The organism is Ascidiimonas meishanensis, assembly GCF_037782385.1.
GTDB lineage: Bacteria > Bacteroidota > Bacteroidia > Flavobacteriales > Flavobacteriaceae > Ascidiimonas > Ascidiimonas meishanensis.
The window spans coordinates 288357-346027 of sequence record NZ_JBBEXD010000006.1; the positions used below are offsets into that span (position 1 = coordinate 288357).

The following is a 57671-nucleotide window of genomic DNA, read 5'->3' on the forward strand; positions in this document are numbered from 1 at the left end:
CTTCGTATTTATCTTCAAATGATTCAGAATATTCATAAACAGAAGCACCCTCTATTTTTTTATAGACACGATTATGAACTTCTGCAATTTTCATTTCCATATCAGCCAATTCCATCTCCACTTGACCATATTTTGAAGCTATCGCTCCAGAATAAAAGGTTATATTCGTTAGTATAGCAATGTAAATAAGTGTTTGATTCAATATTTTTTGCACTTTTTTAATTCTCTTTTGGCTGAAGACTATAAGTATCGTGAGTATAACAAGGCAAGTAAAAAAGATATTTACCCATTTTTTGTGCTTGAGTAGAAAGTCAATTACATAATGTTTGCGAATAAGTGTAAGTTTTTCTTGTATTACAGAATATGCTGTATTTGATATATCAATTGGGAGATAACCTTTTATTTCATACCAAAAGAATAAATACACTATCCCACATACGATAAATGGTACGAGGTACGTGTTAAATGTTTTTAGAAAGATAACCCACCTGTCTATTTTTCTGTTTCCAATGCTAGGCAATGAAATTTTTGAAAATGGATTAAGATATTGGAATGTATATAGATGTAATCGTAATGAAGTAAAGATATTTGTGAGTAGATTTTTAAAATATCCTTTAAAAGGCTTTTCAGAGCTAATTGAATGATTACTGATTTTAGGTTGTAAAAATGCTCTTAAGTGGACTATTGTTAGACTAAAAACATATAATATTGATAAGCCTATAATTAACCCTTTAGTAGATGTTAGTATAAAATCAGAAAACTTCATTCTTTGTTTTTTTAAGCCATTAAAATACTGAATATTAGATTGTAAAGAATACCCATTGCTAGGTATCTTTATTTTTACCTCGTAAAATAATATCTTGAATCTTTTGATTTCTTGAGTGTGCATCACTATTACCAATATCTTTATAATTTGATTTCACTCTATACCCTCGTACTTGTTTAATAGCTTTTTTAGGTTTGGTCTCAAACTTTCCTAAAAAGGTTAAGAACTGTGCAGGAGTCCCAAAACTTATCTTTTTATACATCAACGCATCAAACTTTTCTTTTGCCTTCTTTTTGATATTGCTGAGATGCACTTTGCTCTCTGAAATAAGAAATACGTGGCTCATATCTTCACGTAAGCATTTCGTAATATTCTGTAATTCATAATCGGTTGTATTGGTGACAGAAACCTCAACAGCAATTTTTAATTTATCTCTTTTAAGTACAACATCAATTCTTCCACCATCAGCAGTAGGTACTTCTAGTTGAGTAATAAAGTTTCTCTGCTGTCCGAGTGAAAGAACATAGTTTTGTATTGCTCGGTGTTTTGATTCAGATTCTCGTTCCTCTTCTTTTTTGAGTATCCGTTGTTTTTCTTGCTCAAGAGAAGTTTCCTTTTTCTCTGCAATAGTTTCTTCTTTTAGTATTACTTCTCCTTTTGGTATTAACTCAACAACAGGCTTGAATGCTTGTATTTCTTTTTTGGATTTTCTCTGATTCTTTGGAAGCATTGAAATAAGTAATTCTTCAATATCTTCCTTTTTACTTGCATAGTGATTCCTCGTATTGGTAATAATGAAATCCTTATTTACATCAGCAGAATTTGCAACTTTCTTTAGCGAAAAAGTGGAAACGTTAAAATCATCACTTGAAGAGCCTACTCGCATAATAGCTTCTCCAGTTCCTAAGCTTTGTAAGTCTGGTTGCTCAAAATATGAAAAACCAGATTCAAGACGTTTTGCATCTGAATCTCCCAACCTAAAACAGATTCGTGTATATGGATTTGAGATAACCGAGTTCAAAATTTTTGGGTCATCAATTTGCCCGAGTTCTTGATGGGCTAAGATTAGTCCTAAACCGTATTTTCTTGAGCCAGAGAGTATTCTTGTAATGCTTGGTGTGATGAAATTCTGAAATTCATCTAAATAGATGTAGTATGGATGCCTTTGAGATTTTGCTAGTGACTGCCGTCCTTGTGCTACTTGATTGAATTTTGAAAGGAAAATTGAGCCAAGCAAAAAGCTGTTCTCTTCTCCAATGAGACCTTGCGATAGTTTTATTAAAACTATCTTTTTTTCTTCAATACAGGTTTTGAAATCTATACCGCCTGTTTGAGCCAACATATACCTGATGACTTTCGGTCGTAAGAAAGTATCAATGCGAGTAAGTAATGGTGCAATTCTCTTTTGAACCATCATATATTCGTTATTCCAATAATAATGAATGCTTGGGTCGTCTACGGAAGTTAGGAATTCATTTCTAAAGGATTCTTCTAATAAAAAGCGTTTTAACTCTATTAATGTGCCGTTTCTGTTGCTTTCTAAAAAAGTATTAATGGCATTGGATAAGACCGCAGACATATTATCACCCCACGCAGTTGCATGACGTTTGAATGAAGACACCAAATCAGAACTTAATACTATTTTTTCTGCATCGGTATTTGCACCAAGTAAATTAAAGCCTATTGAATATTGCTCGTCAGATGGGTCAATGATAATAACATCTTGTTTTCGATGTTCTGGAATACGTAATAATATATCTTCAACGATATCTCCATGAGGGTCGAATAAGGCACAACCATTTCCAGCATTCATGTCTTCAATCATCATGTTGGCAATAAGCGTTGATTTACCAACTCCTGTAGCTCCAATTATATGAGTATGACGAAGTCTCATTTCGTCACCCAACATTACGTTTGTTTCTACTCCATTATGCTCATTTATACCAAGAAGATATTTTTGACGAATAAGGTTTTGAGGTAATTGTTTTGTTTTAGTATCACTTGCACCAAGTTTCCTAGATACAACAGATTTATTCGGATAATGCAGAAAGGTGTTGAGTTCTTTTGAATTGAGAATAAAACCAAGTCTGTTGCTTAAGCGGTTATGTAAGTTATAGAAATGAAAATCATAACTATATCCTTCATTGGATAAGGGAATGAGTTTGTTATATTCAGAACTTGAAACCGCGCTAATACTCCGAGCCAATTCTTGAGCGATATATTGACTCCTAATATTACTTTCTCCTTGCGTTGCTATTCTCATAACTACTGCAAATAGTGGGTTAGCAATTTTATCCTTGGCACAATGAGGCATTTCTGGTGCATCATCAAAAAATGAACCTCCAGCACCATCAGAAACAGCATAGCTAATATCATTGACTAATGGTGATGTAATACCTTTAAACAGAATTTGAAATACAGCAATATCATTTGATTGCAATATGTCCATCGTTGCTATCATTGACGTAAGCGGGTCAATGGCAAATGATTCACTTGTTGAAATCGGTCTCATGAACTCATCATTCATTCCAAAATCTGCGATTGCTATGTTCTCATGAATATCAAATCCAAAATCATCGATATACTGCTCGTGTAGTATAGCGGTTGGGAAATAGGCTTTTAGATGTGAGGCTATTCGTTGTTTGTCTTGTTCACTGCAAACTATTTGAATTTTGATTTCATTTGCATTAGCGATGATTTCAAAGGATATAGAGTGTTCACTAAAGGAAAGCATATTGAGAAACTCAATATTCCTTTGTGGTAATATCTCTTGTTTATTAGGAAAGCAAATAGAAAAACCAACAGTATCAGGTAAGCTAGATGCTTCTAATACTCTTGGTTCTAGTGGTGTCAGTTCTTCTTCCTTTTCTTCTTTTTTTGGTGGAAGGATTAAATTGCTGATGCTTTTGAAAAGTGATGGAACCTTACCATCATCTATTCTTTTATTTGGGGTATTACTTTTATGTGTAAACGGTACATACGGAACTTCTAAATCAACAGGAGTATCAAAGTGATAGTAACCACGATGACGATACTCCCATTGGTAAAAGTTAAGCGTTGCTTGTTCACTTGCATTGTACGACATACTTAGCGGACAAAGATGTTATTTAATATTGGTTTACGTTCAGCTTCGGTTAAAGCACGAACACCTTTGTCGTTGGTGATGTTATCGATTACTTTCAAAACAGAAGCTTGAGCATAAGACATAAACATCGAAGCAGTATCAATTTTATAGTACGTCACAGGATACCATTGCCTTGCAAGAAATCGTCCAACAAATGGAATTTTTGAAATAATAATTTGTCCCAACGAATTCTTGTACAGTAGCCACCAAGAAATGAAAAAACCATTTCCAAAAGGTGCTGCACAAATATCGTAGTGATATGCTTTCCATTTAATACGTAGATAGCTTCGTTTTGAAGAAAAGAAGCTTCCTTCTTTGTGTGATACAGGCTTAATCGTAACATTAGTAATACCTTGATTCTGTAATTCTTCTTTTAAAAGTTTATAAAACTCTTGCGTTGAAAAATCGAATCCATCAATTAAAGTGTTCCAATTGGAATGATACTGTTTAAGTACACCTGCAATTAGAAATTTAATGATGAGGAAAACTACAATTCCAGAAATAATATATACTCCAAAACTGATAACAAAATTTAATAGATCATCCATAATGATTGTTTTTTATTGGTTAATATTCTTAGTAAAATTATTTACAGAGTCCGTTTTCAGAATGGTTAAAATGAAATCCTGATTATTATTAGTGATATATATTCATATTCTAGTGAAAATCTACATTGAACATAAATGTTAAAAAAAGTGTTAAAAAAAGAATGTTAAATTTTATCTTTAGGGGTTTAAAAAGTCCTGTTTATGAAGAGATTACTTTGCGTATTGTTTTTGTTTTTTTCAGTTTTAGCTTTCGCCCAACAAGTTAAAATCGATAGCCTCAGTATTGAGTTTCATAAAGCTAAGCAAGACACTATAAAGGCAGAGATATTAGCTAAAATTGGTATTGCTGCATATTATGTAGATTTCAAAAAAGCACGTTTTTATAACGACAGCTTGATTCAGTTTTCAAAAACTAGAAGTAAAAAGTACGAGGCTCTTGGATACCGAATGCAAGGAACACTTGAACTTATTGATGGAGATTATGTTAGTTCTGAAAAATCATACATACAGAGTTTAGAAGTTTTTGAAGCGATAGACGATAAAGGATATCAAGGAGCTCTTATTGCAAATCTCGCAACACTCTATGCAAGGCAAAATCAAATTGCTAAAGCTGATAGTATGTATCTAGCTGCAATTGATGTCCTCAAGGATGTTAAAGATGAAAAACAAACTGTTAATTGTTATATCAATTTAGGTATCAATGCCCTTAATGCTAATAAGCTAGAATTAGCAACAAATTATTTTGTTAGTACCCTTAAGCGTGCAGAAGAAACAGATAATACACATTATCAATTTTACGCTCATAACCAATTAGGTATTGTGTATTTGAAAAGGCAGCTCTACGACAATGCATCAAAAAGCCTTGATAAAGCTTTAACTCTAGGAAAAGAACTTGGTGATAAAACGGGATTAGCAGATGTTTACAATTCTCTTGGTGCACTTTCAGATGAATTAAAAGACCACTCAAAATCTCTTGAATATTTTTTATTATCTAAAGAATCTGCTGAGTCTGTAAATGACAAAGACCAACTGCCAAAAGCATATATCAATATGGGAAGGCAGTATGAGTTTTTGGGAAACATACCAGATGCAAAAACAAGCTTTGAAAAAGCTATTGAAATAACAAAGTCAGTACAAGATTCATCAAAAGTAGTGACCGCAAATCTCAACTTGGCGGGATTGCTGCTTAAAACTAAACAAGTAAAAAAAGCTGAACAAAGTATTAATGAAGCCGAGAGGTTTATGCCCGCAACCCCTGATGATGATTATTTTATGCAATACAAAAAAATATCAGAGGAATATGCCAAACTCAATAATTTATCACAAGCATATTTATATTTAAACAAATACTCTCAAACAGTTGATTCTCTTTATGCAAAAAATGATGTAGGTAAGATTGCTGAAGTAGAAGCTAAATATCAAACAGAAAAAAAAGAGAAGGAAAATCTCCAATTAAGAACTGAAAATGTAGAACAAGAATTGGCTACTGCAAATGCCAACCGCCTGAAATTGATATTTGCAATAGGGCTTTTAGGTGCATTATTGGCTCTTGGAATTTTTGCTTTTTATTATCGTAAGAACAAAAAACAAAAAGAAGTTATTGAATCCCTACAAAAAGAACTTCATCATCGTGTAAAGAATAATTTATCTATCATTGATACCTTTATTGAAGTTGCAAAAGAAGAATTTGAAGACGATAAATTCACACATAAATTAACTGAATTACAAAATAGGATAGATAGTATTAATGAAGTTCATTTACAGTTATACCAAAGCGATGATATTACCAATGTGAACATCAGCAAATATGTAGATACACTATCTCAAAACGTTCAAAATTCTTTTAATAATAGTAAAGCATCAATTGAAAGTGATATAGCTGATTCACTTAAATTAGACCCTAATAAATCATTTCCTCTTGGATTGATAATTAATGAATTTTTAACTAACTCATTCAAACATGCCTTTGGTGAAAAAGAAGGAGAAGTGAGAATAGCTGTAAGCGAAACAAACTCTAATTTAGAGCTCGTATTATCAGATAATGGAAAAGGTTTACCAAAGAATTTTGATATACAAACAAGTGAGTCATTTGGGTTGCGGATAATGAAACTTCTATCAGAACAACTTGATGGTTCATTTGATTTACAAAGTAATGATGGTGTTAACTTAACAATACAATTCCCTAAATAGAATATTATATGAATGGACATATACTGATAGTAGAAGACGAACCAACTTTATATGAACGCTTACGCAGAGCTTTAGTAAAGCAACATTTCACGGTCGATGATTATACGAAAAGCTATGATGAAGCCATCGAAAGACTCACAAAGAAAACTCCAGATGTTGTATTACTAGATATTAATCTCAAAGGAGAAAAATCTGGACTTGATTTAGGAGCTGTTTTGGATGAGAAGTATAAGATTCCATTCGTATATGTTACTGATTTAGCTGATGATTTAACCTTTGCAAAAGGACTGAGTTCAAACCATGAACAGTTTATTGTTAAAACAAAACCTAGATTGAATATCGATGACATAACAAGAGCTATCCATACGGTAATCCATAAAAAGAAAGAGCAGAAACTAAACTATAATAAAGAAGGAATTATTGGACTTGTTGGTTATCTTGATGAAGTTCGTAATTACGGTAAAGGAGGTGTAACAAGAGTTCCTGTGAAATACGAAGATATCGCTTATTTCACGGTTAAACCTTTTATCAATGAAGATAATAAGGAAGAAGAATTATTGCCTAACTATGTTTGGTTTTTAACTAAGAATAAAGAGTACTATTTCTTTAAATCGTCATTGAAAAAACTTGAGAAGGCTCTTCCTATTCATTTTATTAGAATTAACGAAAGCTATATTGTGAACGTTTCATCTGATATGTTAGAAGGACGAATAAACGGCTCAAGGTTATCTATCATGGGACAAGAAATGAGGATTAAAAGAACCTATGCAAAAGAATTGGAAAAGAGATTAGAAACGATTTATCATTCATAGAGATAAGATTTTCATCAAAATAGATAAGGTAATCATTGAGTAAATATGTAGAATGAAATAGCTGTTTATCTTTAAGTATTAGATTGGTATACTACCGATATGAAAAAAATAAAGAAATGGCAGATTGTGATTTTAATTTTAATAATCGTTGGTGGTTATTGGTTATTTGAAAACACATGGATTATTGAACCTAAGATTGAAGTTAATGGATATAGAAACACATTGAAAGATTCAAGTTGGTCTACTGAAAAAAGAGATTCAATATGGACATTCAATTCCAATCAGACGTTTACAGAAAAACCGATTAAGCCTATTCCATATAGAGAAAGTAGAAAGAAATGGGAAATTGATGACTCTTCTCTTTTGATTGATGATGAAGAAATTGGTGGGGATTCATTATGGCATATTCATACAATTACTAATAAAACAATGGTGCTAGAATTAGTATCTCCATCTGTGAATTCGAAATATGTATTGCAACTAAAAAAAATATAAATTGAAAATAAAAACTTTTCTTATTCTTCTGCTATCATTACTCCCTATTTGTAAATCAAATGGTCAAGATGAAAAAATCGTTATTAAAACGGTTTTTCATTTTGTCCATAATAATTTTACAGAGGAAAATATTCCTGATAACTCAGTGAAGTATGTTCTTCAAAAAGTGAATGAGGGATTTAATAGCGTAAATAAAGAGCTAATAGCTGATGAATATAAAGACAGAGTAGCATCCTGTAACATATTTTTTGAACTTGCAACAACTGACATTAACGGAAAAACAATTGATCCTATTTCTTGGCACTTAACCGACAAAAAATCATTCACCCCTTACCTCAATGATAAAGCCTTGAAAAAGAATGGATACATAGATTCTTCAAAGTATTTAAATATTTGGGTATGCAATATTTCCGCAGACCTTGCAGGCGGTTATACGGCTAGTAAGTTGTTTTCAAATATTCCACCCGAATTAGACGGTGTTGTTATTGATATTAACGAATTCACGAAAGAAACCTCATACTATTTAGTCTCTCATGAAATTGGACACTGGTTTGGACTTAATCATATATGGGGTAAAACTGCTACTAATTCAATTGTTCACAGTTGTATGGATGATGATGATATTTTTGATACTCCTCAACAGAAATCTCCTAATATTTTGACTAAAATACCAGAGCTTAGTTGCGATGGATTTATATATTCAAATCATCAAAATTTTATGGATTATTCCTATGACGTCGGAATGTTCACTAATGGTCAAAAAGACTATATGAGAAATTATATTAAGGAAAAAAGAAGCGGACTTATCAAATCTAAAAATGACCCTCTATTACCATCTGTATTGAGTACCACCAAACAAAGAGATAAATTTGGCACAAGAATGATCGTGAATAATCTATATCCCTATGGAACAATAACAGATAGAGATATGGTTGAACTCTTTAACTCAATCGGTATTATTCCTACTTCTGAAAATCTTCAAAAACTAGGATTAAAGATTATAGCTAACGACAAATTCAAAGATTTAGGAACAGGAAAAGAAGTAAATCAAGATTATATCTATAAATATTTGGATGTTGAAAAAGTTAAAAACAGAAAAAAGGATTTTCAAACTTATCAAACAAATCAGAGTTTTTCGGAACCTAAATATTTCATTAATGGAACTCTAGAGACAATGCCATTAAGTACATTATCAAATGTGAATTTGAGAATGAAAGAGAATTACTTTAAAAGTATTAATAAGAATTTTATCATTAAAAGTGACTTTTTAGGGAAAATTGAAATATTGATAAATAATATTCCCGTGATAAGAGATGAATTAGATCTCGTAGGATTATTCAGCTGCAACTTAAACAAGGGGAAATATAAAATTCGGGTTATTGGCAAAAAATATGACCATTGGAATAAAGCTAAAGAAATTCTTATAAAGGAATTTGAATTTAAACATTTAGTAGATAGCTCTTCTCAAACTGTTATTTATTTAGATACTAGAGAAAATCATAATATTTATCGTTTGAAAAATTAACAACCATTAAACTTTAAAAATGGTTACAATTAAAATACTGTAGATTTTCATTACCAATACGCCACATCTCACTAACACCTTTTTTAAGGTGTTTTTTTATGCTTTTTTTGAAAATAAATACTTGGTATTAAGCTATGATTTATGAGTCAAATCCTTCTTTAAAAAACTCTGCTAGGGTTATATCAAGTGCCTTGAGTACTTTAAGAAGTGAGCTGAATCTTAAGTCTTGCCCTTGTTCATATCGTCCATATTGAGCTCGTGGAAGATTATGTTCAAAAGCAAACTGTTCATAGTTAGAGAAACCTCTTTCTATGCGTAGTTCACGTAATCTATTACCAAGTTTAGTGAGTTGTTCCTGTGTATATGTGTCTTTTTTAGCCATGTAACAAATTACTAGCAATTCACATTCATTTGTTACTATTTATAAATTCATACTTATAAGTAGTATTTTAAAAAATTAAATCTATATTTGAACTGTAACTGGCTTAATACTAACGCTCCATAATAGCCAAGGAGCATAAAATTTAATAACTATATGACAAAACCACAAAAAACAGCCCTTATTCTAGGGATTATAGGAATAGTGCTAATAATTGTTGCACAACAAATTGATACTCCATGGAATTCAGGAGCATCTATGTTTGATAGCTCGGATAACTATCAAGAAAATATATGGCTTAAAAGAGGAATACTCTACCCTGGTATTCTTCTCTTAGTTATTGGAGGCATAAAATTCATCACATCACTAAATACAAAATCACAAAAAAATGAATAGAATTTACTTACTGATATTATTATCGATATTATTCACTTCTTGTTCTGAAAAAGAAGTAGAGTTTAAAAGCCTAGTAGAGCGAAATGGAGTTATGTATGAAGTAAATTCAAATGACCCTTTCTCTGGAAAATCATTCGAGTTATATGAAAATCAGCAATCAAAATTTAAAGGTTCGTACGATGACGGTCTTAAAGATGGGTTATGGGAAAATTTCTCAGACAATGGTCAAATCACAAAAAAAGCAAATTACTCATCTGGAAAATTAGATGGTGACTATAAAGAGTTTGATTCTACGGGTCAATTAAAAGCTGAGGGTAATTATACAAATGATTTAAAGGAAGATAAGTGGAAGTATTATTATAAAGGGAAGCTTAGTAAAGAATCAGAATATAAAAATGGGAAACTTGATGGTATGGAAATTAATTATGTTTCTTTAAAAGATGGCAGTGATTACAAATTGGCTGAATCAGAGTACAAGAATGGTAAACTCAATGGTGTTGTTATTGGTTATGATAAGGATGGAAATATTACTCGTAAAGCGCATTACCTAGATGGAAATAAAGATGGACTTGAGGAAGTATATTTATCAACCGGAGTAAAAATGATGGAGGTACTTTATAAATCAAACAATGCTAAAAGACGTAAAGAGTGGACTAAAGAAGGTAAACTAGTCTTTGAAGGAGAATATCCTGGAAACTGTATTTGGTATGATGGCGGTAAGAAAAAAGCAGAAGGATATTTTACGAATCCTGATAACTTAAAAGTGTCTTCATTAAAAGTTTGGTTTAATGGAAATAAATTTACAACATCGATTCTATCAGATAGTAAATGGCAAGGAAGAAGACATTACAAGAAAGCTAATGGAATATGGCCAGAGGAACACGGTTATGTTTATCACGAATTTAAAGACGGGAGATATTATAAGAATCTCAGCTATAAACAAGGTAGAAGAAGTTATAGTAGCCCTCAAAATACTGGAAAATGGGAGATTAATACTTATGACCTCCCTAAATTATCATTAAGCACTACTAAGGTTAAGCGAGCATATACTTCTACTCCTGAATATTTTTTAATAACAAATTATGACGGTAACTCAATGACCGTTAATTCAAAAAAATGGAAAAAAATAACAAATTAAAATTTACCATTAAATGAAAAGAATAATCAAATTATTTACACTGTTTATTGGTATTTCTTCAATTGCTCAAAATCAAGAGGTTTTAGATAAATATAACCTACAGAATAAGGTAAAAGTAATTGAAACAACTATTTCAAGCGGATCAACTGGAAGATTACGTAAATGGACAAAACAACATTTTAATGAAAGTGGATTTCTTACAAAAGAAGAATCAAAATATAGTTCTAATGGTCGGATTAATAAGCGTCAGATTTTCTATAATACTCAAAATTTAGAAGTCTTAGATACAAAAAAGAAAAAGTATGGAAGAACTGAATATGTGTATGATAATAATGATAAACTAATTGAAATTATCTATCCAAATTCAAAAACTCTACTTACCTACAGAAACGATGGTAAAATTGAAAAAGAAGTAAATCGTAATACAGATAAAGATTACATAAAATCGATATTTCAATATGAGTATAATTTAGATGATAGTTATAAAATCGTAGCTAAATACTATCTTGAAGATGGTCAAATATCTCATGAGAGTAATAGTATTTTCAACACAAGAGATTTGATTATTGAGAAGACTTCTAAAAATTATAAAACATTGTATTTCTATAAAGGGAATATGTTAATCAAAGAAGAAGACTATAAAGATGGATTTTTGAGAGAGTCTAAAGTTTACGAATACGAAAAAAATGGACTTCTAACTAAAGAAACACAAATCGCTGACGGTAAAACAGAAAGTTATACTATTGAGTATGATGATTTTGGTAATACAACAAAAGTAATTGAACGTGATGATATTGATTCATTTACTTACGAATATGATGACCAAAATAATTGGGTAAAAAGAAAAAAGTATAATAACACTGAACTTGGTAATATTACAACAAGAATTATTGAATACTACGGAGATAATGTAGTGAAAGAATCAAAACCTATTCCCTTTGCTTTAGCTGATGTAAAACCAAAAATTGGTAATTGTAAAAAAGATAATTGTTTTGGGGTTGAGCTAACGAATTTACTTAAGGAATCTATACCTGAAAATAGGTATATAGAGTTTGGCATAACAAATTCTAAAAGATTTAATATCAGCTTCGTAATCGAAAAAGATGGCTCTATTACTAATATAGTTGTGCACAGAGCATTTAAAGATTTTAAAGAACATCTTATTAAGAAACTACAGTCTATTAATAATATAGTACCTGGACAGAAAAATAATGAGCCTGTAAGAACACAATTTTCAATTCCATTAATATTTAAATAAAAGTCAAACTGTATTTAAAAACCGCAGAATTAAAATCTGCGGTTTCTCTATTTACACCAAATCTCTCTCGCTCTGCTAAACCCACACCAGCGATGATTTTCATCATAGCCTCTGATGGCAAGTTCGTGACGGATAATTCGGTCAATCGGTATTTTGTTGTGTAGTATGTAGCGAAGTATTTCTCCATCTGCAACAGATATGATACCTCTGATACTTTCCCAATGTGGAAGTGCTTCTGCATCCATTCCGATATGATCTAAATGAGTATAGGCAATTTCACAATAATCTTTAGGAAGGATATCTAAAAATTCCATTTCCATTTCTTGTGCGGTTTCTTTTTCACAAACGGCAAAGTTTCTGTCTGGCCCATGTATTACACCAAAGACAATTCCTGCGATGCGGTATTTAAAATTGAGCCACATCGCATGGTCGATTGCCTTTACCTCAGAGTCAAAAATATCAAGATAAGTATCTTCGTTATTTTGACTCATCTTGCTTGTCTTTAGGGATAGCGCGTCCATTTATCGAGATAATATTATCTCGTGATGAAGTATCATCTTTCCCTTTTTTGCGTAACAATCGTTGCGTATTAAAAAGTGAACGACACTTGATATTAAACTCTGTGTAATTAAAAGCATCAGTTTTATCCTTAAAGGTTTTGACGTAAGCTTCGTAAAGCTCTCCATTGGTCATTTGATTTCCTTTTACTTTCATAAGGATATCAAGTGCTAGTGATGCAACAGGATTAAGTCCTCGTTCTGATTCCGAAAAATCAAATCCGAGTTCTTCAATCTTTTTTTGTTGCGATTCATCTGCATACTTTAAGAGTACGGATACGTCTCTTCGATAATCTTTTAAACGGTCAACAACTGCTCGTTTTGATTCTTTTGCTTCTTCAATCTGTATTTCAGATTGAGTTAACAATTCTTGGTCTGTTTTGATATTCTCAATGAGCGTATCAACAATACTTGTATTCATAATTTCTAATTTTTAAAGTGAATATTTAATTTTACGTGAGTAGCCATAAGGAGTGTATTACCAGTTCTTCTTTGGTAAATTTACCTTCGGCTATAATTGAGTTAATTTCTGTTTCTGCTTCCTCGAAGGTGTCAAAGAAGTACGAAGGTTTGGTAGTAACAGCATAGACATCTTCTTTAAGGACATCACTATCGAAAATGGCATATACCTTTTTCGTTGTTCCTGTTTTCATTAAAAGGTTCGTATAATTTGAAACATCATATTCATCCCATTGTTCTACTGGCTTTGATGCTAAATAATGTATCTCGTTGTTTGTTCTCTCGAAAAATCTAGATACATTAACTTGAGAATATGAGGGTGTCGCCGTCATAGAAGCCTCCAGTTGGTGAATTGTCCATGAAAGGACACTCTGGTCGCTATTAATGAGTTCGATGAGTTCTGGGCGATTTTTAAAGCCTAGTGAATTCTTACTCCATACATCTCGATATAGCCAATAGATCATTTCTCTCAGTTCGCTATTGGTGTAATGTTTGATGATTTCAACTGAAAATTTCGCTGGTATTTCTTTTTCCAAAAAGGATTCTAATTGCCTTAGTAGAAGAATGATTCGTTTGTATTCTCGTAGTTTCATTCTTCCTCGTTTTTAGATTCACAATGATTAATGATTGTCGCCATGAGATGGTCATAGTTTCCGCTTTTAGCTTCATCCAGCACTGCATCAATTTCTGCTTTACTCCAGCCTTCTTTGACTGCTTGCCTTCGAAATACACCCATAACCATGAATGCATTTCCATTTACGCCAACCAAATCAAGGTCAACAGTTTTTTCTATTACTCGTTTCATATTTAATTGTTTTAGTAGTTATTGTAATTCGTAGTTTGCAACCAAGACTTCTGTCTTTCTTGCTAATCGTGGTTTTCCAAGTGTTGCTTTGGATGCCGTTTTTGGTTGATTAAAGGTTTTAATTTTCCAACCATATTCCTTGATATGACTATCGAGGATATCATTAGGGAATCCACTTAAAAGGAACTTCCCTTTTACTTTGGTTAAAGCATTCAACAGTTCTTTGTATTCTGAAATTGAATACCCTTGATAGTGCCCCATATTCGTTTCTATGTACGGTGGGTCGATATAGTGGAAGGCATCAGCAGTATCATATTGCTTAATAACCTTAACAGCGTTTCCAGTCTCTATTTGAGTTCGCTCTAATCGTCTTGGAATTGACTCATCAAAGTTCATTTTCTTGTTAATAAATGCTTTTACTCGTTTTCCATATTTATCCATTCCCCAAGAACCAATACGGCATCCGAACCCCATATTAGTAGCGACATAAAATGCCCAAGCTTGTTGAATCTTGTTAAACAAGTGTGGCATCTTATACATCACCATAGCAACTGAATAAGTACTTCGGGCAAATACTGTAGCTTCGATTTTAGTTTTTAGTTTTTCAAAGTCAGTTTTACAGATGAAGTAGAAATTCATTACTTGAGCATTCAAGTCATTAATGATTTCAGATTCAGCAGGTTCTTTAGTAAAAAATACTGCACCACCACCGAAGAAGGCTTCAGTGTAGATTCTATGCTTTGGAATATTTGGAAGAATATGCCGAAGCATATTTTGTTTTCCACCGTAGTAGGAAATTGGGGTTTTTGGCATACATAGGTTTAGGGTTTGGGATGGATAATATGGTCGTTTTCTACAAAACTGTAATACCCTTCTTGAGTGATAATGAGGTGGTCAAGGATTTCAACGTCAATAATTTTGAGAGTTTTTTGAATTCGCTTGGTAACTTCAATATCGCTTTTTGAAGGGTTAGTATTTCCCGAAGGATGATTGTGGATGAGTAAACAAGCTCGAGCATTTGAAAGCAAGGCTGTCTGTGCTATTTCTTTAAATGAAATAGTTGTTGAATGGGTCTTACCAGATGAAATCTCTTTGATTCCAAGAATCCTATTGGCGTTTGTTAAAGGTATCATCCAAAAGAATTCTTTATGATTCAGTAAGCCTGTGTCTATTATCTCGCGAATAAATGTGTTAGCTTCTTTTGCTTCTGTAATGTGCGTCATATCAGAATGTATGGGTCTTTTGAAATGTAACTCCAAGTGATATGCGTTATGTGTTGTATCTGTTTTCATTGATATTAAGTTTTGGTTTCAATGAGAGTATGCCAGAACTAAAAAGAAGTCTCTAGACGCCACATACCTATACACAGACCTCACCAACTGTGGACAAGCTACGTGAGGATGTTTTGGTATGGAATAGTAGTGGCAGAAAATGGTTTTGAAGGCTTCCCTGATATCATCAATTTTAAATAGATATCGAAGTTCTCGAGACTTGTAAAATCTGATATTTGAAAGGTCGGATAGAATTCTTGAACAAGATATTTTGCATCTTGTTGTCCAGTTCTAAAGGCAATGAGTGTGCCTATATTTCCAAGCACTGCATTTTTAATATCGGAATCAATTTGATAGAGATATTGATTTGCTAATGTAAGCGATACTTTAAATTTTCGGAGTTCACTTAAAATTCCAGAAATACTTGGTGAGGTATAATTTTGAAACTCATCTAAAAATATATGAAAAGGGACACGTTTTTCTTCTTCTGTATCGATACGAGTAAATGCAGCATTTGCAAATGAGGTAATGAGGATTGAACCAATTAGGTGTGATGCATCTATTCCAATCTTCCCTTTTGAAATATCTATGAGTACTATCTTTGACTGGTCTATACATTGTCGGAGTGAAATATCTCTGCTGTTAGTGATAAGGAATCGTTTAACACTTGGATGGGCTAAAAATGCACCAACCTTATTCAATATTGGAATGAGGTCGTTTTTTGAATATTTTGGAAACTCGTTCTTCCAAAAACTAATTATCTCCTTATTCTTAACATTAGATAAACATTGCTCTCTGAAATTACTATCGTGAATAATTTTTGGAATTTCGCCAAGATGAGATTTTGGTTGAGCTAAGAGTGTCAGCAAAATATACCGCAAGATATGTTCTAACTTAATTCCCCAAGCACCTTTCCAGAGTTTTTTAAAGGCATCAAGTAATCCACCAACAACAAGAGACTTCTTTTCTTCACTCACTCTGCGGAGCGGATTATATCGATAGTTCATAAACTGATTAGATATGTCTAAATGAACCACATCTTGAATTCGTTTTTGTGGTATATGGTTCAAAATATTTTTTAGTAAATCTCCATGGACATCAAAAACAGCACAACCTCTATTGTGAATAACATCTTGAAGAATTAGAGTAGTAAGGAGGTTTGTTTTTCCTGTTCCTGTTTTCCCAAGAATATACAGATGCATCATTCTGTCTTTTTGGAAGATGCCAAAAAGCTTCCCCTTATTACGGAAATTTGTTTGAGCAAAGTAACTGATGTATGGATTCCAAAACTGCATAGGTTCGCAGTATGACTTTGTTTTGAAAAGACTTCTAGTCAACACTAACCTCAACATATTTCCCAGTGTATAGGTCTGTGGTTGTATCTGTGGTGTCCTGATTTTCTTTAAGATTAGAGGTATGCTTTAAATCTATGAAAAAGCATAAACTAGATGAACTATTTAATCAGTATATAGGAATTTGTGAATACAGTTTGAGGCGAAGACCAATAACCATAAAATCATATCGAGATTCATATAGGCTTTTGAAAAAGTTACTTCCAGATATCACACTACCCGAGCATCTTAACGAAACCAAAATGAATGAATTTTTTAAAATCCTCCAAACGAGAAAACGAGTAGTAGGAAAGAAAGATAATGTTGTAGGTGTTAAGGATAGTACCATTGCAACCTACTGGAGTAAGTTAAGCCCTTTCTTTATTTGGCTTGAATCAAATAAATATATTGATAGAAGTCCTTTAAAGTATATGGCAAAGCCTAGGGTTGATTATGAAAATAAACCAGCTCTAAAGAAAAAGGAGATTGAGAAATTATACTCAACAGTTCTTCTCACATCCAAGTCCACTTTTCTTTTAAAGAGAGATACCGCAATTATTAGCACCCTCTTCTTTACTGGGGTAAGACGCAATGAACTTCTTTCGTTATACGTTCGAGATGTCGATTTAGAAAAAAGTATAATTACAATTAGAGGCAAAACATCTAAATCTAAACGTACTCGAAGAATTCCTATAAACCCTGCATTAAAGGTTCACCTTCAAGATTATTTACAAGAGAGAAAAGAATTTCCTGAAGCTAACCTTTTCATTTCTCACACAAAGGGAATTGGACTTACTCAACATGGTATTAGACATTGGGTAAAACGTTTAAAAAAAACCTCGGGTGTGAATTTTCATTTGCATCAGCTTCGACACACATTTGCTTGTAACCTTGCACGTAACAATATTAGTTTGCCTAAACTACAAAAACTCTTAGGGCATATTGATTTACGCATGACGGAGCGTTACGTCCGTTCTCTTGGTGTTGAACATTTAGTGGATGACATCTTAAAACTTAGCCTTGATGATTCATATTGATACGCTAAAATACGAGTATCCAATTTGGATATGGAAGAATGGCGGAGCGGTTTAACGCGCGTCCTTGGAAAGGACGTATATCAGAAATGGTATCGCAGGTTCGAATCCTGTTTCTTCCGCACCTTGGCTGATTAAGAGTATTGATATAAACTAAAAACATCCAGACATATTACACATTTAACCATGATTTTAATTAATTGATATTTAAAGAATTTACGGAAAGATGTGGTCGTAATCGATGTGGTCATAGAAACCACTAAATCGATAAAAGAGCTATATAAAATAACAAGATAGGAAGATTTGCTTTCGACCACTTAGTTGGAAATTTAGCGATCGTTCTTAAAAGTCTGGATATTGTTATTTTATAAAGGGATTTTTCTTTTTTCTTTAGTTCTGCGACCACATCTGTCTACAAGTGCACCCGAAAACATCGTTGTTACTATGTGGTCGAGCCAAAATTTTAAGTCTTAATAATATTAAAATCATATCCAATTATTACTATGGATATAGAAATTCTCACAGACCAATTTTACGATTACTCAAAGTATATGAAGGGTTTATCTAAGACCACTCTTAAAAATTATCGAGACGTCATTCCATATTTTTGTCGCTCAATAGATGCCACAAATATTGAAGATATTAACGAAAAAAACGTCCGTCAATTTTTCATAACTGGACGAACTGAAAAGTACTGGAAGCCAAAAACTTTCATAAGCTATCACAATGTACTCCTTATCTTTTTTCGATATTGTATCGACCAAGGATTTATGACTGAAAATTTTATAGATAGTATTGAATGTCCAAAAATCCCAAAATCGCTTCCAAAAAAAATCCCAACAGATGATGCGCTTCGATTACTTGAAATTATAATGAATTATCCATTTACGAATAACTTTTTGAGATATAGAAATCACGCCATTTTTTCAACCTTTATTTATACTGGTTTGCGCAGAAGTGAACTTCTCAATTTAAAAGTTATGGATGTTGATATTGATAACAGAACAATATTTGTTAGTAATGGAAAAGGTGCAAAAGATAGGATATTACCAATAAGTCATACTCTTGCGGGTCGTCTCAAAAAATATATTCAAGAGCGAAAGAAACGAAATAAAACGTGTCCTGAATTCTTTGCTTCAAATAATAAAAATAAAGGTTTTACTGATTCGGGTTTACGACATCTAACAAAGGAGCTTAAGAAGGTTTCTAAAATTCAATTTACTATTCATAGACTCAGACATACTTTTGCAACCTTGATGATTGAAGGAGGTTGCGATATCTATTCCCTTTCAAAAATGATGGGTCATAGTGATATATCTACTACAACTATTTATCTCTCTACAACTGCTGAACATTTACGAGGTCAAATTCTTAAGCATCCATTAAACATTTAATAGCAAGTTATAAGGCTTTAATTATTTTGCATCGCAAAATTTATGCATTATTAATTGACTCCTTATTCGTGTTTAATATAATGAGAACTATTAATTCTAATGAAATAATAGACGTTTCAAATAGTGGTGACCATTGGGTCTGTATTTGTGGAAACAATACTATGAGTGATGGTTTTGATACTTGCGATGTTAATGGAGCATATATCGAACCTTTGGATGGTATTTGGACTGGTTTATACACTTGTCTTAAATGCGGACGTGTTATTGACCAAGACACCTATGAAGTAATTTCAAGAACCAATGACTTATCGTCATTTGGCACAACCATTACTAAGTAGCATTTATCTCAATATTAGTCGAACCTACTTATCCCGAACTTATCCAAGAAATGTTGGGCGACCGCGCGAAAAATTATCCATTTGGATAATTTTATGAATACAATGTGATGCATAGAATAAGAACTAAGGATTCGCTACAATAAAAAGTGCCAGTGGAGCATAACCCCACTGGCACTTTTATTTTATATGATATATTCAAAAACTTTATTAAAGAGTTTACGTACTGAGTCCCCACTTGACCAAAAAGACGTTGCAAAGCTTTTAGATATGAAAGCAAGTAACTTAGTACGATATGAACATGGACATCGGAATCCACCACCAGAATTACTTCTGATTTACCATATGCTCTTTGATGCATCACTTATAGACTTATTTGAGCCAATTTACAGGCACATTACCGATACAGTTATAACGAGGAGCAAAAAACTCATTGCTGAATTCGAAGCTCAGAATTCATCAAAGAGCCTCTATAAATTATCATTCTTAAACGAGGTTGTCAATAGATTAAAGAGTACAGAACAGTATGGGTCAAGTAAGTAAATTACGGAGGATACGTGTTGTTATGGCGATATTTCTTCACTCAAGAGGCTTCAGTATTGCCATATTAGAAGATGCTTTGACTGTTATTAGTGCTTATAATGTTGTACTTCATAATTACCCTATTAACAACAAAGATGTAATTGAAAAAGTTAAAGAAAAAATTAATTTTTATTTACCCGAAGTAGTTATTCTTGAAGATGCCGATGGTTTTGGTTCTCGAAAAGGAAAACGAGTTAAAAGAGCAATATCTGCTATTGAAAAATATGCAGGAATCAACAAGGTTTCAGTTTCAAAATATTCAAGAAATGATATTCGTTTTGTTTTTAATGCTTTCAATGCACACTCTAAATATGAGATTGCAAAGGTTATAACAGATAATGTAAAACAATTACCTGTAGAGCTACCAAAGAAAAGGTTGTCTCATAAGCCAGAGCATTATTCAATGACAATATTCGATGCAATTTCATTAGCGATTACGCATTATTATCAGACATAGGTAGCACCTTCACGGTGTTTTTTTATTATATAAAAATTTAAACACTTTTTATTTTTACTAATAACTACGATTTTTTTAAATTTGAGATTCATAACCAAAAACAATAAATCCATATTTAAGTAATTGATATTCTTTATGTGATGTTGTTTTTATAATTTATTAACAACATTGTCAGATAGAGACTTATTAGAACCTGAAGCTCCAAAATCAATAGGATTACTTACAAATAGTGATATCCTTTTTGGTAGTCCAACTCCTCCAATAGATAAGCTAAAGGTTGTTTCTGATTCTGAATTTGAAGATATTATTCGCGAGTGGATAGCTGGTTATTGTAAATCAAAATATATTTCCGTTTGGAGAGCTGGTGGAGCAAATGATAAAGGAAGAGATGTGATTGCTTATATAGATGATGAGGGTAATTATGATAATTACCAAAGTAAGCATTACGACCATCCTTTGATGCCATCTGATGTATGGCAAGAATTTGTAAAGCTCTGTTACTATACCTTCAATGAAGATTTTAAGCTTCCTAAAAAATATTATTTTGTGTCCCCACAAGGTGTAGGTCCTAAATTAGGTGATTTAATAAACAATCCAGAAGAGTTAAAAAAGGAATTGCTTAACAAGTGGAATGAGATTAACACACTTGGTAAAAATATAATTATACTTTCAGATGAGTTGAGAGAGTATATTACTGCTATTGATTTTTCAATGTTTGATTTTCTCGACCCACAAGATTTTATAGAGCAACATAAACAAACAAGTTATTTTGCAGCTCGGTTTGGAGGTGGTTTACAAAATAGAAGGGAAAAACCAGTTGTAAATGAATTTGATAATGTAGAGTATTCTCTAAGATTTGTAGACCAATTATTTAAAGCTTATTCTGAACATCAGAAAATAGATATAACAACTCTAGGAGAATTAAATAAATTTGGAGAGCAATTAGAGCATTTTAATCGTAATAGAAACTGTTTTTATTGGGCTGAAGCATTAGATCAATTTGGTAGAGATAGGCTACCTTATGAAAACACTTGTTTTGAAGATTTAAAAGAAGAAATTTATCAAGGGGTTATTGATGTTTCTAATTCAAACCATAGTAGTGGTTATGAAAGAGTTAAAAATACCACACAAGAAGCAACTAAGTTAAGTTTACAAAGTAACGCATTACTTAGTGTTGCTCAAATACAAGATAAAATTGGAATCTGTCATCATTTAGTTAATGATGCTAAATTAACCTGGGTAGAAGAATAATGAACACATTAGAACTAAGAGATACAAAGCTTTTTAACTCTCCATTAGAGATAGGGTTGCGAACACTTTTTGTTTTAAATGAAGTTTATCCAAACACCTGTGACTTACAGCGGTTAGTTTATTATGATTACTTACTTGTGCATTCTAATGATGTAGATGGTGGTCCAAAAAGTATCCACCCAGATGTTCCGCATAGGTCATCTGAAATACTTGTCAAAAGAGAATTATTAAAAAAGGGATTAATCCTCATGAGTAGTAAGGAATTAGTAAAGCCGATTTTCAATTCTAATGGAATTTTTTATTCAGCTACTGAGTTAACAGAACCTTTTTTAAACTACCTACAATTAGAATATGCCAACGCTTTAAGAGGTGTAGCTAAATGGCTAATTGAAACATTTGCAGGTTATGATGATAAAAGATTGGAGAATTATATTAAAAACAATTTAGATGTATGGGGTGGCGAATTTTCTAAAGAATCTTTATTAAGAGGTAAAATATGAATACAACTTTCGGATTTTACATAAAGCACTTACGAGTAATTGGTTCAAATGTAAAGCCAGCAGAAATTATTTTCGATAAGGGATTTAATGTGGTTTCAGGCTTATCTGATACTGGCAAGTCATACATTTTTGCTTGTATTAATTATATGCTAGGAGGTGGAGACATTCCAAAGAGCATACCTGAAAGTCGTGGATATTCGAATATATATTTAGAAATAGGAACTTATGAAGGTGTAAACTATACCCTGCATAGGAAAATTAGCGGAGGAGATTTTATTATAAAAGAAGTGTCAATTGATGAATTTCTAACTAGAGGTGAATCACAAATTCTATATCACAAACACTCAAGTACAAACCAAGATAATATTTCAACTTTTTTACTAGGTCTAAGTGGCTTCGATGATAAGTATGTAAAGAAGAATAAACAAAATAAAAAAAGACAATTAAGCTTTAGGGATATTGTCAAATTAAGCTTAATTGATGAGGCTAGAATTATTACTGAAGATTCCCCTGTTTATTCAGGTCAAGTAATTCATCGAACTCCTGAGCAATACGTTTTTGAGATAATGCTTACTCAAAACAATGCAAAAGACTTAGTAACGGTAGAAGAAGAAATAATCTATAAAGGACGTTTACGCGGAAAAGTTGAGTTGGTTGAATCGTATATTTCTGAGATAACGGAAAAACTCATTTCTATTCAGAATATTTCTAAAACTGATAGTGCAACAACTTTGAGCGATAAATTAAGCCAATTAAATAAGGTGTTAACAGACTCTACAGAGCAGTTAAATAAACTTAATGAAGAGAAACGAGTATTATTTAATGAGGTAACAGCTCTGGAATCAAAAATGATTCAACAAGATGAATTATTAGATAGATTTCTATTGCTTACTGAGCATTACAGGAGTGATATCAAACGTTTAGAATTTATTACCTATGGAGACCAATACTTCTCTCAACTGACCGATGTTCATTGTCCTTTATGCGGTGGAGATTTAGATAAGAATCATTATGACTGTATTATAGAAGACGATAAAAAATCTTCTAATGTTATTGAATCAATCCAATTTGAGTTAAGTAAGATAAAAACCAAACTTGAAGATTTAGAGAGCACCATTGAACAACTAACTATCCAAAAGAAAGAACGTCAAGAACTTATTGATAAAAAGAAGAGTGATTTAACTAGTGTTGAGAATAAGATACAAAAAGAACTCCAGCCAGTACAAGCATCTACTCAAGAGAAAGTGAATGAATTAATGTCTATTTTATCTGCAATCAATGAGCAATCTATTCTCAATAATCAGTTAAAAAAACATCATGAACAAAAAGATGAACTCCAAAAAGAATTAGAAAAGAAGAAAGACACAAGTCAAAGTGATAGTGGATTAAAATATACAACTCTGTATGAATTTTGTGGCTATGTTAAAAATGTTCTTGAAAATTGGAAATATCCAAATTTAGCTACTGTAGTATTCGACTCTTCTTATAATATTTTTGACATTGTTATTAATGATAAATTCAGGAATGCACACGGAAAAGGATTTAGGGCAATAACATATAGTGCTTTTATAATAGCACTATTAGACTACTGTAGAGCAAAAAACTACCCGCACTCAGGGAATATCATAATTGACTCACCTTTAACTACCTATCAAGGAAGGGAAACTACTGCTGAAAGAGACCAAATATCAAAGGATATGGAAGATTCATTCTTTTCTAATCTTTCAACTATTTCTGCCGATAAACAGATTATTATTTTTGATAATAAAGACCCGAAAAGTGACGTGAAATCAAAAATAAATTATATTCACTTTACAGGGATTAAGAATAGAGGAAGGCAAGGTTTTTTCCCTCTATAATTTTTTATTAAAAAATATAATTACAAACGATTAATTAATATTTGTTTTCCAATTAAGGTAGAAAACGATTAGCTACTTTTCTTATCAAGCAAATTAATACATTGCTCTAGAATTTCTTCATTATTTATAATAATAACACTTAGTTTAAGACGAGTTCTTGTCATAATTTGTAAAAGCATTTTTGTAGGATGGTAATATGGTTTTGACTTATATCCTTTTGTTGAGAGTTTATTTCCGTCATAGTAAAAATGACTATCTAAAACTGCGATTACCTTATCAAATTCTTGACCTATAACTTCATGAGCATTATTTGATGATATTACCGAAAAACGTTCATAGGGATGATTATGTTTTTTTGATGGAGTATAATTTATTGCAGTCCAGTTGTCTTGTTTAAGAAGTTCTATGTATGCAGTAGCTGATTCATAATTACGAAAGTAGTTAACATCTATATTTCTATTTGAAGGAATAGGATTTACTTTTCCTTTATCAAATAAGCCTTGAATAAAATAAGCAATTTCTTTATTTGTCCTAATCTTCTTTGTAAGCTCAAACTTTTTTACACCTTCTTGACTAAGTATTTTCTCTTCAATGTTATTATTGGTTTCCCATTTACGTAGGCATTGTCGTGGGTCGTATGAAAAAATTCCTACTGAATGATTTTTTTTAATAGCTTGAAAGATAGTATCTAATTGACTTGGATATATTCTCTGAACTTCATCTACTACAATAAGGTCAAATTCAGTGAGCTTAACAGATGTAAGGTCTCTTATTGGTATTATATTCCAAGAATAAGTATCACGAAGTTCATAATGACCTTGATTTAGCTTGCCACAATGAATTACTAATACTTTTTGCTTGCTACTTATATATTCATTAGTAATATCGTATGTCAAAAGTGTTTTTCCAGTCCCAGCTCTTCCATATATTGAGAAAAACGAAGATTGGTCATTGGATATCTCATCAACAATAAGTTTCTTAATTTTGTCTTGTTGATTAGTAAGGAAATACTGTTTTTGTATAAATTTTTCTGTTGAATTAAAAGGAGAAATTAAGTAATTAGAAGGATTGAAAAGAGTATTAATATCTGGAATATTTATGCTTTTTTGTTTTCTTAAAACAAACATTACATCATCAACAGAAGTTGCCACTAATTCATTGAGTGCATTAAGTGTATAAAATTTTTCCTGATTCACAATATAAGTAAAGCTATACATAGTCCTTCCAAGGAAACTGAGATAATACCTATTCTGAACAAGCTGTTTTTGAATTTTCTCTTGAGTACTTGTTCTCTTTATTTCAATATTAACAAGACTTTCCCCTCCAAATCTTAATAAGTCAAACTCCTTGCTTATTTGAGGAATAGTGTACCCGACATAGAAATTATTAAACTCTTTTAGGTCTTCGGCTATTTTAGAGAAAGAGTTTACTAGACTTGAAATATCCTCAACTTCATTATCTTTTATTTTTAAATTGTTATAACTTAAATATCTCTTTAATAACTCATTGTTTAAATTCGCTCCAGCCTCAGACAAAGAAAAAATATTTATTCCATTCATATAACTATTATAGTCTTATTAAATTACATATTAATCATTTCTGTTAAACGGTTATTTTCTAGCTCAAGAGTCTTAATATATAGTTTTGCACTTTCAAGTTCTTCTTTAAGCTTTCCTTCGTTTTGAAACAATTTATCTACCTCATTCTCTAAAGATTCTATATTTTGAATGTAATCTATACAAGGGTGGTCATAACTTTTATTATCACATCCAATGAAACTCAGAGTAATTATTAGAAGTATTTTTTTCATATCACGATTTTATATTAATAGCTACCATAAGAATATCTATATGCTCATCTATCTATTATCAAAGATAATTATATTCAAAAAAGAAGTGAGTTTATACCCATTATTAGGTATTGTATTTTGATTCAAATATCTTAATTTTAATCAATTAATAAACCAATCAAAATGAAAAAAATACTCATAAGCATTTTCTTGCTTAAATCAATCTTCTCAATGGGTCAAGTTATAAATAGTAATAAGACTACCGTAGCACAATTTTATAATGCTGAAGTGAAAACAATTGAGCTTAATGGCGCAAAAGTTCAAGCTCAATTCAAATTAGGTTTTTTGAGTTGGTCTGATGATTATGTTTATAAAAATCAGCCAGAGATAAGATCTGCTCAAAAACACAATACTTTCTTTCTTAATTTAGGTATTACTAACTCCAGTAGTTTTCTTAATCTCAATAAATTTGATTTTAAAGAGAATAACGGATATGTTGTTGGTGCCACATATCAACATTCATTTAGTGAAATATATCTTGCAGCTGATTCTACAAACTATAATCCTCATAGACTACAATCTTGGACAGTTTCATTAAACTATCAAAAAGACAAGTTTAAAAATTACAATCCCGAAACCGATGAGATAACTACAGCTCGCCCTGAACAATTAATTTTAAAAGGAGGATACAGCTTATATAAGTTTAAGTATAGGGATACAGCCAAATTCAAATTCTCTTGGATACCGAGTATTAATGGACAGATAAATATAATTGATTACAACTCTACCAAGCTTCAAAATTATTTACTCAACGATTTAGGAACTGAAGATGGAGAAGTCACCTTCACTAGCAGTACAAACTTCAGTGGGAAATATGGGGTTATAGATAACAATGTAAGCTCAGCTAATCTTTCCATATCATCTCCATTTGTACCAGAAGATAGCTTTTGGAAATTACCTATTCTTTCTCCAATTCCGTATGCAGGTGTAAGCGTATTTGATGGAGATAAACCAAGATGGAACGCAGGAATAGCTTTAGGTTTATTATCGGGCTCTTTATTAGATTCAGAACGTAAAGAAAAAGCAGGGGGAATATATCGCAAGTTTAATGTTCCTTCTTTCTTAACGATTGGAGTTGACTGGAATTACCAAAACGGTATTGGAAGTAAGCCAAACTACTTTATCACTGGTAGTATTAAATTGAAATAAAATCGAGAACACGTTTCTGAATTTCATTAGAAACCTGTTCTTCTTTTCCTTCAATTCGTTCAATAGTTCTTGGGCTTACTCCAATTAGATTACCTAAATCTGTTTGTGAAAGCTTGTAGTTTATTCGGTATAGCAATGATAAATTTGCTAATGATTGTGTACCATCATCCCAATAGTTATACCCTAAGAAATTACAAACCATTTTTCTTCGGTATATTACAGGTGTAATTTGATTCCATTCCCATTTTTGATAGGAGTCTTTAAGTACACCAAAGTGATTAGCACAGTCCACTTGAGTCCATTCTCGCTCCAAACGTTGCCTTTTTAGGCACGCTCCAAGGCTTTTGTCAGTTTCTGGCGGGAATGGTCTATACTCTGGTTTTCTCGCCTTTATGCGTACATTACAAATGGGCACCATACCATCTCAGATGTGGCACTCGTAGGTGGAGGCGCGTATCCGCAACCAGGTGAAATTTCACTGGCACACAATGGAGTACTTTTTTTAGACGAGCTTCCAGAATTCAAACGAAGCGTTTTGGAGGTGATGCGCCAGCCACTAGAAGATAGAGAAGTTACCATTAGCAGGGCAAAATTTACAGTCACCTATCCTTCCAGTTTTATGTTGGTTGCGAGTATGAACCCGAGTCCCGGAGGTTATTTTAATGATCCGGATGCTCCCGTAACCTCTTCCCCGCAAGAGATGCAACGGTACCTAGGTAAAATTTCAGGGCCCTTGCTAGACCGAATTGATATTCATATTGAAGTAACCCCTGTTCCCTTTGAAAAACTTTCTGAAGATAGGGCAGGAGAGGGAAGTGTTTCTATCAGACAACGCGTAAGCAAAGCCAGAGAATTACAAACAGCGCGTTTTAAAGAATTGGAAAATGTGCATTACAACGCACAAATGAATACTAAGCAAATTCGTAGGTATTGTAAGATGGATGAAGCTTCTAAAAACTTACTCAAAAGTGCCATGGAGCGGCTCAACTTATCTGCAAGAGCTTATGACCGGATTTTGAAAGTTGCCAGAACTATTGCCGATTTAGAAGGAAATCCAGATGTAAACGGAAACCATATCAGCGAGGCCATTCAATACCGCAGTTTGGATAGAGAAGGGTGGTTGGGGTGATAGAAAATTTCAAAGTTACTGCTCAATCTTTTAAGAAATGCAGCGTAGGCTACTAAAAATAGCAGCGCATTAAAACACTAATCTAAGAAAGAAAGCGGTGTAGCGTTCGGGATTGAATTTTTGCGATAATGACTCTTTTCTAGTATCCGGTAATTATTTGTCGTTATAAATGGTTGACCAAGCTTACCCAAACAAGATTGTATATTTTTTTTGACAGATTTTTTAATAATTTAAAAATATCGAAAAAAGCTTAAGAAAATATCTCTTATACTATACAAAAAACCAATGTATTACTTATTTACTTGAAAAGGATTCTAGAAAAAATAATAATATAACGTGAGTTCGACCTAAAGGTTTTATATAAAAAAGCCGTCAAATTGAGTGATTTTTTATAGTGAAACGACAAAAAATTGTATCGAAATGAGGCTTTTTGTTGAAAAATTATTTGTCTTCGATACGATTTTCTATTGAAAATCGCTTATACTTACGTGATTTTTCTTATAGCGGACTCACGTTAATATATTAGTTATTTGCTAATATATCTTACATATTTAATACAACTATATAACAGTTAAAGTTAAGTTAAATTTGTAATATAAATTTTAAAAGCATAACTTTATCGTAATCGTATTCTTATTAATAATCATGTATTCTTATTAATATTTTATTAATATTATATATATTAAACATTATTTACCCCAATTTTAGGAAAACATGGTCGGACAAGCCGAAACAGCGACTTTAAATTTCTGAAAGTAGGTACAAAAACTAATCAATATAGTATGAAGCTAAAAAAAGGTAGTAAAAAAGGAACCGATGTTCAAAAAAAGGACTTCATTAACGAAGACCTGTTTAAGGTAGAGGAACTGGAACCAAGGTTAGAACTTGGTTACATTGATGGTGCCTGCGGGAATGAGATAAATGGTGTTTGTGATAATGACGTAGATGCGGTTTGCGGCGGCGGCGGCGGTGGCGGCACCGGTGGCGGTGGCGGTGGTACTGTTCTTCATTGAAAATCAATGTCTAGAAATTCAGGCTGACCTGCCATTAGACCAACTAACTAAATCTATGGTAGGAAAAATGCTTTGATAAGGAGATAGAAATCGGATAGAATTATTACCATTGATAATTAGTCATAGGTATCTATTCTTGCTGATTTCTGTCTCCTTGTTATAAAAGTAATACCAGTCCTGCATTCAGACAACATCAGATTATTTAAAGCTTTCCTGTAATTTCCAAATCGACTTCGGGATTTTGGAACTAATTCTTTCTCTAAAAACACTCATGAACAATTTAATCTCTATAAGAAAAAACAAACATGAAAGCTTTCTGCGGTACTGTGAGGAGTTACCGTATCCTTCTGAGATAAAAGAACGTATTTTGCATTTTTTCAGGAATGAAACCCTCAAAGCAGAGAATATCTATCTTGTTTACCCGATGTTCTTTATCGATGATTCGCATGACCCCGAACTTGTGGATCATATTTGTTTTGCTTCCTTCTTTTTCTATAATTCTATCAACGTGAAAGACTTACTCTACGATAGAAAGAATTTAGGGAACGATCAAAAGCAAAGGGTTACTTTCCTTTCGGGTATCTGTCAGGAGGAGGGTGTAAAGCTTTTAGCACGCATCTTTGAACTTTCCAATCCTTTTTGGACCACATGGAACATAAGGAGAGCTGAATTCCTCGGATCGCTAAAACTCGATCAACAATACAAAACCCAAAAAACCATTCCATGGGATGTGTATATGGAACTATCAGACCGCAAAATGGCCTTTGCCAAGATAGCAGTTGATATCTGGCATCACCTGTTTCCCGACCAGGTAGACGCACACATGCAGGATATCATTAATCGCTCACAGCGGCATGTCAACATCTGTTTTCAGATCGTAGACGACATATTTGACATGAAGGAAGATTTGCAGAACGATCAGGCGAACATTGCTATTTCAGAGGTCATATCCTTTCTGACCAGAAATAAACGAAAAATTGTTGACCTTACTTATGAGGAGGTCTCTAAAGTATTCTATATGGAGGGTGTAGCACAAGATTTATATCACAAAGCGCTGCAGCACCTGGATAAGTCAAAAGAAATATTGGGCAAAAGCTCAGCGAAGGTACCACTTTGGATAGAACTCATAAATACCAAAGAACTGGAAATAAAGAGTAATTTAGCGAACATGGAAACAGTCTTCAGAAGATGGACAGTACTCTCAACACTTTCCAATTCCATGAAGAAATCTAATAACATTGGTAAAGCTCTGAATGATTCGCTACAGTATATAAAAACACGGCAACGGGATGATGGATCTTGGGCTGACTGTGTAACCAATACCCTGATCAGCGACGTATGGGTTACAGGCTACATTGTTCATCAGCTTCCAGCCAAAGAAGACAATACACTTATGAACAGGGCATGCGATTTCCTCAACACTCACAGGCAAAACGATTGTTTATGGGGTTTCAATACTAACTGGATTGTTGATGCGGACAGCACCACTTGCGCTCTGATGGCACTCTCTCATCGCGGTTATGACGTTGCCAGAGAATACTCATGCTGGTTGAAATATCAGTTACCAAGTGGTGGATTCACCACCTACATTGATGACCAAGCCTTGCATGGATCTCTGGAATTTATTAATGACTTTAAGGGGTGGACCCAAGAACATACATGCGTCAGCGCATTGGCGTACAAGTTCTTGTGCCAGTACGATCCCGAGGGGGAGTCGGCAAAAAAGTTGGAGAAGTATCTTCTGGATCAATGGGATAAGAACCTTTGGAAGGCCTATTGGTGGACTTCACCTGTTTACAACACAGCCCTTCTTCTGGAGACGCTGGTGGAACATGATCGTGGGAATGCAGACAAGGTTTTATCAATCGCATCAGAACTTACCTCCTTCATAGATCAGGAGGAGCATGTGGTAAGAGACCTAACAGGGAAAAAGAACTTTTTCTTTACCGCAATGGTCGTAGGGGCCTTGTGTAGTTCAAAAGAGTTGTATCAGGATCATGAATCAATCATTGACCGTGTTGTGACCAACTTGCTGAACCACCAGTATGAGGACGGATCCTTCCCCACCTCGTATTTTCTGCGAATTCCCGGTACAGAAGTAATAGATCCCGGTAGCGTGGCGAAATGGACACTTGATCCGCGAAAGGATAACGTGATTACCTCTGACTTTGCAAGGCTTTTTACTACTACTAACTGTCATCGAGCCCTACACAGATATAATTCTATAAAAAATCACAGAGTATGAGCAGTGCTGTCTCCATAAAATTTTCCAGTGATTTGAGCATTCAGAAGTTCGAAAAGGGTGATTACCTCATTCATGAAAAAGCCCATGATAAAAGGGTAGTGGTGAATGATACGGTCCTAAAGATCGTTGAAAGGCTCAAAGACAGCGAGTACGATAACTTTGAGACTATTGTAAAAATCATAAACGAAGAGCTAGGTATTAAGGCTTCTTTAGAAGAAGTAAAGAAGTTGATCTATGAGAAATTAGCACCGAACGGAATCATTGAGATGGAAGGCGTGCTTGTCTCCAAAGTGAATCCCTTAGACTACCTGACTGTAAGGATGCCCCTTTTCAGCGCTAAGCTGGTAGGCAAGGTAAGTTGGATTTTCAAGAACTTTTTTGAACCCATCTTTTTCTATATAAGTGCTATCGCGATGCTGTGCTTTATAATACCCCTTGTAACCATCCCATCCTATATCGAAAGTATGAAAACCATGACAGCTCAGGAGACATTTATTGCTACATTCCTTGCCATGTCAGGAATACTACTACACGAACTGGGACATGCCTCTGCATGCAGAAAGTTTGGTGCTAAGCATGGGGGTATAGGGCTGGGCTTCTATTTAATTTCCCCGGTACTCTATGCAGATGTAACCGATGTGTGGAAGCTCAGGCAAAGAGAACGAATCATCGTCAACCTGGCAGGTCTGTATATGCAACTGCTCCTCTGTACACTCGCCGGCATCATCTTCATGTTTACTTACAGCGGTATGGCACTGCTGTTTATTTACATAAATCTGCTGTCTTTTATAACAAACCTAAACCCTTTTTTCAGGTATGATGGATATTGGGTGTTGTCAGACGCGGTAAAAATACACAATCTAAGACGGAAGGGTTTCAGGGCTGTTAAAGAATTTATTGTTCAATTATCGAGGAATTTTAAGTGGACCCCGAAGACCAGGACGGATTATTTCCTGCTCATCTATGGAAGCTTAAGCATGTTCTTCCTTTTTGTCTTTCTGGGTTTTGTGATCTACAACGATCCCAATTCCATACTCCAATTTCCCTACAATATATATCTATTCTTTAAAAAATTGCTATTCTTCAACGATGATATAGACTTCTCCTGGATGCTATCGGAAGCAAAGAAACTGGTTGTACCCTTTTTCTTTTATTACATAATATTCAACATGTTAAGAAGGAAGGTATTATCTATAAAAAATAAAAGATCATGAAATCTAACTACAAACTATCAAATTACGCTATAATATCGAATGCAGTAAATGGCCAGGAAGACAGAGTGGTCTTTAGTGGCAGAAAAGCCAAGGCATATATTGTATCCAAGACTTCTCTTGACTATATAAATAATGGCAGATTCCTGGAGATTCCCAAAGAAAAATTTAACAAGCTTGTTGAGGGTCAGGTTCTGGTTCCTGAAGAAGAGGATGAGTTGTTTGCCGTAGTGAGTGATAATAAGCAGGCATCAGCTAGGGAATCAGGAATACTTTATGAAGTACTGCAGCCAAGTGCCAACTGCCAGTTGGGATGTTACTACTGTGGTCAGCAACATGTGAAGGCCGATATGGGAGAGGCTCTCATTGAGAAAATATACCACAGAATTGAGCAAAAGCTGCTCAAAGGCAATTACAAAGGATTATTTGTGGGTTGGTTTGGTGCCGAACCTTTAATGGGGCTTAAGCAGATACGAGAATTGACCAAGAGACTGAAAGGCTTCTGCTCCGATAACGGACTTAGCTACAATGCCAAGATGGTGACAAATGGTCTTAGTTTAAAAGAGGACATATTTGTTGAGGCAGTTACAGAATTGTCAATCAACCAATTTGAGATAACACTTGATGGTGTAGCAGCGCAACATGACAAGCACAGATATGTTAAGGGAGGCGGCAAGTCGTTTGACCTTATCTTCAACAACCTAAAAAAGATTACCTCCAGGGAGGATTTCTTTGACTTCAAAGCCAGAATCGGCATACGGTGCAATGTAGACGAATCTAACGAGGAGGGGGTTTCGCAACTGATCGATTTGCTTGTTAAAGAAGGCATGCATAAAAAGTTAGCCTATTTTTACCCCATTAAGATCTACGATTGGGGTGGTAACGATGCCAGCTCCAAGACTTCCTCAAAAGAGCAGTTTACTAAAGATGAGATGCTGTGGAAGTTAGAGATGTTAGATCGCGGGTTTCCAAACCCCCTAAGAAATCTACCCGGGAGAAAAAAAGTAGTGTGTTTTGCCGTACAAAAGAATGCAGAGCTTATAGACGCCTATGGTAATGTGTTCAACTGTTCAGAGGTATCATACTCCAAACACTATGAGAAGTCCCACCATGTGTTGGGTAATATTAATGTGGATGGCGAACATGCCACATACGATAATCCTCCTCTAAGTGAATGGAACGATACTCTCTTGAAAGGTACCTTTCCATGTAGTACCTGTAGAATACTTCCTATTTGTGGGGGTAGATGCCCAAAGAGCTGGAATGAAAACGAAAAGGCCTGTCCAACTATGAAATACAACCTAAAGGAAAGATTGGAGATGTACTACATACATAACTATAAAGGCTACACCGATGAGGAACGCGAAAAGGCCATTGAAAATTTTAAAGAGAAGGTTTCAAAAAAATCATTCGAGATGATCCCTCATATAGATGAACCCATTGCGGAGATAAAATCCTAAAAACCCTTGTAGCATGGAATGCACTAAAAAATGCATTCATTAGTCCTTAGGAGGTAGCTTCATCTCTTTATTATTTACCGAATGCGGTCGTTTTGCTGTATGTTATTTGTTGATCTGTATCATTTTAAAGGGTCTAACAAATAGCTATTCGTATTATGAAAATATGACATCATCCCTTTAAATTGATCATTGTTGTTTTTGATCCAAAATAGTGAAGCCGTAAATAAAGATTATACATCTAAAGCCATTCAATACTGTAGTTTGGATGGAGAAGGGTGGTTGGGGGGTAAATTTTCTTTAAAGAATAAAGGAGGAGGTTATACAAAACTACCGTAATTATATAGACTCATTTCTATTTATGAACTTCATGAGATATTCCCTAAATACCTATTATTGGGTATTTTATAACATTATGTTTAGTTTACATTTGAGGTAAATAAAACGATTATCTCACATGGATTTTTCCTTTTTCATACTTACTTCATTTACGGGACTAGTTATTGGGCTTGTTATTTTTTATACATTGAGTTTAGTTATTGTACACTTGAGGGCATTTCTGCAACCTGTAATCACAAATAACTTAGTCAATCCTGATAAACCATTTAAAGTGTATAGAAAGCAGTTTTTAAAAAGTATAGTTGGTTCAAAAAGGCTTCATAATTTTACACTTCATTATATAAATCCTTTTTCTAAAACATCTTTTCCTGGCATTGGAGTTCGCAAAATAGATAGATGGGTTATCTTCCTTGAAACTGTAAATACTTACCTTATTCCTTTTTTGATAGTAGGAATAGTTTATCTTTTTCTATCACTTGAAATAAAAGGGTACTTACCTATTGATATACCAAATACTTTTTATGCGAACGTTCAAGAGAAGTTAAATGGCTTTCAAGAATATTCATTTGTTAATTGTCTTCAGAAGTATAAATTATGGCTTAATTTAATTTTTGGATTGTTAATAATACTTGTCCCTTTTTTACTAGCAAACCGAAATCGCATAAAATTAGCTCAAAAACGATTTAATCGGTTATTAGTATTTATTGCCATACTCACTAATATTACATTCTTCTCTGGGATTATCGCAAAAGACAGTAATGAAGTAGAAAATAAACTTACAGAACTTAAGATTAATATTGAAAAAGTTCACAATCGTATTTATAGTAAAATCGCAGGTTCAACAACATTTGAAAATTTTGAATCATTTGATTCTGAGTTGGCTGCTTATGAAACATTATATGAAGAATTTGATGAACGAATAGAGAAGGAAAGCCAGAAAATAATTGATAGAAGATTACAGAATGATTTTAAAAATGAACTTCAAAAACTCACAGATAGTATTGAAGTTAACAAAGTTAACTATAACAGTATTTCACTTATACTTACATCTGCAAACTATTTAGAAAAAGAGTTTAATTCATTTCAAGACTATGGGCGAAAGCAATCTGGTATTAATGAAAAGGTTAATTACTTCTTTAATGAGGAGCAATGGACTTATAAAAACGGTGTTGATTTTGAAAATAAAGTTGATGATTATGTTGAAGAACTAAAACAAAAAGTAAAAGAAAAAAACTCAAGCAAAAAAGTTTTATTTATTTTAGAAGAAATCTATACCGCTATCTCATCTCAAGGTATTGGCGTTATTTCTGAATTACTTCCTGATATTAGGAATGATCTTGTTAAAACCCTTTTAAAAGCAATAAGTAAAGCAACCCGGGATGATATTCTGAAAAGTTTTGTTGCTGTATTTGATAAAAGTAAAATTAAAAAACAAAAGAGTATTGTAAATGAGAAAAAGCAACGCAATAGGTTGATTAAGAAGTACAATTCAATCGTCAATTCTCATGTGAAAAAAGAGCAAAATCTTGATAAGCAAATACGTGAGTCGGAAAAAAGAGTAACTAGAAATATTGAAAATGAACTTGTTTCTCAGATAGAAGAAAATATTAAAAATATTGATTTTCAAAAAATAGAATTCCAAATCCTGAATCGAAACGGAAAGCATGTGAGCATTAGGAATATTGAAGAATATAATGCTCTCAAAAATTCTGAACTAACCAATAAGATTGTTTTGAGAGAAAAAATTATCACAGAGTACAAAAATTCACCTAAATTTAAAAACCTCTTTGGAGTGCCAATATCTAATTTAGGGAATAAGAGAGAATATCTGCAAAGGCTCAAAAATATTAATTCTTCAAAAGTTCTCAAATTAAATAATGTTTTCAATAAAGTTATTGATGTATTAGAAAAAAAACCAATAATATGTCCTTGCTGTTTCCAGAATATCCAAGCAGTAAATGTTTGTGTACCAATAAACCCAATTTGTTACTAAGAGTTATAAATATGAAGAAATATTATTTTAACCGATAGCTTAAAATAAAACAACAAACCCTTTAGATGTAACTCTAAAATAATCAATGTTGAAATTGTAAATAAATAAGTTATAGTAAAAAAAAGAAATCAATATTAACCCATATATAATCCTTACAGCTAGAGAGTCTTATCCCTTTTTATAATTCTAGATAAATCGGCACCATATCAGCGAAGCCATTCAATACCGCAGTTTGGATAGAGAAGGGTGGTTGGGGTGAGTTTTATTAAACAAAAAAGGGCACCCTTTAATAAGGCACCCCTCAATAGAATTAAATTTTAAAAATTATTTTTTCTATTATTTTGGTCACTCACTATCATCTTAGGATAATCAGTTTTGTACTAGATTGGATTTTTATTTTGACGCTGATTTATCTATTCTAACCGTTTTCATAGTACTAATCAATTCTCCATTTTTAGACATCCCTTCAATATAAAGATTAAGTTCCCTAACTCCCGTATTTAGCACTCTGATAGTCGCTTTACCTTTTTCATCTGTAGTTACCTTAGGTTCCCAATGTATGACCCCAAAATATCTAAATAACGGACTAGAATATAAATATTTAGGTGCATAAAACTCTTTTACGGGTAAGTAGGAAATAGAGTTATCAATAAATACTTTTTGACGTTGTTTTTCAACATCTCCAAAAATGGAACCTTTGCGACTCCAGATTCTAATCACGCCACCCGCACCTCTACTGCCTTCTGAAATTCCAATGGGTTCAACCACAATTCTTTCAATTTCGGTACTTCTTAATTGCCATAGAATATCAAAACCTCCAGCCAATCTGGTATCGTCAAAGTATACAATAGGAGGTTGCTGGTTTCCTAGACTACTCCTTCGTCTACTAAAGATAGTCACTGTTCCCGGAGTATCATCATTAACATCAAAGCCTTTTCTGCGAATGATATCAGTTACAAAAGGTAATTTATTAGCAGTTTCAAGGTCAACCGTAACATCATTTTTACGATAAATATAGTTATTATATCGCTTCTCTTTTTCTTTGGTTTTCCCTACCAAATCTATCTCTTCTAGAAAAACAATTTTTTCGTCCTGAAAATCATACGTAAGATCTGGAAGGGGTTCTGTGAATAAAAGGGGTGTATTGAAATGGGTAGTATTCAGTTGATCTGTAGAAAGATTACTCAAAGTTCTTGCATATAAACTGTGCGTCTTTAATTTGCCATTTCTTTTTACCAATTGAATTTCTACTTTTTCATCGGTTTCAAAATACATATTGGGTATTTCAAAATTCGGATTTTTAAGATCCTGTACTCTAGATTCATGATACCTTGAAGCATCAATAAAAAAAGCAGGGAATTTATCAAGTTTTGGATGGTTAAAAACACCCTTTAGGGTAAGTCCGTTTTCAAATTCAAAAACAGGATTTGGTTTACGATTAAAGATGCTATTCCACTCATATCTACTCCAACCTTGGGTAAGTAATAACAAATCTAAATCGTACGCTTTCCTTCGGGTTGATTCTTTAAAATAATGAGCAGGGTTTTCTATATGACCTTTTACGTATGGTTTTAATAAAAACTCAGAAAAAGTACTTATTTTTTGATTGTAAGCCCTTGTTTCTGATGGAAGCACTGAAACACTTATATTTTTTTCAGAATTTAAATCACTCATGAATTGAAGATCTAGCGTTATAGAATCTCCCTTGATTTCATTAATACTGATTGCTGCATTTGTGGGTTTCCAGTTGTAATGATTGAAAATCATACGTTCTGCAATAGGATTTTCATTTTCATCAAAAAGGGTAATGGTATTGATACCCTTGAAAAGAAAATCTTCTTTAAGAGGTAGAATAATTTCCTTTTCAGACTGATTAAAAACAAATGGACTGCTTTTAGATGCACCGTCTTTATGTATTAATAAATGAAAAGGCTTTTGCTTTATATTTTTATAAGTTGCTTTATTAGTAGCAATAGAAATTAAAACTTCTTTGGTTCCTGGTGTATTTACTACTTTCAAAACAACACCTTTTTCTTTAATGTTTGGAATTGCGGCATTTATTTTTTCACCATCTTTTAGAGTAACCAAAACCTGATAACTTTCATTAATATCAGGTGTAAATGAAAAACTCGCCATTCCAAAAGCATTCGCTTTAAAATCAGTGATTTTAGTTCCCAATTTATTGATAAGTACTCCTTGGTCAAAAGAAACCCCACGTCCTTCACTATTAACTAACTTTACCCCAACTACTCCTGGAACCTGATCCACTAAATGACCTCCTTCCGGTAAAAGTTGTAAATCATAAGTGCTTTCCATTGCTGGTGAATTAGCTTTCTCTTCATTTATGAGCTGTATTCTTTGTACAAATGCATCATCTTCATTAAAGTTACGCATCCAATTCGTATTTGCTTTCAAAAAATATGCACCGGTAGCATAGGTAGAGTCTATTTTAATAGTGCCAGCAGCATATCCATCTGTAGCTTTTACCAGATATTTAGATAATTGCTTTCCTTCTTTATTGTATAAACCTACATAAATATTGGTAGTTTCTTTAAAGGGAACCCCTTGCTTACGATCGTAGACATACCCTTTAAACCAAATAGACTCTCCCTTTATAAAAGTGCTTTTGTTTAAATGTAAAAAGATAGATTCTCTGGGCAGTTCAAAATAAGATGCATAACGGTCTTCAATTGTACTCGTATCCTGTGCCTTAATGTTTGGAGATAAAAGAACAAATAACAATAGGAGTAAGATTTTTTTCATAGCAATGTTTTAATTAATTTTCACTTAATTCACAATTGAAGATAGTGCGTAATTTCTTAGTATACATGTTTGAAATTCAAGTATAAATTCAATATTTTCTATAAAATTAAAAATATTAAAAAAGAATGAATATAGTATTTGAATTAACAATGTTTTAGTAATACTAAGCGGTGTTTTTAAATTTTATATGGGATATTTTAGATGGTATCAATGTATGTTTACAGTGAGTATAATTAAATGTCTAAATGTTAAAATAATTAATAACAACTGGAAGAAAAGATAAATTCTTTCTGATAGAGAAGAATTCTGGTTAAACGAAACGTTAAAAAATTGCCACTCAGCATTCCAGTATGTATTTTGCTCTTAAAATTAATTTCTCCTTTTGAATTAATACCAACTAAAAATCCTTTACATGAAATTTGTTAAGAAATTGCCTTTTCTTGTTTTTTTTATTGCAGTACTGGTAAGTGCTCAAGAACCGTTAATTTATTTTCCAAGCTTAAGCCCCGATGGTAGTAAAATTGCATTTAATTATCAAGGTGATATTTGGACAGCAGAGGTGTCTGGAAAAAATCCAAGACGTATCACCATACATGAAGGGTATGATACCAAACCTATTTGGAGTGCGGATGGTAAAGAGCTCGCTTTTCAAAGCAATAGGTATGGAAATGATGATGTGTATGTGATACCTAGTGAAGGCGGACTTCCTAAGAGACTTACCTATCACTCAGGAAATGATCAGGTGACTGATTTCACGGCAAACGGAGCTATTATTTTTAATTCAAGAAGATATTTTCAACAAGTAGAAAGAGAACCGGAGATTTTGATGGTTGAGAATACAGGAGGTACCCCTCATAGATATATAAATTCTTTGGGTTTTGATGCGGTACTATCACCAGATGGAACAAAAATTGCCTTCACTAAAGGATCTTGCAGAATCGAAAGAGAAGTATATAGAGGTCCTGCTAACCGTGATGTATGGATATATAATATAAAGAACGATCAATATTTTCAAATCACTGTAGATGAAGGAAATGATTTTTACCCACAATGGGCTGGTAATGAAACACTTTATTTCCAATCTGCCAGAAGCGGTAAATACAATATCTATAAAGTAGGTATAAGTTATGAAGGTACTAAAAATTCGGATTTTTCTAAGATAACAGATTTTTCAGACATGGGTATTTTTTCCTATGGTGTTAGTGATAATGCAACAAAATTAATAGCAACAAAAGGAGATCATGTTTTACTTTTGGATTTGTCGTCTGGAAGTCTTCAGGAGGTAAAACTAGATCTCAAAGCAGATTATAGATTTGATCCTGTAGAACTTAAGACTTTTACTTCTAAAGTGGATGCCATTAAACCCTCACCAAACGGAAATTATGGTATAATTGAAATTAGAGGAGAGATTTTTGTCAAAGAAAATGGCAAGGATAAAAAACGAACTGTAAATCTTTCTAAGAGTGCTTATAGAGATAGAAACGCGTCTTGGTTAAGCGATGAAAAAATCCTTTTTGTTTCAGATCGCGATGGTCAAAATGATCTTTATTTGGTGGTTTCTGATGATTCCAAAGAAAAAGATTTGTTTAAAACACTTAAACACAAGATAACGCGTCTTACTAAGACAAAAGCACAAGAAAATAAACCAGTTATTGCACCCAATGGAAAATCTATTGCCTTTATTAGAGGCAGAGGTACATTAGTAGTTGCATCCATCGCTGAAGATGGAAAACTTTCTAATGAAAAGATTTTATTAGATGGTTGGGATACCCCAGATGGTGTTGCCTGGTCACCAGACAGTCAATGGATCTCCTATAGTTTAAGCGGACTCAATTTTAATGAGGAAGTATATATTCATAAGGCAGACAATAGCAAGAAGCCTGTGAATATTAGTATGCATCCTAAATATGACATAAACCCTATTTGGAGTGCAGATGGTAAAAAGTTGGTGTTCTCCAGTAACCGCAATAATAGCGATTTTGATGTTTGGTTTGTATGGCTTCAAAAGGAAGACTGGGAAAGAACAAAAGAAGATTGGGATGAATTGGAAGCAGTGGAAAATGAAGGTGACAAAAAGAAAGATAAAACTACCGAGGAAAAATCGACAGTAAAAGTAACGATTGATTTTGAGGGTATTTTTGAGCGTCAGGTTCAAGTTACTTCTTATACGGGAGGGGAATTTGCAAGAGCAATCTCAAAAGACGGCCATACCATTTATTATACAACAGCATTTGGAGGTAGAGGTAATGCAACCGTAGATTCAGATCTCTATTCCATTCAATGGGATGGAAAAGAGACCAAAGCACTAACTACTAAAAATAAACGTCCAAGTAATGTAGTGACAGATGCCAAAGGAAGCTACCTTTATTATACAGCTTTTGGTGGAAATCCTTATCGACTTAAAATGAGAGACGGAAAGCCAGAATCACAGTCGTTCTCCGCAAAAATGAATATTGATTATCAAAAAGAATCAAATCAGATTTTTGAAGAAGCATGGAAGGCCATTAATGAGGGGTTTTATGATCCTGATTTTCACGGTCAAGATTGGGAAGCGCTAAGAACCCAGTATAAACCACTTGCAATGAAAGCTTCAACACGGGCTGATTTTAAGACGATTTTTAATTGGATGTTAGGTCAGGTCAATGCAAGTCATATGGGAATGTATAGAGGCGAAGATAGAGCAGCATTGCAAAAGCAGACTACTGGTTTATTGGGAGTTTCTGTAAAACCGGAAGGTAAAGAAGGGTTGAAAATTACAGAAATTGTAGCAGCAATGCCAGCAGACCGCAGTAGTAGCAAACTATTAAAAGGAGAAATAATTACGGGAGTTAATGGTCATGAAATAAAAGCTAATGATAATCTGTATAATTTGCTAACGGAAACTGCCAATCAAAAAATATATTTAACCGTTAAAAATAGCGAAGGAGATAGCAGAGAAGTTGTTATTAGACCTAAAAGTAGTGCTAGAGTTGAAAATTATAATGCTTGGGTAAATTCGCGAAAAAAATTGACAGACACCTATTCAAATGGTAAACTTGGATACATTCACATTCAGGGTATGAACTGGCAGAGTTTTGAAAGATTTGAAAGAGAACTTACGGCTGCAGGCCTTGGAAAAGAAGGTATTGTGATTGATGTTAGATACAATGGAGGTGGTTGGACCACAGACTATTTAATGGCAGTACTTACGGTTCGTCAACATGCATACACGGTTCCTAGAGGAGCGGCTAAAAACCTGCAAAAAGAACACCGTAACTTTAAAGATAACTATCCTTTTAGTGAGCGTTTACCACTTGCTTCCTGGACAAAACCTTCTATTGCATTGTGCAATGAAACAAGTTACTCTAATGCAGAAATATTTTCTCATGCCTATAAATCTCTTGGAATTGGAACACTAGTTGGAATGCCTACTTTTGGAGCAGTAATCTCTACAGGATCAACTAGGCTTATTGATGGTTCAATCGTGCGCATGCCTTATAGAGGCTGGTATGTAAAGAGCTCAGAAGAAAATATGGAGTTAGGTCCTGCTATACCAGACATTATTCTAGATAATGCGCCAGATGATAAAGCAAAGGGTAAAGATGTACAGTTGAAAAGAGCCGTAGACGAACTTTTAAAACAGATAGAAACAAAATAAGATTTGTTATATAAAAGAAATTGATTTAGGATAGTTTCTATCGAAGAATTATCTTAGCTAAAATATAAGATTTTATAACCTGCCTGTTAGGTATTAATGATTCATCTCTTTTGGGAATTTCTGAGATAGAAAATATGATTGAAAATTGATTCGTATTTTAAAAAATACCGGCCCAGGAGCATTAGTTGCAGCAGCTTTTATTGGTCCTGGCACGGTTACTATTTGTACCGTAGCTGGGGTTCAGTTTGGAACTTCCTTATTATGGGCGATGCTACTTTCTGTGCTTGCAACAGCCGTCTTACAGGAAATGGCGGCGAGATTAGGTGTGGTTACTCAAAAAGGACTTGCCGAAATTATCAAAGAGCAACTAACGAATTCCAGAGTTAGAAGCATTTTATTGGGATTAATAATTATTGCTATTGTTTTGGGAAATGCAGCCTATGAAGCAGGTAACATTAGTGGTGCAGTTTTAGGAGTTGAAGCAGTTTTTGGAACAGAGATAAGCAACTATGCATCTTTTTTGATTGCAGGGATCGCATTTTTGCTTCTTTTTACGGGTAATTATAAAACACTTGAAAGAAGTTTGGTAGGTCTTGTAATTCTAATGAGTTTATCTTTTGTGGTCACAGCAATACTTACAGGTCCTAGTATAGTCAAGGTTTTAAAAGGAATTTTTGTTCCGGCACTACCAGATAAAAGTTTGCTTACTGTTATAGGTCTTGTAGGTACCACTATTGTTCCATACAATTTGTTTCTTCATGCATCTCTGGTAAAAGAAAAGTGGTCTTCTTTTAAAGACCTTGACGCCGTTAAAAAAGACACCTATATATCAGTTTTTTTGGGAGGTTTGGTTTCTATCTCTATTATGGTTGCAGCCTCTGGATTGCAAATTGATAAAGTAAAGAATGCCATGGATCTTGCTTTGGGATTAGAACCTCTGTATGGGCAGGCTTCCAGATACTTTTTAGGAATTGGTTTATTCGCAGCAGGCATCACCTCTGCCGTTACAGCACCTTTAGCAGCGGCTTATGTGGTAAATAGTATTTTTGGTTGGAATGCAGGATTAAAGGATTATAGATTTAGATGGGTATGGGTACTTATTCTTGTATTAGGTCTTTTATTTATGTCTTTTAAAATTACGCCAATTCAAATGATACGAGTTGCGCAGATTGCAAACGGACTTTTATTACCAGTGATTGCTATCTTTTTAGTATGGGTAGTAAATCGTCCTGGTGTGTTAGGAGCTTACAAAAACACCTTCTGGAATAATTTAATTGCAATTCTTATTGTGGTTGTAACACTTGTTTTAGGAATTAAGGGAATCCTTAAAGTGATGGGTATAACTATTTTTTCATGAATCTGAAACCAGTAGACATAAATTGTGATGTAGGCGAAGGAGTAGGTAATGAAGCCAAAATACTCCCGCTAATAACAAGGTGTAATATTGCCTGTGGAGGTCATGCGGGTGATGAAAACTCCATTTTGGAAGTGATGAGGCTCGCAAAAATTTATGATGTTAGCATTGGAGCACATCCTTCATATCCAGATAAAGAAAATTTTGGAAGAGAAGTCTTAGTACTTGGCAATAGGGCGCTTAAGATCTCTCTAATTGCGCAACTAAAGCTTTTTAAAAAATGTGCAAAAAATGTAGGTTTACCAGTAACCCATATAAAACCACATGGAGCTCTTTACAATGAGGCGTTGAAAAGTAAAAAAATAGCAAAAGTAATTTCCAAAGCTTGTATTCAGGTGTTTCCAGATGCTGTTTTGCTTGCTCCCTTTAATTCAGCACTGGCGGAGGTAGCTCTTTCTTTTGGAACGCGTGTTATGTTTGAAGCTTTTGCCGATAGAAATTATAACAATAACTTGAGCATGGTTTCTAGAAAAGAAGCCAATGCTGTAATAACTAATCCTGAAAGCGTATTAAAGCATTTGCTGCAAATGCTGGAGAAAGGAACAGTGCTTACGGTAACAAAAAAAAGCATTCCTATGAAGGCAGCTACCTTTTGTATTCATGGTGACACTGCAGATGCCTTAAAAATACTTAAATTCGTAAAACAAAAATTGCCTGATTATGGGTGGACTATAAAAAAATGAAATATCCGTTAACTTATAAGGAATTTGGTGAACACGCTATCTTAATTGAATGGCCATCCCTAATTAAAGAAGAGATTTTAACTCATATTCTTTCCTATCAAAAGCTTTTAAAGAACATATTAAGTACTAAAAAGTTTGAATATGTACCTTCTTATACCTCTCTAGCAATTATTGATATTGAAAAACAACTGAATGCATCCGAGATGATCCATCTTATAGAAAATTTGGATATTAAAATTGATGATAAGATAGAACTCAAAAGAACTTTGTGGAAACTTCCTGTGTGTTATGAAGATAGATTTGCTTCAGATTTAAACTATGTATGTGAAGAAAAAGGATTGAGCAAAGAAGAACTTATTAATCTTCATACGGGGTCTGTTTATACAGTTTATTGTATGGGTTTTTTGCCAGGATTTATGTATTTGGGCGGATTAGCAGATAGATTACATCTAAAACGGAGAAGTAGTCCGCGTACTTCGGTTCCTTCAGGTTCTGTTGGCATAGGGGGCAGTCAGACGGGTATTTATCCTCAGGAATCTCCAGGAGGTTGGAATCTTATAGGAAATTGCCCCGTACAGCTATTTAATTCATCACATAACCCTCCTTGTTTTGTTACAGTTGGAGACCGTATTCAATTTTATTCCATTTCAGAACAAGAATATGAATTCCTTAAAATCAAAGTTCAAACTGGTATTTACAAGCCTGAAAATAAAGAATTAAATGATTAAAGTATTGAAATCAGGTTTTTTTACCTCCGTACAGGATTCAGGAAGATTTGGATATAGAAATTATGGAGTACCCGTTTCTGGAGCAATGGATATGATTGCTTATAATTATGGAAACAGATTATTAAACAATTTAAAAAATGCAGCCAGTCTGGAAATTACAATGACGGGTCCTTCCTTGCTTTTTGAGACTGCCTCCGTTATTGCAATTACAGGTGCAGAAATGTCTCCAAAAATTAATGATGTTGCCGTTTCTAACAACGAGGTTTTAAGAATTCAAGAAGGAGATGTTCTTTCATTTGGAAAACTTGAAAAAGGGTTTAGAACGTATCTTAGTGTAGCTGGAGGATTTAAGACAGCTATAGTGATGGAAAGTCGCTCCTTTATGAAAAATGTGACAGTTTCCGAGAGTTTAAAGCAAAACGATACTTTGCCTATTGATGAATTTACGAAAGGTATTGTGCAACCAGATATTAATTTTGATCCTACTTATTTTAATACAGATACATTACAGTTACTTAAAGGTCCGGATTTTGAGATGCTTTCAAAAGACCAACTAGATCAAATCTTGCAAACGGAATTTTCAGTTTCTAAAGAAAATAATAGAATGGGATATCAATTAAATGAAGAGATTGAAGCACATCAGCACTCCATGATTACTTCTGCGGTGATTCCGGGAACGGTGCAGTTAACTCCAAAAGGTAAATTGATTATTTTAATGAGAAATGGACAAACTACTGGAGGCTATCTCCGGATATTACAGCTTACAGAACATTCCATCTCTGTACTTGCCCAGAAAAAGCGCAATGAAAAGTTACGTTTTGTGTTGTAATTACTTTCTATAAAGATCAATTTCTGAAGAAAGTAACTCTAATGAATTGGATTCTCCTAAAGTATTTTGAATTCGGTTTGCTTTTTCGCAAAATGCATCATGCTTCAGAAAAGTTCGCCATAAGGCTTTAATGAAATCGCTATAGATCATACCATCATTCCAATTAATCAATTGTAATGAATAGGCCTTCTCTAACAATTCGTTGATCTCTTTTTTAGTAGAATATTCCAAGGTGTATATAAGATTCACTAAGCTTTACAGATATATAAAGGTAAGTATCATTCTAATTTTGAAAAAGGGGATTTTTCCTGTTTCTAATAAAGTAAAGATCAAATTTTAAAAAAACTATTGATAGTTGCTGTTGCATTTCACCTTACAGAACCTTCATAAAGTTGTAAGTAAGTGGGGGAATTTCCCCTTTTTTTAAGGCTTTTTAATTATTTAAAATGATGTAAATCAGTAATTTAAAGGTTTTATAATATAATTTTGAAATTCTGCGCTTATTCAATAGAACATTTTTTATCTATCTTGTAACCAATTAAACACCTCCAAAAAATGAAAAAAAAATTAGTTAAAAGCGCATACTTAGTAGTATGCCTATCGGTAGTATTTTGTTTTTCTTCTTGTCAAATGGAAGAACGTTCCTGTGAAAAATATCCGGAATTACCAGCATCTGTTGAAAAGAAACTTATCAAAGAAGATGTTGCTAAAGGTTTAAGTGAAGGCTTTATTAAAAGAATTCAAAAATTGCAATCTTTAGAACAAACAGTTCAGAAGTATGCCCAGATAGCAAAAAAAGAACAAAAACTTTCAAGTGTTGCACAAAATGGGCAAAGAAATATTCAGAGCGAAGCCTTAAAAGCAATTTTCAGTAATGAGACGCATCCGTCTTTTGAATTATCAGCTTCCAGTTATTACACTTTAGAAGAATTGGAAAGTTATATTGAATATGCAAAAAGAGAGGCGGCAAAACAGAAAATAGATTTAGATGGCTTCCGGATTTATATGGGGCTTTTTCCGGATGATGCTGATTATGACGAAAAGAGAAATTTTTTAACCGTTTTTATTACACCAACAGGTCGCTCTGCTACTCAGGAAGGCGCCTTTATGACAACCACTATGTATGATGGTGGATCTGACATTACTACCATAGGCTCACTGGAATACGGAGGTAATGGGAACCCACCAAGTACTAGTTTTCCAAATAATTAGTTCAAGGATTGAGACTTTAAATGCAAGAATTAACCAATTATATTAAATATATTGCCTTAGCTTCAGCGATTATAAATACGATATTCTTTTTTAAGTATGCTGGAGGTAAGGCAAAATATTTTTTTTATTCTATTTGGTTTATTGCAATAACGGAGTTTTCTTATAGATTTTTTTATTACAATGTATTTAATGAAGATATTAGTAGTTCTAAAATCGTAGCTAATAGTTACACATTAATTCAATTTTCTTTTTACTTTATTTGGTACAGATATCTCCTTAAGAATAAAGTAAATAAAAGATTGCTTCTTTGGTTCTTAGGTTTATTTTATGTGGCCTTTGTATTAATATCCTTTTTTCTGCAAGATTTCAGCGAAATCACACAAAGCTATGTATATACCATAGGTATGATTTTTCTAGTAGTATCTATTATCTTATACTTTATGGAAATTCTATCCAGCGAATTTACACTTCAGTTTGGTAAATCTGTATTTTTCTGGTTTAGTTTGGGCTTGTTATTATTCCATGTGCCATTCATGCCCTTTATGTTTATTGCAGAATACCTTAACTTTAATAAAAGTATCCCTTATTCTGTGGTACTTTTTGGACTTAATTTTATTATGCATGGCTGTTTTATTTTTGGTGTATTATGGAGCAAAAAGAAATACAATTTTTAGTATTAGCAGTATCAATTGTTTTGATCATACTAGTAGTTACCCTAATTCTTATTTTTTCTGTTTTTCAGAAGCGAAAAACACAATTACTCATTAAACAGGCAGAAGAGAGGCGTCACTTTGAAATGGAACTAGCCAAGTCTCAAAATGAGATTCAAGAGCAGACCTTTAAAAATATAAGCTGGGAACTGCATGATAATATTGGACAGCTTTTGTCTGTTGCCAAAATGCAATTAAATATGCTACAAGCAGATGTCTCCGAAATACATGCAAAGAGACTTAATGAAGCTTCTGAGGTTTTGGGAAAGGGACTTAGTGAAATGAGGCAATTATCAAGATCTTTGAATACAGACTTTATCTCAAATCTAGGTTTAGTAGATTCATTTGAAGCAGAAATCAATCGTTTTAAACGAATGAATTTTTTTAAAATCAATTATAACATTGAAGGAGAACCTATTGTAATAGATCAAAAGGATGAAATTATTATCTTCCGGATTTTTCAGGAGTGCTTTTCAAATTGTGTGAAATATTCAAAAGCAACAGAACTAAATATCCTATTGAAATTTTCAGCAACCGAACTTTATATTTCATCTTGTGATAATGGAATAGGTTTTGATCCGAATACTCAAAAGACAGGCAGCGGTTTAATGAATATGCGTAAACGCTCAGAATTAATAAAAGCAAATTTAGACTTAAAAACCAACGTAAACAAAGGAGTTTGTGTAACTTTGAAATATCCAATTAAGCAAATAACAACATCATGAAAAAATATACTATCGCTATTATAGACGATCATTTATTATTTGCACAATCTTTAGAAGCTTTAGTTTCTTCATTTAAAAATTATGAAGTTCTTTTTCACGCAACTAATGGCCAGAATTTCATAAATACATTGCAAAAAGCTCAAATAAAACCAGATGTGGTATTATTAGATATAAATATGCCAGTAATGAATGGTCTTGAAACGATGGCATGGATAAAAAACACACATCCAGAAATGAAAACAATTGCTCTCTCTATGGATGATAGTGAAGAGACCATCATTAAAATGTTACGTTTAGGAGCTAAAGGGTATCTGCTTAAAGATATTCATCCAGATATCTTTAAAAAAGCAATATCTGATGTAATTGAAAAAGGATTTTATTACTCAGATCGTATTACCAATACCTTATTAGATACACTTGATCGTAAAGAGAAAGATGAGCAAATCAAGCTTCGTGATCGTGAAATTGAATTTTTAAAACTTGCCTGCACAGAAAAAACATACAAAGAGATTGCAGGCTTAATGTTTCTTTCCCCCAAAACCATTGATGGTTATCGAGAAAACCTTTTTGACAAATTAGATGTTAAAAGTAGAATAGGACTCGTACTATATGCCATCAAACATAAAATTATAGAAGTATAAATACTACTTCTTAAAGATTAATTTTTAAAATCAATTTTATGGAAACGCTCATTCAAATTCAAGAAGAAGAGGTTAAGGAGGTTATTAATGGAAATGGAAAATGCCAAGTAAATGGGTGCAGTTGTGTCTCGTTTCAAGATGTATCAGGTAAATGGCCCAAATGCGCAAGATGCGGACACCCATTTTCAGAACATTTTTAGGCCTTAATAATCAGTAGTACACAGCTTTGTTTAGATTTCTGTTTTTGAATCTACAATAGTAAGTAAATGATGCCTCTGCTAGATGATAATTTCATTATCTTATAATGGTTAAAGATTTACTTGTGCCTAATTTTTCCTACTTTTAAAGAAATCTAAAATTCAGTATAGCATGAAAAAACGAAGCTTAAAAAATTTATCACTCAAGAAAAAGACAATTGCTAAAATTCAAGATTCTTTTGAAATTCTTGGAGGAAGGGCACTAATGGAAACTTTTCCAGAATATTCATGCCATCCTGAATCCTGTAATATTCAAATAGAAGAAAAGTAAAAATTTGATCTGAAATTAAAAAATCACTTATTTTAAAACAGCCCTAAACGTTAAAAGCTTTTAGGGCTGTTTTGATTTTTAGTATTGAGGAATCTCCAATTAAGGAAGAAGTACATCACATCTACTCTCTGTCCAGAATTCAGAAATACAGCCCATGCTTTCGCATCCTAAAGAACCACAATGAAAGGAAGGCTCGCCTAAATTATCAATACAAGGATAATCAGACCACCCTCCACCTTTTATTCTTTCGTTCATAGAGGGAGCCAATAATTTTGAATTTAGCTTTGATACCGTAGATTTGGTAAGCTTTAGGTTTGAAACACGATTCTTTTTCATAATAATTAATTTAAGTTTTCATAAATCTATAAAATAAAAAAACTATGATCTGTTAATTTATTTGTAAATAAAATCAACTATTAATTAATCTTTTTTATGGGTATTATAAAAGAATCATCTTAATTAAATATGTTTTACTTTTCTATAAAGGCTTCATAGATTAAAAGAATCTTCCTTTTATTTACATCTCTTCCCTGACTATTATCATTTTTTAATTAGTTGTTTATCATTATTTTAGGTTTAAATATTAATTAATTGTTTAACCAAAAAATATAATCTTATGTCACTAATTAAATTTAATCGTAAAATGCCTTGGTTTGATACCGAACTCTCTCATTTTTTTGATACAAATGATCTTTTTAAAGACAATTTCTGGACCAGAGCTACTCATAATCAGCCTGCGTTGAACATCAAAGAAACAGACGATGCGTTTGAAATTGAATTGGCAGCACCCGGACTTGAAAAAAAAGACTTTCAGGTTTCTATAGATGACGGGTATCTTAATATCAGTGCTGAAAGAACAGAAACTGATGAAGAAAAAACAGAAAACTACGCACGTAAAGAGTTTAATTATAGCTCATTTCAACGTTCGTTATTGCTTCCAGACACAATTATGGAAGAAGATGTAAAAGCAACCTATAAAGATGGAATTTTGAAATTAGCTTTGTCTAAAAAGCCTGAAGCAAAAATCCATACTTCTAAGACTATTAAGATTTCTTAAAACAAGATAAGCCGTCGTACAGATTAAGTATGCTGTAATACGGCTTATCTATTAAAATCTAAGAACCATGATACAGGATAATAAATTTCAATATTTAGAATGGAGAAGTGCAGATGAAATGCACCGTGATGGCTTAAGATGGCTTTCTGAACTTAATTTTATAGCCGATGAGTTAGTATTTCTTGAAGATTTATTGGCAGAATACTTTTTACAACTCTCTACAAAACAACAATATCCGGAAGCTAAATCATTAGTAAAAACTCTTGTAGAGAGTAATAAAACCGTAAAAAGTATGATTTCTAAAGTAAAGAAACATATGAACGAATTATCAATTTTACTTGACAAGGAAGATCAGCCTTATGAAGAAAGGGAGGTAAAGGCAGCACATAGAGAGTTGGTAGAAGAATCAGATAGCTATTTTAAAGACTTTAAGGCACTAAAGAAAAACATATTTATATTGATTTCGGGTATAATGAAAAACGACAAAACAAAACGCCTTTTAAATTAAAATAAAGGTTTAATACCTTTTCTTTATGTTTTTAGCAGTAAGTCTTTGTTGATAGATGGATAAAGAGAAAAATTTTAAGAAAGCTCCTCGTGAAATGTCAAGAGGAGCTTTTTTATATAAATACAATAGATACTTTGCTTATTACTTGATAACTGAGATTAGTCATTTCAATTATTTGTTGGTGGTCGTAACTTTAAGGTCATTGTTAAAAGATGCAATCATGAAAAAAATATTGATACTATTAATAGGTTTGTTATTCTTTCAATGTGGACCTGCGAGAATGACAAATACTTGGCTAAATGATGAATATATAAATTATTCACCTAAAAAGGTATTAGTAGTAGGAGTTACAAATAATCTAATCGCTCGAAAACTTTTTGAAGAACAACTTAGCCGTGAATTACAAGTAAGAGGTATTAAAGCAGCAGAAAGTTACCATGTATTGCCAGCAGACTTTAGTACGGGAAAACAAACTGAAAAAGCCATACAGAAACAGCTTGATAAATTTACAAGTCAGGATTTTGATGCAGTTTTGGTATCAGCTGTTAAAGGAATAGAAAATCGTCGGTATTATACGCAGCCTTATACTACTTCAGGAATTTATTTTAGACGTTTTCGAAGGTATTATTTTCAATATCAGAATATCTATTACACTCCGGGTTATTATGACAGATATAAGGTATATCATCTGGAAACAGCCTTGTTTGATATCACCAAAGATAATGAGCGCTCATTAATATGGGTAGGTAGTTATGACCTTGTAGACCCCAAAAATATTTCAAATACAGTTTCAGATTATACCCGCCGTATAATTAATTCCATGGAAAAGGAAAGGATAATTCCTATAAAGAACTAAGAATATGAAAATACAGGTCTATAGTGCATATGATTTTATTATTCCATATTTGGAAGCAGCAAATAAAGGTAAACACGAACTTCAATTTACCAAACAAGCCCTTTCAGAAGTCAGTGTAAATTTAGCCAAAGGCTGCGATGCCATTTCAATATTTTCGGGAGATGATGCTTCAGCACGTGTACTTAAAAAGTTGAGTGTAATGGGTGTTAATGCTATAGCACTAAGAGCCACTGGCTATGATTGTGTTGATTTGGAGGTTGCTAAAATGCTGAATATAAGCGTAGCAAATGTTCCTGAATATTCGCCTTATGCAATTGCCGAACATGCAATGGCGCTTTTATTGGCAATCAATAGAAAACTAATCATTTCTAATGATCGTATTCGAAAAAATAATTTTTGCATAGATGGTTTAACGGGATTCGATCTCAATGGGAAAACCATTGGTATTATAGGTACTGGAAAAATTGGGAGTGTCATGGCTCGTATTTGTAAAGGAATGGGATGTAAGCTAATAGGATATGACATAGAAGTGAACGAAACCTTGAAAAGAGAAACGGGTATAGTTTATGAAAACCTCACTAAACTTTGTAAACAAGCAGATGTAATTTCGTTACATGTACCATTGAACAAGAAAACGCATCATTTGATTAATGCCAAAATGATTCAAGCAATGAAGCCCGGGGTATTAATCATTAATACGGCCAGAGGAGGGGTGGTAGATTCCAAAGCAATATTAGCGGGTTTAAAATCAGAAAAAATAGGAGGACTCGGGATGGATGTATATGAATTTGAAAAACCCTATTTTTTTCAAGATCATTCAAATAAACCATTAGAAGATACGATTTTACAAACCCTAATCTCAATGCCTAATGTGTTAATTACATCACATCACGCTTTTCTTACGAGTGAAGCTTTAACAAACATTTCAATGGCTACCATACAAGCTTTTGATTACTGGCAAAAAGGAAAGCCTGCACCTCATGAATTATTTCCAATTGCAAACAAAAAAATACTAAACCCTCTAAAATAAACACCATGATTCATAAATTTAAGATATTATATGTTATGCTCTTCTTACTAACTATTTCTAACGTTTCTTGCGGAAGTTCTAAAGTAGTTGCAGAAGAAGATCCAAACACCAACTTTCAAGCCTATAAAACCTTTGTAATCTGTGCAGAAGACCTATTGGTAAAAGATACTAACTATCCGGAATACGACAATACAACTACCAGAATGCATATAAAGACAGCATTAGAAGATGAGATGAGAAAACGAGGATATGAGTTGGAAGCTTCTTCCCCTCAATTACAAGTAGGCTTTAAGTTTACTGTAAAAGATGAGGAAGTTTCAATTACCAACTGTTTTGATGAAGATGAATACTCTTATTGGGCAGGTTGTAAAATAGAAACCTACAATTATGCAGAACAATCGCTAATTATTTATGTTTCTGACCTTGAAAAAAATCAAATTATCTGGCAGGGTTCCATTATTAAAGGACTCACAATGTCGCCAGAAAAATTTAAAAAAACCATTAACCGTACTATTGCTAAAATATTTAAAGAGTATCCAATTTAACAGAGATCTGTTTTAAAAGTAAACTATATAAACTATAATTAAAATGTGAAATAAAATAATATTTTACCAACTACTAAAAATACAACAAAAGAGGAAATGCTTTCAGGGTTAAGTATGTTAAGACTAGGTGGGGGCGGTGAAATGCCAGAGATTATAATGGTGGTAAACAATCACAAAAAAGATGTTTCTAAAACTATTTCTAATGTAATTGATTTAGCGATTAACTACTACAAAAGCATTAATGATACCTGTAGTAGATGTATTCACATTCAAGATCTTTAATTGATACCCAAATTAATTCTAGTAGGTATGATTAGAACGTTGGAAGGAAAAAATTTATTTAATAGCGTTTTAGAAAAGCGGTTTAAAAATAATGCTCTTGTACAGATATTGACTATTAGAATAACAATGATTTTAAATACATTAATTACTAAATTCTCATGAAAAGGCAAACAAAAGGATTGGTTTTATCTGGTGGTGGACACCGTGGCGTAGCACATATAGGTGCGATTAAAGCATTTGAAGAAGCAGGTCTATCCATAGACATTATTTCTGGCACCAGTGCAGGTGCAATAGTGGGAGCCTTGTATGCAGCGGGGAAGCGTACTGATGAAATGCTGGATTTTTTTAGAAATGTTAAGTTATTTTCCTTGTCTAGATTTGCAAGGAAAAAACCAGGTTTTATAGATACAGTATCTTTTCATGATTTTATGCTTTCTTATTTTCCAGCAAATGATTTTTTAAGTTTAAAGAAAAAATTGTTTGTAACAGCTACAAATTTAATATCTGGCTCAGCTGAAGTATTCCATCAAGGTGATTTAATTACGGCTCTTATGGCTTCTGCTTCTTTCCCTGGAATCTTTACACCAGTAAAAATTAAAGACTCACTGTATGCTGATGGCGGAATACTTGATAATTTTCCACTAGAACCACTGCGGGATAAATGTGAGGTTATTTATGGAGTAGATGTGAGTCCTATAAAAAACATGAAACCTACTGATTTTAAAACCTCGTTTAGCGTTATGGAAAGAGCCTATTATTTATCAGTATATAAAAATTCTACAGATAAATTCAGGGAATGTGAGATTATGGTCCATCCAAAAGAGTTAAGCTCTTTTAGTGTTTTTAATTCAAATCATTTAGAAGAGATATTTACCATTGGCTATAATAAAGCAAAAGAAACTATCTCTAAAGCGTCTATAAAAAACAATATACCAATTTAACAGGTTTTGGAAGAAGATACATTTAAATTAAGTTTCTTATTAAATACGATTTAATACGCTATGAATTTTATTGATTATTACAAAGTACTGGGAGTTTCTAAGAATGCATCGGAAGCTGAAATTAAGAAAGCATACCGAAAGCTAGCTAGAAAATATCATCCTGATGTAAATCCGAACAACGCCGAAGCAGAGAAAAAATTCAAACAGCTCAATGAAGCCAACGAAGTATTAAGTGATCCGGAAAAACGCAAGAAGTATGATGAGTATGGAAAAGACTGGCAGCATGCTGAAGAATTTGAAAAGGCAAAACAACAACGCAGAGGTACCCGTACGGATTATACCTATGCTGGGGGTGACGCTGGAAGTGATTTTTCAGATTTTTTTGAAGCTATGTTTGGCGGTGGCGCATTTCAACAAAAAAGAGGAAGAAATGTACGTTTTAAAGGACAAGACTATACCGCAGAACTTCAATTAAACCTTACCGATATTTACAAAACACATAAGCAAACCTTAACTGTTAATAACAAAAAAATACGGATTACAATACCAGCAGGTGTAGAAAACGGGCAAACTATTAAAATTTCAGGTCATGGGGGACCCGGTATTGAAGGAGGACCTTCTGGAGACTTATTTATAACATTCAAAATCATAAATAATACTGATTTTAAAAGGGAAGCATCCAATCTTTACAAAACCATTACAATTCCATTAACCACGGCAGTTTTAGGGGGTGAAGTAATGATGAATACCATGGATGGTAAGGTAAAATTAAAAGTAGCTCCCCTCACGCAAAACCATACAAAAGTAAAATTGAAAGGAAAAGGTTTTCCAAAATACAAGAAGGAAGGGCAATTTGGAGACATCTATGTTACTTACTTGATACAGATACCAGAAAAAGTGAGTCCCAGACAAAAAGAACTATTTGAAGAATTAAGAAAAACCAACCTGTAAATATATTTTAAATGAAACTTGCTTATCATATCAAAGTAAAGGAGTTCTGCCTAAAACATGAAGTGGAAGAATCATTTATTGATACCTTATTGGAGTATGAACTGATTACTGTTAAAATAGCACATGAAGAAAAGTACGTAAGTCATGAAGAGCTATCTCAACTAGAGCGAATGGTGCGTATGTATCGTGAATTAGGCGTAAATCCTGAAGGGATTCAAATTATACAACAATTGTTGAACAAAATTGAAAGGCATCAGCATGAATTACAAAAACTTAGAAATAGACTAAGTAGGTTTGAAGACTTTTAATGTTCATAATGATAAATATCTTCTAGCTGTAGTTTTTTATTATCTATACCTTTTACTATAAGTTCGTACTTTATATTAATGGGAGTAGATACAGGTGCGTAATAATAAATAATCCATGCATCACATTCTTTTGTTCCAATACATCCATTAGAGTAGGCGCTGCCAAGCGTCTCAGGGTTGGTGGTTGGGTGTATCATTTGTCCATTTCTCACTCCGTCAATGATGGTTTCTAACCAAGGTATTCTAGGCAATAGTGTTGTTTTCCCATCATCTCTGTTAGTTTTATGGTATCGCTTCATATTTACTGGGTTATAATAGACGGGATTTTTATGATGTGCTATAATCTTACCGGTTCCCTGAAGGGTTCTTAAATTAGTCATTCGTTTACTCATTGCTAGATATCTTTTCCTGTTTTGTCCTACCCGTATCGGAAAATTAAATAGCAAAGAATCTTCTCTAAAAATTCTAAGTC

Annotated in this window: 59 protein-coding genes, 1 tRNA gene and 2 pseudogenes (2 of these 62 cut by a window edge); 44 read left to right on the top strand and 18 right to left on the bottom strand. The window is 33.1% G+C overall.

Annotation, left to right across the window (positions count from 1 at the left end; translation table 11 throughout):
* The 3 genes in view from WBG07_RS13195 to WBG07_RS13205 are tightly spaced (at most 58 nt apart) and all read right to left on the bottom strand, a layout consistent with a single transcriptional unit that may run on beyond the window.
* On the bottom strand, window positions 1-766 hold the 5' portion of the coding sequence (locus tag WBG07_RS13195; RefSeq protein WP_340201977.1) for a hypothetical protein. It extends 1097 nt beyond the left edge of the window; the window shows 766 of its 1863 coding nt (coding positions 1-766); it begins with the start codon at window positions 764-766; its stop codon lies off the left edge, out of view.
* Window positions 767-824: 58 nt separating this feature from the next.
* Window positions 825-3851, bottom strand: coding sequence for a type IV secretory system conjugative DNA transfer family protein (locus tag WBG07_RS13200; protein WP_340201978.1), 3027 nt, complete (start codon window positions 3849-3851; stop codon window positions 825-827).
* Between the two features lie 2 nt (window positions 3852-3853).
* Complete coding sequence (locus tag WBG07_RS13205) at window positions 3854-4438, bottom strand: hypothetical protein (RefSeq protein WP_340201979.1); 585 nt, start codon at window positions 4436-4438, stop codon at window positions 3854-3856.
* A gap of 201 nt (window positions 4439-4639) precedes the next feature.
* Here WBG07_RS13205 and WBG07_RS13210 point away from each other — a divergent pair, with 201 nt between their 5' ends.
* From WBG07_RS13210 to WBG07_RS13225, 4 genes are all read left to right on the top strand, one after another.
* Window positions 4640-6628 (top strand): tetratricopeptide repeat protein, encoded by a 1989-nt coding sequence (locus WBG07_RS13210; RefSeq protein WP_340201980.1) that lies wholly within the window; start codon window positions 4640-4642, stop codon window positions 6626-6628.
* An 8-nt stretch (window positions 6629-6636) separates the two neighbouring features.
* Window positions 6637-7440 (top strand): response regulator transcription factor, encoded by an 804-nt coding sequence (locus WBG07_RS13215; protein WP_340201981.1) that lies wholly within the window; start codon window positions 6637-6639, stop codon window positions 7438-7440.
* Window positions 7441-7539: 99 nt separating this feature from the next.
* Entirely contained in the window at window positions 7540-7935 is a 396-nt protein-coding gene (locus tag WBG07_RS13220; RefSeq protein WP_340201983.1) for a hypothetical protein, read from the top strand.
* 1 nt (window position 7936) lies between these two features.
* Complete coding sequence (locus WBG07_RS13225; protein WP_340201984.1) at window positions 7937-9460, top strand: M43 family zinc metalloprotease; 1524 nt, start codon at window positions 7937-7939, stop codon at window positions 9458-9460.
* 139 nt (window positions 9461-9599) lie between these two features.
* Here WBG07_RS13225 and WBG07_RS13230 read toward each other — a convergent pair whose 3' ends face one another.
* Window positions 9600-9842, bottom strand: a complete 243-nt coding sequence (locus tag WBG07_RS13230; RefSeq protein WP_340201986.1) for a helix-turn-helix domain-containing protein — start codon at window positions 9840-9842, stop codon at window positions 9600-9602.
* Between the two features lie 153 nt (window positions 9843-9995).
* On the opposite strand from WBG07_RS13230, the gene WBG07_RS13235 reads away from it, so the two are divergent.
* From WBG07_RS13235 to WBG07_RS13245, 3 genes are read left to right on the top strand one after another with little or no spacing between them, the layout of a single operon-like run.
* A complete protein-coding gene (locus WBG07_RS13235) occupies window positions 9996-10235 on the top strand; it encodes a hypothetical protein (protein WP_340201987.1) in 240 nt (79 codons plus the stop codon).
* On the top strand, window positions 10228-11373 hold the full coding sequence (locus WBG07_RS13240) for a toxin-antitoxin system YwqK family antitoxin (RefSeq protein WP_340201988.1): 1146 nt from the start codon (window positions 10228-10230) through the stop codon (window positions 11371-11373). Before WBG07_RS13235 ends, WBG07_RS13240 begins: the two co-directional genes overlap by 8 nt.
* A 13-nt stretch (window positions 11374-11386) precedes the next feature.
* The gene (locus WBG07_RS13245) at window positions 11387-12631 is read left to right on the top strand and encodes a hypothetical protein (protein ID WP_340201989.1); all 1245 of its coding nucleotides are present in this window, start codon (window positions 11387-11389) and stop codon (window positions 12629-12631) included.
* Window positions 12632-12678: 47 nt separating this feature from the next.
* Here WBG07_RS13245 and WBG07_RS13250 read toward each other — a convergent pair whose 3' ends face one another.
* From WBG07_RS13250 to WBG07_RS13280, 7 genes are all read right to left on the bottom strand, one after another.
* Window positions 12679-13122: a hypothetical protein gene (locus WBG07_RS13250; RefSeq protein WP_340201990.1), complete on the bottom strand. Its 444-nt coding sequence runs from the start codon at window positions 13120-13122 to the stop codon at window positions 12679-12681.
* Window positions 13109-13609 (bottom strand): hypothetical protein, encoded by a 501-nt coding sequence (locus WBG07_RS13255; protein ID WP_340201991.1) that lies wholly within the window; start codon window positions 13607-13609, stop codon window positions 13109-13111. Before WBG07_RS13255 ends, WBG07_RS13250 begins: the two co-directional genes overlap by 14 nt.
* Window positions 13610-13640: 31 nt before the next feature.
* Window positions 13641-14240, bottom strand: a complete 600-nt coding sequence (locus tag WBG07_RS13260) for a hypothetical protein (protein ID WP_340201992.1) — start codon at window positions 14238-14240, stop codon at window positions 13641-13643.
* Window positions 14237-14452 (bottom strand): hypothetical protein, encoded by a 216-nt coding sequence (locus WBG07_RS13265; RefSeq protein ID WP_340201993.1) that lies wholly within the window; start codon window positions 14450-14452, stop codon window positions 14237-14239. Before WBG07_RS13265 ends, WBG07_RS13260 begins: the two co-directional genes overlap by 4 nt.
* 18 nt (window positions 14453-14470) lie before the next feature.
* Complete coding sequence (locus tag WBG07_RS13270; RefSeq protein ID WP_340201994.1) at window positions 14471-15265, bottom strand: DNA adenine methylase; 795 nt, start codon at window positions 15263-15265, stop codon at window positions 14471-14473.
* An 8-nt stretch (window positions 15266-15273) separates the two neighbouring features.
* The gene (locus WBG07_RS13275; RefSeq protein ID WP_340201995.1) at window positions 15274-15744 is read right to left on the bottom strand and encodes a JAB domain-containing protein; all 471 of its coding nucleotides are present in this window, start codon (window positions 15742-15744) and stop codon (window positions 15274-15276) included.
* A gap of 98 nt (window positions 15745-15842) precedes the next feature.
* Window positions 15843-16928 (bottom strand): type IV secretory system conjugative DNA transfer family protein, encoded by a 1086-nt coding sequence (locus WBG07_RS13280; protein ID WP_340201996.1) that lies wholly within the window; start codon window positions 16926-16928, stop codon window positions 15843-15845.
* 224 nt (window positions 16929-17152) lie between these two features.
* Between WBG07_RS13280 and WBG07_RS13285 the strand changes: the two genes are divergently transcribed.
* The 10 genes and pseudogenes from WBG07_RS13285 (at window position 17153) to WBG07_RS13320 (ending at window position 24466) form a co-directional block, all read left to right on the top strand.
* Window positions 17153-18091: a tyrosine-type recombinase/integrase gene (locus WBG07_RS13285; RefSeq protein ID WP_340201997.1), complete on the top strand. Its 939-nt coding sequence runs from the start codon at window positions 17153-17155 to the stop codon at window positions 18089-18091.
* Window positions 18092-18123: 32 nt separating this feature from the next.
* Window positions 18124-18210 (top strand) — tRNA-Ser (locus tag WBG07_RS13290).
* A gap of 381 nt (window positions 18211-18591) precedes the next feature.
* Window positions 18592-18837, top strand: a pseudogene (locus WBG07_RS19475) (phage integrase N-terminal SAM-like domain-containing protein); the annotation flags it as partial.
* 21 nt (window positions 18838-18858) lie between these two features.
* Entirely contained in the window at window positions 18859-19482 is a 624-nt protein-coding gene (locus WBG07_RS13295) for a tyrosine-type recombinase/integrase (RefSeq protein ID WP_340201998.1), read from the top strand.
* 80 nt (window positions 19483-19562) lie between these two features.
* Window positions 19563-19820 (top strand): hypothetical protein, encoded by a 258-nt coding sequence (locus WBG07_RS13300; protein WP_340201999.1) that lies wholly within the window; start codon window positions 19563-19565, stop codon window positions 19818-19820.
* Between the two features lie 186 nt (window positions 19821-20006).
* Window positions 20007-20360, top strand: coding sequence for a helix-turn-helix domain-containing protein (locus WBG07_RS19480; protein WP_413788826.1), 354 nt, complete (start codon window positions 20007-20009; stop codon window positions 20358-20360).
* A gap of 22 nt (window positions 20361-20382) precedes the next feature.
* Window positions 20383-20856: a hypothetical protein gene (locus WBG07_RS13305; RefSeq protein WP_340202000.1), complete on the top strand. Its 474-nt coding sequence runs from the start codon at window positions 20383-20385 to the stop codon at window positions 20854-20856.
* A gap of 168 nt (window positions 20857-21024) precedes the next feature.
* Window positions 21025-22107 carry an ABC-three component system protein gene (locus tag WBG07_RS13310; RefSeq protein ID WP_340202001.1) on the top strand — a complete coding sequence of 361 codons (1083 nt, stop codon included), beginning with the start codon at window positions 21025-21027 and terminating at the stop codon, window positions 22105-22107.
* On the top strand, window positions 22107-22607 hold the full coding sequence (locus WBG07_RS13315) for an ABC-three component system middle component 2 (RefSeq protein ID WP_340202002.1): 501 nt from the start codon (window positions 22107-22109) through the stop codon (window positions 22605-22607). Before WBG07_RS13310 ends, WBG07_RS13315 begins: the two co-directional genes overlap by 1 nt.
* Window positions 22604-24466, top strand: a complete 1863-nt coding sequence (locus WBG07_RS13320; RefSeq protein ID WP_340202003.1) for a hypothetical protein — start codon at window positions 22604-22606, stop codon at window positions 24464-24466. The genes WBG07_RS13315 and WBG07_RS13320 overlap by 4 nt, the downstream gene beginning before the upstream one ends.
* Window positions 24467-24534: 68 nt before the next feature.
* On the opposite strand, the gene WBG07_RS13325 is transcribed toward WBG07_RS13320, so the two are convergent.
* The gene (locus WBG07_RS13325) at window positions 24535-26025 is read right to left on the bottom strand and encodes a DNA/RNA helicase domain-containing protein (RefSeq protein ID WP_340202004.1); all 1491 of its coding nucleotides are present in this window, start codon (window positions 26023-26025) and stop codon (window positions 24535-24537) included.
* Between the two features lie 23 nt (window positions 26026-26048).
* Entirely contained in the window at window positions 26049-26276 is a 228-nt protein-coding gene (locus WBG07_RS13330; protein WP_340202005.1) for a hypothetical protein, read from the bottom strand.
* A gap of 162 nt (window positions 26277-26438) precedes the next feature.
* On the opposite strand from WBG07_RS13330, the gene WBG07_RS13335 reads away from it, so the two are divergent.
* The gene (locus WBG07_RS13335; RefSeq protein WP_340202006.1) at window positions 26439-27464 is read left to right on the top strand and encodes a hypothetical protein; all 1026 of its coding nucleotides are present in this window, start codon (window positions 26439-26441) and stop codon (window positions 27462-27464) included.
* Here the strand turns inward: WBG07_RS13335 and WBG07_RS13340 are convergent.
* On the bottom strand, window positions 27451-27882 hold the full coding sequence (locus WBG07_RS13340; protein ID WP_340202007.1) for a hypothetical protein: 432 nt from the start codon (window positions 27880-27882) through the stop codon (window positions 27451-27453). The genes WBG07_RS13335 and WBG07_RS13340 overlap by 14 nt on opposite strands.
* Here WBG07_RS13340 and WBG07_RS13345 point away from each other — a divergent pair.
* The 6 genes and pseudogenes from WBG07_RS13345 to WBG07_RS13370 all read left to right on the top strand — a co-directional run.
* A pseudogene (locus WBG07_RS13345) lies at window positions 27877-28593 on the top strand (YifB family Mg chelatase-like AAA ATPase); the annotation flags it as partial. The gene WBG07_RS13340 and the pseudogene WBG07_RS13345 sit on opposite strands and share 6 nt — an antisense overlap.
* A 782-nt stretch (window positions 28594-29375) precedes the next feature.
* Window positions 29376-29606, top strand: coding sequence for a hypothetical protein (locus tag WBG07_RS13350; protein WP_340202008.1), 231 nt, complete (start codon window positions 29376-29378; stop codon window positions 29604-29606).
* A gap of 271 nt (window positions 29607-29877) precedes the next feature.
* Window positions 29878-31851 (top strand): hypothetical protein, encoded by a 1974-nt coding sequence (locus WBG07_RS13355; protein ID WP_340202009.1) that lies wholly within the window; start codon window positions 29878-29880, stop codon window positions 31849-31851.
* Entirely contained in the window at window positions 31848-33065 is a 1218-nt protein-coding gene (locus tag WBG07_RS13360; RefSeq protein ID WP_340202010.1) for a hypothetical protein, read from the top strand. Before WBG07_RS13355 ends, WBG07_RS13360 begins: the two co-directional genes overlap by 4 nt.
* Window positions 33062-34522, top strand: coding sequence for a radical SAM/SPASM domain-containing protein (locus tag WBG07_RS13365; protein ID WP_340202011.1), 1461 nt, complete (start codon window positions 33062-33064; stop codon window positions 34520-34522). The genes WBG07_RS13360 and WBG07_RS13365 overlap by 4 nt, the downstream gene beginning before the upstream one ends.
* A gap of 778 nt (window positions 34523-35300) precedes the next feature.
* The gene (locus WBG07_RS13370; protein WP_340202012.1) at window positions 35301-36851 is read left to right on the top strand and encodes a hypothetical protein; all 1551 of its coding nucleotides are present in this window, start codon (window positions 35301-35303) and stop codon (window positions 36849-36851) included.
* A 393-nt stretch (window positions 36852-37244) separates the two neighbouring features.
* Here WBG07_RS13370 and WBG07_RS13375 read toward each other — a convergent pair whose 3' ends face one another.
* Entirely contained in the window at window positions 37245-39614 is a 2370-nt protein-coding gene (locus WBG07_RS13375; RefSeq protein ID WP_340202013.1) for a hypothetical protein, read from the bottom strand.
* Between the two features lie 412 nt (window positions 39615-40026).
* Here WBG07_RS13375 and WBG07_RS13380 point away from each other — a divergent pair, with 412 nt between their 5' ends.
* The 5 genes from WBG07_RS13380 (at window position 40027) to WBG07_RS13400 (ending at window position 46905) form a co-directional block, all read left to right on the top strand.
* Window positions 40027-43251, top strand: a complete 3225-nt coding sequence (locus WBG07_RS13380) for a S41 family peptidase (RefSeq protein WP_340202014.1) — start codon at window positions 40027-40029, stop codon at window positions 43249-43251.
* 154 nt (window positions 43252-43405) lie between these two features.
* Window positions 43406-44608 (top strand): Nramp family divalent metal transporter, encoded by a 1203-nt coding sequence (locus WBG07_RS13385; RefSeq protein WP_340202057.1) that lies wholly within the window; start codon window positions 43406-43408, stop codon window positions 44606-44608.
* Window positions 44605-45348: a 5-oxoprolinase subunit PxpA gene (gene pxpA / locus WBG07_RS13390; protein WP_340202015.1), complete on the top strand. Its 744-nt coding sequence runs from the start codon at window positions 44605-44607 to the stop codon at window positions 45346-45348. The genes WBG07_RS13385 and pxpA overlap by 4 nt, the downstream gene beginning before the upstream one ends.
* The gene (pxpB, locus tag WBG07_RS13395; protein WP_340202016.1) at window positions 45345-46076 is read left to right on the top strand and encodes a 5-oxoprolinase subunit PxpB; all 732 of its coding nucleotides are present in this window, start codon (window positions 45345-45347) and stop codon (window positions 46074-46076) included. Before pxpA ends, pxpB begins: the two co-directional genes overlap by 4 nt.
* Window positions 46069-46905: a 5-oxoprolinase subunit C family protein gene (locus WBG07_RS13400; RefSeq protein WP_340202017.1), complete on the top strand. Its 837-nt coding sequence runs from the start codon at window positions 46069-46071 to the stop codon at window positions 46903-46905. The genes pxpB and WBG07_RS13400 overlap by 8 nt, the downstream gene beginning before the upstream one ends.
* On the opposite strand, the gene WBG07_RS13405 is transcribed toward WBG07_RS13400, so the two are convergent.
* Window positions 46906-47154, bottom strand: coding sequence for a hypothetical protein (locus WBG07_RS13405; protein WP_340202018.1), 249 nt, complete (start codon window positions 47152-47154; stop codon window positions 46906-46908).
* Between the two features lie 306 nt (window positions 47155-47460).
* On the opposite strand from WBG07_RS13405, the gene WBG07_RS13410 reads away from it, so the two are divergent.
* The 6 genes from WBG07_RS13410 (at window position 47461) to WBG07_RS13435 (ending at window position 50721) form a co-directional block, all read left to right on the top strand.
* Window positions 47461-48117 (top strand): hypothetical protein, encoded by a 657-nt coding sequence (locus WBG07_RS13410; protein ID WP_340202019.1) that lies wholly within the window; start codon window positions 47461-47463, stop codon window positions 48115-48117.
* Window positions 48118-48137: 20 nt separating this feature from the next.
* Window positions 48138-48791 (top strand): hypothetical protein, encoded by a 654-nt coding sequence (locus WBG07_RS13415; RefSeq protein ID WP_340202020.1) that lies wholly within the window; start codon window positions 48138-48140, stop codon window positions 48789-48791.
* Window positions 48764-49552 carry a sensor histidine kinase gene (locus tag WBG07_RS13420; protein WP_340202021.1) on the top strand — a complete coding sequence of 263 codons (789 nt, stop codon included), beginning with the start codon at window positions 48764-48766 and terminating at the stop codon, window positions 49550-49552. Before WBG07_RS13415 ends, WBG07_RS13420 begins: the two co-directional genes overlap by 28 nt.
* Window positions 49549-50193 (top strand): response regulator, encoded by a 645-nt coding sequence (locus tag WBG07_RS13425; RefSeq protein WP_340202022.1) that lies wholly within the window; start codon window positions 49549-49551, stop codon window positions 50191-50193. Before WBG07_RS13420 ends, WBG07_RS13425 begins: the two co-directional genes overlap by 4 nt.
* Window positions 50194-50231: 38 nt before the next feature.
* Window positions 50232-50393: a hypothetical protein gene (locus tag WBG07_RS13430; protein ID WP_340202023.1), complete on the top strand. Its 162-nt coding sequence runs from the start codon at window positions 50232-50234 to the stop codon at window positions 50391-50393.
* 169 nt (window positions 50394-50562) lie between these two features.
* Window positions 50563-50721: a hypothetical protein gene (locus WBG07_RS13435; RefSeq protein WP_340202024.1), complete on the top strand. Its 159-nt coding sequence runs from the start codon at window positions 50563-50565 to the stop codon at window positions 50719-50721.
* A gap of 99 nt (window positions 50722-50820) precedes the next feature.
* On the opposite strand, the gene WBG07_RS13440 is transcribed toward WBG07_RS13435, so the two are convergent.
* On the bottom strand, window positions 50821-51057 hold the full coding sequence (locus tag WBG07_RS13440; protein WP_340202025.1) for a hypothetical protein: 237 nt from the start codon (window positions 51055-51057) through the stop codon (window positions 50821-50823).
* A 280-nt stretch (window positions 51058-51337) separates the two neighbouring features.
* On the opposite strand from WBG07_RS13440, the gene WBG07_RS13445 reads away from it, so the two are divergent.
* The 9 genes from WBG07_RS13445 (at window position 51338) to WBG07_RS13485 (ending at window position 57199) form a co-directional block, all read left to right on the top strand.
* On the top strand, window positions 51338-51778 hold the full coding sequence (locus WBG07_RS13445; RefSeq protein WP_340202026.1) for an Hsp20/alpha crystallin family protein: 441 nt from the start codon (window positions 51338-51340) through the stop codon (window positions 51776-51778).
* A gap of 67 nt (window positions 51779-51845) precedes the next feature.
* A complete protein-coding gene (locus tag WBG07_RS13450) occupies window positions 51846-52286 on the top strand; it encodes a hypothetical protein (protein ID WP_340202027.1) in 441 nt (146 codons plus the stop codon).
* A 220-nt stretch (window positions 52287-52506) separates the two neighbouring features.
* Window positions 52507-53142 carry a hypothetical protein gene (locus tag WBG07_RS13455; RefSeq protein ID WP_340202028.1) on the top strand — a complete coding sequence of 212 codons (636 nt, stop codon included), beginning with the start codon at window positions 52507-52509 and terminating at the stop codon, window positions 53140-53142.
* Window positions 53143-53146: 4 nt separating this feature from the next.
* Window positions 53147-54172 (top strand): 2-hydroxyacid dehydrogenase, encoded by a 1026-nt coding sequence (locus WBG07_RS13460; protein WP_340202029.1) that lies wholly within the window; start codon window positions 53147-53149, stop codon window positions 54170-54172.
* 5 nt (window positions 54173-54177) lie between these two features.
* On the top strand, window positions 54178-54717 hold the full coding sequence (locus WBG07_RS13465) for a DUF4136 domain-containing protein (protein WP_340202030.1): 540 nt from the start codon (window positions 54178-54180) through the stop codon (window positions 54715-54717).
* Window positions 54718-54813: 96 nt separating this feature from the next.
* Window positions 54814-54999: a hypothetical protein gene (locus WBG07_RS13470; protein WP_340202031.1), complete on the top strand. Its 186-nt coding sequence runs from the start codon at window positions 54814-54816 to the stop codon at window positions 54997-54999.
* A gap of 158 nt (window positions 55000-55157) precedes the next feature.
* Window positions 55158-55940, top strand: coding sequence for a patatin-like phospholipase family protein (locus WBG07_RS13475; protein ID WP_340202032.1), 783 nt, complete (start codon window positions 55158-55160; stop codon window positions 55938-55940).
* 60 nt (window positions 55941-56000) lie between these two features.
* Window positions 56001-56891 (top strand): DnaJ C-terminal domain-containing protein, encoded by an 891-nt coding sequence (locus tag WBG07_RS13480; protein ID WP_340202034.1) that lies wholly within the window; start codon window positions 56001-56003, stop codon window positions 56889-56891.
* 11 nt (window positions 56892-56902) lie between these two features.
* Window positions 56903-57199 carry a chaperone modulator CbpM gene (locus WBG07_RS13485; RefSeq protein WP_340202035.1) on the top strand — a complete coding sequence of 99 codons (297 nt, stop codon included), beginning with the start codon at window positions 56903-56905 and terminating at the stop codon, window positions 57197-57199.
* Here the strand turns inward: WBG07_RS13485 and WBG07_RS13490 are convergent.
* Window positions 57196-57671, bottom strand: the 3' portion of a protein-coding gene (locus WBG07_RS13490) for a L,D-transpeptidase (protein ID WP_340202036.1). The gene runs 457 nt beyond the window's last position; only the last 476 of its 933 coding nucleotides appear in the window; its start codon lies off the right edge, out of view — the gene reads right to left on this strand; the stop codon is at window positions 57196-57198. The genes WBG07_RS13485 and WBG07_RS13490 overlap by 4 nt on opposite strands.

Excerpts from the sequence above, each read along its gene's own strand:
- WBG07_RS13330 (WP_340202005.1), bottom strand. The coding sequence starts at position 26,276 with ATGAAAAAAATACTTCTAATAATTACTCTGAGTTTCATTGGATGTGAT.
- WBG07_RS19480 (WP_413788826.1), top strand. The coding sequence starts at position 20,007 with ATGATATATTCAAAAACTTTATTAAAGAGTTTACGTACTGAGTCCCCA.
- WBG07_RS13325 (WP_340202004.1), bottom strand. The coding sequence starts at position 26,025 with ATGAATGGAATAAATATTTTTTCTTTGTCTGAGGCTGGAGCGAATTTA.
- WBG07_RS13260 (WP_340201992.1), bottom strand. The coding sequence starts at position 14,240 with ATGAAACTACGAGAATACAAACGAATCATTCTTCTACTAAGGCAATTA.
- WBG07_RS13435 (WP_340202024.1), top strand. The coding sequence starts at position 50,563 with ATGAAAAAACGAAGCTTAAAAAATTTATCACTCAAGAAAAAGACAATT.
- WBG07_RS13220 (WP_340201983.1), top strand. The coding sequence starts at position 7,540 with ATGAAAAAAATAAAGAAATGGCAGATTGTGATTTTAATTTTAATAATC.
- WBG07_RS13240 (WP_340201988.1), top strand. The coding sequence starts at position 10,228 with ATGAATAGAATTTACTTACTGATATTATTATCGATATTATTCACTTCT.
- WBG07_RS13415 (WP_340202020.1), top strand. The coding sequence starts at position 48,138 with ATGCAAGAATTAACCAATTATATTAAATATATTGCCTTAGCTTCAGCG.
- WBG07_RS13355 (WP_340202009.1), top strand. The coding sequence starts at position 29,878 with ATGAACAATTTAATCTCTATAAGAAAAAACAAACATGAAAGCTTTCTG.
- WBG07_RS13425 (WP_340202022.1), top strand. The coding sequence starts at position 49,549 with ATGAAAAAATATACTATCGCTATTATAGACGATCATTTATTATTTGCA.
- WBG07_RS13440 (WP_340202025.1), bottom strand. The coding sequence starts at position 51,057 with ATGAAAAAGAATCGTGTTTCAAACCTAAAGCTTACCAAATCTACGGTA.
- WBG07_RS13300 (WP_340201999.1), top strand. The coding sequence starts at position 19,563 with ATGAGAACTATTAATTCTAATGAAATAATAGACGTTTCAAATAGTGGT.
- WBG07_RS13380 (WP_340202014.1), top strand. The coding sequence starts at position 40,027 with ATGAAATTTGTTAAGAAATTGCCTTTTCTTGTTTTTTTTATTGCAGTA.
- WBG07_RS13235 (WP_340201987.1), top strand. The coding sequence starts at position 9,996 with ATGACAAAACCACAAAAAACAGCCCTTATTCTAGGGATTATAGGAATA.
- WBG07_RS13400 (WP_340202017.1), top strand. The coding sequence starts at position 46,069 with ATGATTAAAGTATTGAAATCAGGTTTTTTTACCTCCGTACAGGATTCA.
- WBG07_RS13350 (WP_340202008.1), top strand. The coding sequence starts at position 29,376 with ATGAAGCTAAAAAAAGGTAGTAAAAAAGGAACCGATGTTCAAAAAAAG.
- WBG07_RS13285 (WP_340201997.1), top strand. The coding sequence starts at position 17,153 with ATGAAAAAGCATAAACTAGATGAACTATTTAATCAGTATATAGGAATT.
- WBG07_RS13465 (WP_340202030.1), top strand. The coding sequence starts at position 54,178 with ATGATTCATAAATTTAAGATATTATATGTTATGCTCTTCTTACTAACT.
- WBG07_RS13275 (WP_340201995.1), bottom strand. The coding sequence starts at position 15,744 with ATGAAAACAGATACAACACATAACGCATATCACTTGGAGTTACATTTC.
- WBG07_RS13445 (WP_340202026.1), top strand. The coding sequence starts at position 51,338 with ATGTCACTAATTAAATTTAATCGTAAAATGCCTTGGTTTGATACCGAA.
- WBG07_RS13365 (WP_340202011.1), top strand. The coding sequence starts at position 33,062 with ATGAAATCTAACTACAAACTATCAAATTACGCTATAATATCGAATGCA.
- WBG07_RS13410 (WP_340202019.1), top strand. The coding sequence starts at position 47,461 with ATGAAAAAAAAATTAGTTAAAAGCGCATACTTAGTAGTATGCCTATCG.
- WBG07_RS13230 (WP_340201986.1), bottom strand. The coding sequence starts at position 9,842 with ATGGCTAAAAAAGACACATATACACAGGAACAACTCACTAAACTTGGT.
- WBG07_RS13335 (WP_340202006.1), top strand. The coding sequence starts at position 26,439 with ATGAAAAAAATACTCATAAGCATTTTCTTGCTTAAATCAATCTTCTCA.
- pxpA (WP_340202015.1), top strand. The coding sequence starts at position 44,605 with ATGAATCTGAAACCAGTAGACATAAATTGTGATGTAGGCGAAGGAGTA.
- WBG07_RS13245 (WP_340201989.1), top strand. The coding sequence starts at position 11,387 with ATGAAAAGAATAATCAAATTATTTACACTGTTTATTGGTATTTCTTCA.
- WBG07_RS13475 (WP_340202032.1), top strand. The coding sequence starts at position 55,158 with ATGAAAAGGCAAACAAAAGGATTGGTTTTATCTGGTGGTGGACACCGT.
- WBG07_RS13315 (WP_340202002.1), top strand. The coding sequence starts at position 22,107 with ATGAACACATTAGAACTAAGAGATACAAAGCTTTTTAACTCTCCATTA.
- WBG07_RS13360 (WP_340202010.1), top strand. The coding sequence starts at position 31,848 with ATGAGCAGTGCTGTCTCCATAAAATTTTCCAGTGATTTGAGCATTCAG.
- pxpB (WP_340202016.1), top strand. The coding sequence starts at position 45,345 with ATGAAATATCCGTTAACTTATAAGGAATTTGGTGAACACGCTATCTTA.
- WBG07_RS13455 (WP_340202028.1), top strand. The coding sequence starts at position 52,507 with ATGAAAAAAATATTGATACTATTAATAGGTTTGTTATTCTTTCAATGT.
- WBG07_RS13295 (WP_340201998.1), top strand. The coding sequence starts at position 18,859 with ATGACTGAAAATTTTATAGATAGTATTGAATGTCCAAAAATCCCAAAA.
- WBG07_RS13485 (WP_340202035.1), top strand. The coding sequence starts at position 56,903 with ATGAAACTTGCTTATCATATCAAAGTAAAGGAGTTCTGCCTAAAACAT.
- WBG07_RS13205 (WP_340201979.1), bottom strand. The coding sequence starts at position 4,438 with ATGGATGATCTATTAAATTTTGTTATCAGTTTTGGAGTATATATTATT.
- WBG07_RS13480 (WP_340202034.1), top strand. The coding sequence starts at position 56,001 with ATGAATTTTATTGATTATTACAAAGTACTGGGAGTTTCTAAGAATGCA.
- WBG07_RS13250 (WP_340201990.1), bottom strand. The coding sequence starts at position 13,122 with ATGAGTCAAAATAACGAAGATACTTATCTTGATATTTTTGACTCTGAG.
- WBG07_RS13255 (WP_340201991.1), bottom strand. The coding sequence starts at position 13,609 with ATGAATACAAGTATTGTTGATACGCTCATTGAGAATATCAAAACAGAC.
- WBG07_RS13340 (WP_340202007.1), bottom strand. The coding sequence starts at position 27,882 with ATGGTGCCCATTTGTAATGTACGCATAAAGGCGAGAAAACCAGAGTAT.
- WBG07_RS13320 (WP_340202003.1), top strand. The coding sequence starts at position 22,604 with ATGAATACAACTTTCGGATTTTACATAAAGCACTTACGAGTAATTGGT.
- WBG07_RS13305 (WP_340202000.1), top strand. The coding sequence starts at position 20,383 with ATGGCGATATTTCTTCACTCAAGAGGCTTCAGTATTGCCATATTAGAA.
- WBG07_RS13280 (WP_340201996.1), bottom strand. The coding sequence starts at position 16,928 with ATGATGCATCTGTATATTCTTGGGAAAACAGGAACAGGAAAAACAAAC.
- WBG07_RS13470 (WP_340202031.1), top strand. The coding sequence starts at position 54,814 with ATGCTTTCAGGGTTAAGTATGTTAAGACTAGGTGGGGGCGGTGAAATG.
- WBG07_RS13200 (WP_340201978.1), bottom strand. The coding sequence starts at position 3,851 with ATGTCGTACAATGCAAGTGAACAAGCAACGCTTAACTTTTACCAATGG.
- WBG07_RS13210 (WP_340201980.1), top strand. The coding sequence starts at position 4,640 with ATGAAGAGATTACTTTGCGTATTGTTTTTGTTTTTTTCAGTTTTAGCT.
- WBG07_RS13460 (WP_340202029.1), top strand. The coding sequence starts at position 53,147 with ATGAAAATACAGGTCTATAGTGCATATGATTTTATTATTCCATATTTG.
- WBG07_RS13420 (WP_340202021.1), top strand. The coding sequence starts at position 48,764 with ATGGAGCAAAAAGAAATACAATTTTTAGTATTAGCAGTATCAATTGTT.
- WBG07_RS13430 (WP_340202023.1), top strand. The coding sequence starts at position 50,232 with ATGGAAACGCTCATTCAAATTCAAGAAGAAGAGGTTAAGGAGGTTATT.
- WBG07_RS13265 (WP_340201993.1), bottom strand. The coding sequence starts at position 14,452 with ATGAAACGAGTAATAGAAAAAACTGTTGACCTTGATTTGGTTGGCGTA.
- WBG07_RS13270 (WP_340201994.1), bottom strand. The coding sequence starts at position 15,265 with ATGCCAAAAACCCCAATTTCCTACTACGGTGGAAAACAAAATATGCTT.
- WBG07_RS13450 (WP_340202027.1), top strand. The coding sequence starts at position 51,846 with ATGATACAGGATAATAAATTTCAATATTTAGAATGGAGAAGTGCAGAT.
- WBG07_RS13375 (WP_340202013.1), bottom strand. The coding sequence starts at position 39,614 with ATGAAAAAAATCTTACTCCTATTGTTATTTGTTCTTTTATCTCCAAAC.
- WBG07_RS13215 (WP_340201981.1), top strand. The coding sequence starts at position 6,637 with ATGAATGGACATATACTGATAGTAGAAGACGAACCAACTTTATATGAA.